This is a genomic window from Sphaerisporangium sp. NPDC051011 (assembly GCF_040653595.1).
Lineage (GTDB): Bacteria > Actinomycetota > Actinomycetes > Streptosporangiales > Streptosporangiaceae > Sphaerisporangium.
In genome coordinates this window covers 115,344-172,651 of the sequence record NZ_JBFAGG010000019.1, presented here as the reverse complement: position 1 = coordinate 172,651, position 57,308 = coordinate 115,344, and the positions used below count along the sequence as shown (strand labels likewise).

50 protein-coding genes (2 of these 50 cut by a window edge) are annotated in these 57,308 nt (G+C 68.7%); 20 read left to right on the top strand and 30 right to left on the bottom strand.

Annotated elements, in window-relative coordinates; all coding sequences use genetic code 11:
- From AB0H21_RS34380 to AB0H21_RS34365, 4 genes are all read left to right on the top strand, one after another.
- On the top strand, nt 1-409 hold the 3' portion of the coding sequence (locus tag AB0H21_RS34380) for an ATP-binding protein (RefSeq protein ID WP_358525278.1). Its footprint begins 11 nt before the window's first position; the window shows 409 of its 420 coding nt (coding positions 12-420); its start codon lies beyond the left edge, outside the window; it ends in the stop codon at nt 407-409.
- 265 nt (nt 410-674) lie between these two features.
- Nucleotides 675-1,013: a hypothetical protein gene (locus AB0H21_RS34375; protein ID WP_358525275.1), complete on the top strand. Its 339-nt coding sequence runs from the start codon at nt 675-677 to the stop codon at nt 1,011-1,013.
- 333 nt (nt 1,014-1,346) lie between these two features.
- A complete protein-coding gene (locus AB0H21_RS34370; protein WP_358525272.1) occupies nt 1,347-1,883 on the top strand; it encodes an ATP-binding protein in 537 nt (178 codons plus the stop codon).
- Between the two features lie 210 nt (nt 1,884-2,093).
- Complete coding sequence (locus AB0H21_RS34365) at nt 2,094-3,509, top strand: HAMP domain-containing sensor histidine kinase (RefSeq protein WP_358525269.1); 1,416 nt, start codon at nt 2,094-2,096, stop codon at nt 3,507-3,509.
- Here the strand turns inward: AB0H21_RS34365 and AB0H21_RS34360 are convergent.
- Both AB0H21_RS34360 and AB0H21_RS34355 read right to left on the bottom strand, forming a co-directional pair.
- Nucleotides 3,497-4,513 carry a hypothetical protein gene (locus AB0H21_RS34360; protein WP_358525266.1) on the bottom strand — a complete coding sequence of 339 codons (1,017 nt, stop codon included), beginning with the start codon at nt 4,511-4,513 and terminating at the stop codon, nt 3,497-3,499. The genes AB0H21_RS34365 and AB0H21_RS34360 overlap by 13 nt on opposite strands.
- Nucleotides 4,514-4,572: 59 nt before the next feature.
- The gene (locus AB0H21_RS34355) at nt 4,573-5,223 is read right to left on the bottom strand and encodes a TetR family transcriptional regulator (RefSeq protein WP_358525263.1); all 651 of its coding nucleotides are present in this window, start codon (nt 5,221-5,223) and stop codon (nt 4,573-4,575) included.
- Nucleotides 5,224-5,333: 110 nt separating this feature from the next.
- Here AB0H21_RS34355 and AB0H21_RS34350 point away from each other — a divergent pair, with 110 nt between their 5' ends.
- A complete protein-coding gene (locus tag AB0H21_RS34350) occupies nt 5,334-5,930 on the top strand; it encodes a histidine phosphatase family protein (protein WP_358525260.1) in 597 nt (198 codons plus the stop codon).
- 24 nt (nt 5,931-5,954) lie between these two features.
- Here AB0H21_RS34350 and AB0H21_RS34345 read toward each other — a convergent pair whose 3' ends face one another.
- From AB0H21_RS34345 to AB0H21_RS34335, 3 genes are all read right to left on the bottom strand, one after another.
- Nucleotides 5,955-6,230, bottom strand: coding sequence for a hypothetical protein (locus AB0H21_RS34345; RefSeq protein ID WP_358525258.1), 276 nt, complete (start codon nt 6,228-6,230; stop codon nt 5,955-5,957).
- Nucleotides 6,231-6,353: 123 nt separating this feature from the next.
- On the bottom strand, nt 6,354-6,590 hold the full coding sequence (locus AB0H21_RS34340) for a DUF397 domain-containing protein (RefSeq protein WP_114033524.1): 237 nt from the start codon (nt 6,588-6,590) through the stop codon (nt 6,354-6,356).
- Nucleotides 6,591-7,412 (bottom strand): helix-turn-helix transcriptional regulator, encoded by an 822-nt coding sequence (locus tag AB0H21_RS34335; protein ID WP_358525314.1) that lies wholly within the window; start codon nt 7,410-7,412, stop codon nt 6,591-6,593.
- 204 nt (nt 7,413-7,616) lie between these two features.
- Here AB0H21_RS34335 and AB0H21_RS34330 point away from each other — a divergent pair, with 204 nt between their 5' ends.
- Both AB0H21_RS34330 and AB0H21_RS34325 read left to right on the top strand, forming a co-directional pair.
- Complete coding sequence (locus AB0H21_RS34330; protein WP_358525256.1) at nt 7,617-8,138, top strand: ATP-binding protein; 522 nt, start codon at nt 7,617-7,619, stop codon at nt 8,136-8,138.
- Between the two features lie 150 nt (nt 8,139-8,288).
- Nucleotides 8,289-10,673, top strand: coding sequence for a helicase-associated domain-containing protein (locus AB0H21_RS34325; protein WP_358525254.1), 2,385 nt, complete (start codon nt 8,289-8,291; stop codon nt 10,671-10,673).
- Between the two features lie 109 nt (nt 10,674-10,782).
- Here AB0H21_RS34325 and AB0H21_RS34320 read toward each other — a convergent pair whose 3' ends face one another.
- The 3 genes from AB0H21_RS34320 to AB0H21_RS34310 all read right to left on the bottom strand — a co-directional run bounded on the left by AB0H21_RS34320 (nt 10,783) and on the right by AB0H21_RS34310 (nt 15,303).
- Nucleotides 10,783-13,452 carry a penicillin acylase family protein gene (locus tag AB0H21_RS34320; RefSeq protein WP_358525251.1) on the bottom strand — a complete coding sequence of 890 codons (2,670 nt, stop codon included), beginning with the start codon at nt 13,450-13,452 and terminating at the stop codon, nt 10,783-10,785.
- 286 nt (nt 13,453-13,738) lie between these two features.
- Complete coding sequence (locus tag AB0H21_RS34315) at nt 13,739-14,557, bottom strand: SAM-dependent methyltransferase (protein ID WP_358525248.1); 819 nt, start codon at nt 14,555-14,557, stop codon at nt 13,739-13,741.
- 173 nt (nt 14,558-14,730) lie between these two features.
- On the bottom strand, nt 14,731-15,303 hold the full coding sequence (locus AB0H21_RS34310) for a DUF1349 domain-containing protein (protein ID WP_358525245.1): 573 nt from the start codon (nt 15,301-15,303) through the stop codon (nt 14,731-14,733).
- Between the two features lie 107 nt (nt 15,304-15,410).
- On the opposite strand from AB0H21_RS34310, the gene AB0H21_RS34305 reads away from it, so the two are divergent.
- Both AB0H21_RS34305 and AB0H21_RS34300 read left to right on the top strand, forming a co-directional pair.
- Nucleotides 15,411-15,731 carry a co-chaperone GroES gene (locus AB0H21_RS34305; RefSeq protein ID WP_358525244.1) on the top strand — a complete coding sequence of 107 codons (321 nt, stop codon included), beginning with the start codon at nt 15,411-15,413 and terminating at the stop codon, nt 15,729-15,731.
- Between the two features lie 211 nt (nt 15,732-15,942).
- Nucleotides 15,943-16,089, top strand: a complete 147-nt coding sequence (locus AB0H21_RS34300; protein ID WP_358525242.1) for a hypothetical protein — start codon at nt 15,943-15,945, stop codon at nt 16,087-16,089.
- Nucleotides 16,090-16,135: 46 nt separating this feature from the next.
- Here the strand turns inward: AB0H21_RS34300 and AB0H21_RS34295 are convergent, their stop codons facing one another.
- The gene (locus AB0H21_RS34295; RefSeq protein ID WP_358525240.1) at nt 16,136-16,555 is read right to left on the bottom strand and encodes a TIGR02611 family protein; all 420 of its coding nucleotides are present in this window, start codon (nt 16,553-16,555) and stop codon (nt 16,136-16,138) included.
- 475 nt (nt 16,556-17,030) lie between these two features.
- On the opposite strand from AB0H21_RS34295, the gene AB0H21_RS34290 reads away from it, so the two are divergent.
- Nucleotides 17,031-18,131 (top strand): hypothetical protein, encoded by a 1,101-nt coding sequence (locus AB0H21_RS34290; RefSeq protein ID WP_358525237.1) that lies wholly within the window; start codon nt 17,031-17,033, stop codon nt 18,129-18,131.
- 75 nt (nt 18,132-18,206) lie between these two features.
- On the opposite strand, the gene AB0H21_RS34285 is transcribed toward AB0H21_RS34290, so the two are convergent.
- Nucleotides 18,207-21,074: a cellulose binding domain-containing protein gene (locus tag AB0H21_RS34285; RefSeq protein ID WP_358525311.1), complete on the bottom strand. Its 2,868-nt coding sequence runs from the start codon at nt 21,072-21,074 to the stop codon at nt 18,207-18,209.
- Nucleotides 21,075-21,564: 490 nt separating this feature from the next.
- Between AB0H21_RS34285 and AB0H21_RS34280 the strand changes: the two genes are divergently transcribed.
- Nucleotides 21,565-22,047, top strand: a complete 483-nt coding sequence (locus AB0H21_RS34280; protein WP_358525234.1) for a hypothetical protein — start codon at nt 21,565-21,567, stop codon at nt 22,045-22,047.
- A 243-nt stretch (nt 22,048-22,290) separates the two neighbouring features.
- A complete protein-coding gene (locus AB0H21_RS34275) occupies nt 22,291-23,826 on the top strand; it encodes a glycosyl hydrolase family 18 protein (RefSeq protein ID WP_358525233.1) in 1,536 nt (511 codons plus the stop codon).
- Nucleotides 23,827-23,888: 62 nt separating this feature from the next.
- Here the strand turns inward: AB0H21_RS34275 and AB0H21_RS34270 are convergent, their stop codons facing one another.
- The 5 genes from AB0H21_RS34270 to AB0H21_RS34250 form a co-directional block, all read right to left on the bottom strand.
- Nucleotides 23,889-25,100 (bottom strand): cytochrome P450, encoded by a 1,212-nt coding sequence (locus AB0H21_RS34270; protein WP_358525232.1) that lies wholly within the window; start codon nt 25,098-25,100, stop codon nt 23,889-23,891.
- A 41-nt stretch (nt 25,101-25,141) separates the two neighbouring features.
- Nucleotides 25,142-25,594: a flavodoxin domain-containing protein gene (locus tag AB0H21_RS34265; protein ID WP_358525229.1), complete on the bottom strand. Its 453-nt coding sequence runs from the start codon at nt 25,592-25,594 to the stop codon at nt 25,142-25,144.
- Nucleotide 25,595: 1 nt separating this feature from the next.
- Complete coding sequence (locus tag AB0H21_RS34260; protein WP_358525226.1) at nt 25,596-26,900, bottom strand: FAD-dependent oxidoreductase; 1,305 nt, start codon at nt 26,898-26,900, stop codon at nt 25,596-25,598.
- 232 nt (nt 26,901-27,132) lie between these two features.
- Nucleotides 27,133-28,560, bottom strand: coding sequence for an APC family permease (locus AB0H21_RS34255; protein ID WP_358525223.1), 1,428 nt, complete (start codon nt 28,558-28,560; stop codon nt 27,133-27,135).
- Nucleotides 28,561-28,795: 235 nt separating this feature from the next.
- On the bottom strand, nt 28,796-29,776 hold the full coding sequence (locus tag AB0H21_RS34250) for a C-terminal binding protein (protein ID WP_358525220.1): 981 nt from the start codon (nt 29,774-29,776) through the stop codon (nt 28,796-28,798).
- A 321-nt stretch (nt 29,777-30,097) separates the two neighbouring features.
- On the opposite strand from AB0H21_RS34250, the gene AB0H21_RS34245 reads away from it, so the two are divergent.
- From AB0H21_RS34245 to AB0H21_RS34230, 4 genes are all read left to right on the top strand, one after another.
- Nucleotides 30,098-31,066, top strand: coding sequence for a LysR substrate-binding domain-containing protein (locus AB0H21_RS34245; protein WP_358525218.1), 969 nt, complete (start codon nt 30,098-30,100; stop codon nt 31,064-31,066).
- A gap of 191 nt (nt 31,067-31,257) precedes the next feature.
- Nucleotides 31,258-32,880: an NAD(P)/FAD-dependent oxidoreductase gene (locus AB0H21_RS34240; RefSeq protein ID WP_358525216.1), complete on the top strand. Its 1,623-nt coding sequence runs from the start codon at nt 31,258-31,260 to the stop codon at nt 32,878-32,880.
- Nucleotides 32,881-32,913: 33 nt separating this feature from the next.
- Nucleotides 32,914-34,284, top strand: coding sequence for an NAD-dependent succinate-semialdehyde dehydrogenase (locus AB0H21_RS34235; RefSeq protein WP_358525214.1), 1,371 nt, complete (start codon nt 32,914-32,916; stop codon nt 34,282-34,284).
- A 59-nt stretch (nt 34,285-34,343) separates the two neighbouring features.
- Nucleotides 34,344-35,231, top strand: a complete 888-nt coding sequence (locus tag AB0H21_RS34230) for a fumarylacetoacetate hydrolase family protein (RefSeq protein ID WP_358525212.1) — start codon at nt 34,344-34,346, stop codon at nt 35,229-35,231.
- Between the two features lie 86 nt (nt 35,232-35,317).
- On the opposite strand, the gene AB0H21_RS34225 is transcribed toward AB0H21_RS34230, so the two are convergent.
- The 5 genes from AB0H21_RS34225 to AB0H21_RS34205 all read right to left on the bottom strand — a co-directional run bounded on the left by AB0H21_RS34225 (nt 35,318) and on the right by AB0H21_RS34205 (nt 42,913).
- Nucleotides 35,318-38,167: an FAD-binding and (Fe-S)-binding domain-containing protein gene (locus AB0H21_RS34225; protein WP_358525210.1), complete on the bottom strand. Its 2,850-nt coding sequence runs from the start codon at nt 38,165-38,167 to the stop codon at nt 35,318-35,320.
- 164 nt (nt 38,168-38,331) lie between these two features.
- Nucleotides 38,332-39,237, bottom strand: a complete 906-nt coding sequence (locus tag AB0H21_RS34220) for a mycofactocin-coupled SDR family oxidoreductase (RefSeq protein WP_358525207.1) — start codon at nt 39,235-39,237, stop codon at nt 38,332-38,334.
- Between the two features lie 71 nt (nt 39,238-39,308).
- Entirely contained in the window at nt 39,309-40,385 is a 1,077-nt protein-coding gene (locus tag AB0H21_RS34215) for an ABC transporter permease (RefSeq protein WP_358525204.1), read from the bottom strand.
- Nucleotides 40,386-40,389: 4 nt separating this feature from the next.
- Entirely contained in the window at nt 40,390-41,916 is a 1,527-nt protein-coding gene (locus tag AB0H21_RS34210) for a sugar ABC transporter ATP-binding protein (RefSeq protein WP_358525202.1), read from the bottom strand.
- Nucleotides 41,906-42,913, bottom strand: coding sequence for a sugar ABC transporter substrate-binding protein (locus AB0H21_RS34205; protein ID WP_358525199.1), 1,008 nt, complete (start codon nt 42,911-42,913; stop codon nt 41,906-41,908). The genes AB0H21_RS34210 and AB0H21_RS34205 overlap by 11 nt, the downstream gene beginning before the upstream one ends.
- Nucleotides 42,914-43,184: 271 nt before the next feature.
- On the opposite strand from AB0H21_RS34205, the gene AB0H21_RS34200 reads away from it, so the two are divergent.
- From AB0H21_RS34200 to AB0H21_RS34190, 3 genes are all read left to right on the top strand, one after another.
- Entirely contained in the window at nt 43,185-44,921 is a 1,737-nt protein-coding gene (locus AB0H21_RS34200; protein WP_358525196.1) for a helix-turn-helix domain-containing protein, read from the top strand.
- 132 nt (nt 44,922-45,053) lie between these two features.
- Nucleotides 45,054-45,701, top strand: a complete 648-nt coding sequence (locus AB0H21_RS34195; RefSeq protein WP_358525194.1) for a TetR/AcrR family transcriptional regulator — start codon at nt 45,054-45,056, stop codon at nt 45,699-45,701.
- Between the two features lie 80 nt (nt 45,702-45,781).
- Entirely contained in the window at nt 45,782-46,537 is a 756-nt protein-coding gene (locus tag AB0H21_RS34190) for a methyltransferase domain-containing protein (RefSeq protein ID WP_358525192.1), read from the top strand.
- Here the strand turns inward: AB0H21_RS34190 and mftF are convergent.
- From mftF to mftA, 6 genes are read right to left on the bottom strand one after another with little or no spacing between them, the layout of a single operon-like run.
- Nucleotides 46,492-47,970 (bottom strand): mycofactocin biosynthesis glycosyltransferase MftF, encoded by a 1,479-nt coding sequence (gene mftF, locus AB0H21_RS34185; protein ID WP_358525189.1) that lies wholly within the window; start codon nt 47,968-47,970, stop codon nt 46,492-46,494. The genes AB0H21_RS34190 and mftF overlap by 46 nt on opposite strands.
- On the bottom strand, nt 47,967-48,782 hold the full coding sequence (locus AB0H21_RS34180; protein ID WP_358525187.1) for a mycofactocin-coupled SDR family oxidoreductase: 816 nt from the start codon (nt 48,780-48,782) through the stop codon (nt 47,967-47,969). Before AB0H21_RS34180 ends, mftF begins: the two co-directional genes overlap by 4 nt.
- Nucleotides 48,779-49,534, bottom strand: a complete 756-nt coding sequence (gene mftE / locus AB0H21_RS34175; protein WP_358525184.1) for a mycofactocin biosynthesis peptidyl-dipeptidase MftE — start codon at nt 49,532-49,534, stop codon at nt 48,779-48,781. The genes AB0H21_RS34180 and mftE overlap by 4 nt, the downstream gene beginning before the upstream one ends.
- Nucleotides 49,527-50,714, bottom strand: a complete 1,188-nt coding sequence (mftD, locus tag AB0H21_RS34170; RefSeq protein WP_358525183.1) for a pre-mycofactocin synthase MftD — start codon at nt 50,712-50,714, stop codon at nt 49,527-49,529. Before mftD ends, mftE begins: the two co-directional genes overlap by 8 nt.
- A 16-nt stretch (nt 50,715-50,730) precedes the next feature.
- On the bottom strand, nt 50,731-52,251 hold the full coding sequence (gene mftC, locus AB0H21_RS34165) for a mycofactocin radical SAM maturase (RefSeq protein ID WP_358525181.1): 1,521 nt from the start codon (nt 52,249-52,251) through the stop codon (nt 50,731-50,733).
- Nucleotides 52,251-52,349, bottom strand: a complete 99-nt coding sequence (mftA, locus tag AB0H21_RS34160) for a mycofactocin precursor MftA (protein WP_358525178.1) — start codon at nt 52,347-52,349, stop codon at nt 52,251-52,253. Before mftA ends, mftC begins: the two co-directional genes overlap by 1 nt.
- Nucleotides 52,350-52,460: 111 nt before the next feature.
- Here mftA and mftR point away from each other — a divergent pair, with 111 nt between their 5' ends.
- Nucleotides 52,461-53,051, top strand: coding sequence for a mycofactocin system transcriptional regulator (mftR, locus tag AB0H21_RS34155; RefSeq protein ID WP_358525175.1), 591 nt, complete (start codon nt 52,461-52,463; stop codon nt 53,049-53,051).
- A 66-nt stretch (nt 53,052-53,117) separates the two neighbouring features.
- Here mftR and AB0H21_RS34150 read toward each other — a convergent pair whose 3' ends face one another.
- The 4 genes from AB0H21_RS34150 to AB0H21_RS34135 form a co-directional block, all read right to left on the bottom strand.
- Complete coding sequence (locus AB0H21_RS34150; protein WP_358525173.1) at nt 53,118-53,717, bottom strand: cupin domain-containing protein; 600 nt, start codon at nt 53,715-53,717, stop codon at nt 53,118-53,120.
- Between the two features lie 207 nt (nt 53,718-53,924).
- Nucleotides 53,925-55,130, bottom strand: coding sequence for an extracellular solute-binding protein (locus tag AB0H21_RS34145; protein WP_358525171.1), 1,206 nt, complete (start codon nt 55,128-55,130; stop codon nt 53,925-53,927).
- Nucleotides 55,131-55,503: 373 nt separating this feature from the next.
- The gene (locus tag AB0H21_RS34140) at nt 55,504-56,424 is read right to left on the bottom strand and encodes an ABC transporter permease (RefSeq protein WP_358525168.1); all 921 of its coding nucleotides are present in this window, start codon (nt 56,422-56,424) and stop codon (nt 55,504-55,506) included.
- Nucleotides 56,417-57,308: the 3' portion of an ABC transporter permease gene (locus AB0H21_RS34135; RefSeq protein ID WP_358525165.1), read on the bottom strand. It continues 17 nt past the right edge of the window; 892 of the gene's 909 nt are visible here — the last part of the coding sequence; its start codon lies beyond the right edge, outside the window; the stop codon is at nt 56,417-56,419. Before AB0H21_RS34135 ends, AB0H21_RS34140 begins: the two co-directional genes overlap by 8 nt.

The following is a 57,308-nucleotide window of genomic DNA, read 5'->3' as shown; positions in this document are numbered from 1 at the left end:
TCCGTACGGCGACCGCGTCGTGTGCTGGGATATTCCCACAGATCCCACCGTCCTCAGGGACGTGCGAACCCGGCTGCACGAAGTCCTCGCGAACTGGGATCTCCCCGGCGGGAACGACCTGGCCGACGACATCGTGCTCGCCGCCACCGAAGTGCTGAGCAACGCCGTGATCTATGGACGTCCCCCGATCCGGCTCACGCTTCGGATGTCAGGAGAGACACTGTGCGCCGAGGTCACCGACCACGGCGCGGGCCTCCCTGAGCGTCGCAGCGAGGAGGACGACGCCGAGCACGGCCGGGGACTCACCATCGTGGAAGCCCTCTGCGACGAATGGGGCGTCCGGTCGGCTTTCGACGGACAGGCCAAAACCATCTGGTTCCGCAAGAAATGCCCATATCAAGGCAACTAGCGGCGCGACCTGGTACCGGGGAGGGGTAAGGCATACGGGCATCCGCCTCACACTCCTCCTGACCAGCCGCTTCACAACGAGAAGGCTCGGGCGAAACCCATGACGCAGGCTATTGCACAGGAAGGTTTCCTATTTAATACTGCGATCAGCACAGCGTGACCCCCTCGCGTAGAGCACCAACCCGCCCGGCGACGCGCGCTCCGCCATGCTCTGCCGGCCGCCGTCCCGGCATCGTCCGACCCCTTCCCGGATCCTGGAGGTCCCCATGCCCCGTCGTGTCGTCGCGCTCGCCGTCGCCGTGCTCGCCTGCCTCGGCGGCCTCGCCGCCTTCACCGCGCCCGCCCAAGCCCGTTCCACGGCGGTCATCGAAATCGTGGACAGCCCGCTCTCGCTCGGCGAGTACTGCGCGGCCCAGGTCGACATCAGGTCCATCGTCGGCTTCTACAACGGGTCGCTGGGCTGCTACCGCAGCAACGGCACCGGCGTGGCCTACGTGGGCAGCGGGAGCCCCTCCGCCGCGTGCCAGTACTACATGCCCGGCTACACCTACATCAGCCACGCCCAGGGCCCCAGCCAGTCTCTGATCTGCAGGTACTCGGCCTGATCCACCCCTTCCCCTGCCTCCGGCGTCACCCGCCCGACCACGGCGAGGCGACGCCGGAGGCAGGCGCGTTTCGTCAGGGTGTGCAGATCTGGGCGTAGTCGCCCAGGCCGGTCCAGCGCATCGTGCCGGCCGCCGCACGCACCCGCACGCTCGATGATCTGTCGCGTTTCCACATCAATCCCCCATCAACCCCCCACCCGCCCTAACAGCACAAACGTGGACAGAGTAGGGTCTTCCGGGTCATAGACGGCGCGGGCTACTTGTGCGGCCGGTGAGGTCCCTCACCGCTCGCCCCCGTAGCGACAGGCCATCCGCACCCAGACAAGGACTCTCATGATCGGCACACCGGACGGTCCCCATACCGTGTGCTGGGACATCCCCATGGACCCCGCCATGCTCGCCGATGTCCGCGGCAGGCTTCGGCGCACCCTCACCGACTGGGACCTCGGCGACCCGGGCGACGAGCTCACGGACGACATCGTGCTGGCCGCCTCCGAGGTGCTCAGCAACGCCGTCCTCTACGGGCTGCCGCCGATCCGGCTGACCGTCCGGGTGGCCGACGACACGCTGTGCGCCGAGGTGACCGACCACGGCGAGGGCCGTCCGCGGATCCGGCGCAGGCCCGTCAAGCGCGCACAGAACCGCGTACAGGGCGCCGAGGGCGCAAAAGGCACAGAGGGCCCACAGGACGCGGCAGGGGCACCACAGGACGCCGAGGACGACGACGCGGAGCACGGGCGCGGCCTCACCATCGTGGAGGCTCTGTCCGACGAATGGGGCGTCCTCCCGGCCTCGGACGGCACGGCCAAGACCGTCTGGTTCCGCAAGAAGTGCGCCGTCCACGACGAGCACGACCGCCACGGCGAATAGCCGGGGACGCGGCGGGCGGGTCGCGCCGATCATGGACGCTGCTTGCCGGAACGCAAAGCGCGAGTAGGGCGAAAGTCATGAATTCGCCTACATTCACGGCTGATCATATCTCGCATCCCAATTTTACCAAGAAGTCGACTTTAATGGTCGTGCAACGACAACTCTGATGAGGAGGGCGGCCCCAAAGCCACGGCTTCCCGGGGAGAGAGTTTGGCAGTCCATCTACGTCCGCAGTCCATCCGAGGACGCTTCACGCTGGGCGCGGGAATCGCAGCAGTGATCATCTTCTCGCTGCTCGGATCCGTCCTCGCGGCCAATATCCGGACCAAGATGCTGGACCACATCTTCCGGGACACGTTGAACGCGGCGACCGACTGGGCCGGCTCGGTCGACCCCGCCGACCCGCCGCCGCCGAACCCCATGAGGGGCGTCAAGCTCCTCCAACTCGTGGACTCCCAGGGCCGCGTCGTAGTGGCCAGCCCGGCGGCTTCGGGCCTGCCTCCGCTGAGCCACCTGCGGCCTCCGGAGAGCAACCGGTTCAACGACGTGACGTCGTGCGCGCCGGACGGCGGCTGCGTCCTGGTCACCGCCGTGCGGCTCCCCCCTCTCTCGACGCGCGTGCTGTGGGGAGGCGACCCGCACTACGTCTACGCCGGACGCCCCGAGCCCGCCCTGCTGGCCCGTCACTACCTGGAGCTCATCACGGCGGCGGGCACGCTGCTGGCCGCCGCCCTGGCCGCGTGGGCGACCTGGTGGCTGGTGGGACGGACGCTGCGCCCGGTCGCGGCGATCCGCGCCCGCACGGCCGAGATCACCGTCAGCGACCTGAGCAAGCGCGTGCCGGAGCCGCCCGGACGTGACGAGATCGCCCAGCTCGCCCGCACCTCGAACGAGACGCTCGCCCGGCTGGAGCTGGCGGTGGAACAGCAGCGCCACTTCGCGTCGGTGGTGTCCCACGAGCTGCGCTCCCCCGTCGCGGGGCTGCACACGCAGCTCGAAGAGGCGCTGATGTACCCCGGCAGCGTCCGGCCCGAGGAGACGTTCGAGGCGGCGCTGTCGACCACCCAGCGGCTTCAGGCGATCATCGACGACGTCCTGACGTTCGCCCGCGTGCGGACCACCGCGCCCGCGGCCCCCGAGGAGATCGACCTGAACGAGCTGGTCAGGGAAGAGGTGGCCGCCCGCGTCCACGGCCCGCCCGTGCATGCGCACACCCCCGGGGACATCCGGATCACGGCGAACCGCATCCAGATCATCGGCGTGCTCAACAACCTGCTGGTCAACGCCCAGCGGCACGCCGCCGGCCGGGTCGAGGTCACCACGAGCAGGGACGGCGACGAGGCCGTGCTGACGATGACCGACGACGGCGACGGCATCGCGCCCGAGGACCGCGAGCGGGTCTTCGAACCGTTCGTCCGCCTGGAGGACGGCCGCCGCCGCGACCCCGGGGGCAGCGGGCTCGGCCTGGCCATCTGCCGCGCGGTCGCCGGGGCACACCACGGGTCGTTGCACGTCGCGGACTCGCCGCGGGGCGCCCGTTTCGTTCTGCGCCTGCCGCTCAAGAAGGCAGAGCCGATCTCGGCGCCGCGCATCACGGTCAACGACCGGACGGGTCAGGCGCGGTAGGCGTCGGCCATGGCGTGGAAGACCTCCTTGGGCTCCCAGCTCATGTCCGGGTAGGTGGTGCCCTTGCGGTCGTCCAGCATCTTCACCACGCCGTAGGACGCCATGTCCAGGTCGTACCGGGGGTCGTCGCGGTGCGGGGAGCCATAGGACGCGAAGGTGAACCAGAACGCGCTGTCCACCCCCTGCTCCTCGAAGATCGCCAGCATTTCGCGCAGGCAGGCGACCTGCTCGGCCTCGTCCCGCCGGAAGTCGCCCGTGAGGCGGTGCGGCTCGGCCGAGCGGTCGACGATGGCCCACGCCATGCCGCCGCGCTCGGCGGCGCCCTCGTAGGCGCAGGTGCCGAACTCGGTGACGACGACGGGCTTACCGTGGCGGAAGTGCTTGCGCAGCGAGCGGACGTAGGAGCCGGCGGTGTTGCGGTCGCGGTAGCTGTCGATGGACACCATGTCGAACGGGGTCCAGTCGACCTGCTCCCAGGGCCCGGAGGCGTAGGTGACGCGCCCCTGGAAGTGCCGGCGGGCCAGGGCCACGGCCTCGGTAAGGAAGGCGTTCACGCGGCCGGGCGCCCGGACGAGCCGGAGCAGCCGCCACGGTTTCCTCGGGATCTCGCTCATGAAGGCGATGCGCTCCTTGTAGGTCTCGCCGGGGATCCATCCGGAGGCGAACAGGCTGATCTCGCACCCGAGCACGAGCACGACCTCGGCACCGTCCGCCCGCACCTTCTCGGCCCGCTCGGCGCAGTCGGCGAAATACGGGAGCATCTCGGCCGCGGTCATCTCACACGGGAACGGCGCGAACCAGACCTCCAGCCCGGCCTCGGCGGCGAACCGCGCGGCGGTCTCGATGCGCTCGGGCAGGCCGCCGGAGATCCGGACGGCGTCGCAGTGCAGGTCCTCGGCGATGACGCGCATCTCGCGCCGGACGGTGTCGGGGTCGAACTCCTCGCGGGAGATCGTCCCGCCGGGGAGGAAGCCGGTGTCGTAGTTGATGCCTCGTGCACGCATGGGAAAAATCCTTCGCTCGGCCGGCGCCGGCGCCGCGGGCCTCGTACCCGGCGGAGGCGTCAGCGGGGGTAGAGGTGGCCGATGCCGTTCTCGAGCAGGTCGAAGGCGTGCTCGACGTTGCGCGCGAGGTACGCGCCGGCGTCCGCCATGGAACCGCCGCGGACCAGGAACTCGAAGAACCCGGCCTTCAGCATCAGGACGGTGCCGGTGATCTGCGCGGCCACCAGGGAGGGCGTCAGGTCGCCGGGCTCACAGCCGGGCTCACGGCCTCGCTCGGCGGCGAGGACGAGGGCCAGCTCGTCGCGCTGCTCGTCCAGGAGGCGATGCATGCCGGCCATGAGGACGGGGCTGTCGGTGATCACGCGCATCCACCGGATCACCTCGTCCTCGGAGCCCAGGGTCGGGTAGGAGCCGGGGGCGGCGGCGAACGCCCGGTAGTGGGCGCGCAGCGCGGCGACCGGCGTCGTGCCGGGGGGCCGGGCCGCCACGATCGGCGCGGGGCCGTCGTCGGCGGCGGCCTCCAGGACGAGCGACTCCTTGGTCGGGAAGTACTTGAACAGCGTCACCTTGGCCACCTCGGCGGCCTCGGCGACCTCGGCCACGGTGACGCCGTCGAACCCGCGCTCCATGAACAGGCGCATGGCGGCCTGCCGGATCGTCTCCTTCGTCCGCTGCTTCTTGCGTTCCCGCAGTCCCGGTCCGTCCGCCATGGCCCTGACGCTACCCGATTCGCGTACCGGGTTCAATGATTAACCGGGTTCAGGTTTTACCGCCCGTGCGCATCCCGGGACGGGACGGGGCCGGTGCATGATGGAGCCCTATGGACGAACTGATATTGCTGCGGCACGGCGAGACCGAGTGGAGCCGGGACGGCCGGCACACCGGGCGCACGGACATCCCGCTGACCCCCAAGGGCGAGGAGCAGGCCCGCGCGCTGGCCTCCGTGCTCCGCGGCGAGGACTTCGCGCTGGTCCTGGTCAGCCCGGCGGGCCGAGCCCGGCGCACCGCCGAACTGGCCGGGCTGACGCGCCACGAGGTCGACCCGGACCTGTGGGAATGGGATTACGGCGGCTACGAGGGCATCAGCACGCCCGACATCAGGAAGGACCGCCCCGGGTGGTACCTGTGGCGTGACGGCGTCGTTCCCGGGGACGCCGCGCACCCGGGCGAGAGCGTGGAGCGGGTCGCCGAGCGCGCCGACAAGGTGATCGCCCGCGTGCTGCAGGTGGAGGGCAAGGTGGCGCTGGTCGCGCACGGCCACTTCCTGCGCGTGCTCACGGCCCGCTGGCTGGGCCTGCCTCCCGAGGAGGGGCGCCACTTCAAGCTGGACACCGGCACGGTGTCGGTGCTCGGTTTCGAGCGCGAGGAGCACGCCGTCGCGCGCTGGAACGCTCCGGTCTCGACAGGACCGATCTAGCGGATCCAGCCGGCTCTGGCGGGCTCAGCCGGTGACGACGGCCGGGGGCTGCGGGCCGCGTCCGGTGAGCCATTCCAGGACCTTGCGATGGCCGCGGCGGGCGTCCTCGAAGTGACCCCAGCGCCAGTATCGGGGCTGGTCCCTGACGCCGGTCACCCAGGTGCGGTAGGAGACGGGCCGGGAGCCGTCCTCCTCGGTGGAGGCCGCGGACGCGACGCCGTACGTACGGATCACGACGCGGCCCCCCGGTGCGAACAGCACGTCATCGGCCACCGGGTAGAGCGTCATCTGGTCCAGCATCAGGTGCCCCCACAGAACCTCTGAAGGAAGTGGAACACATCCAGTGTGCCGGATCGGCGAACGATCCCGGTTACGCGATGCGCGCTCTCCGGTTAACCGGACTCGCGATATGTGAACAGGGTGTTACGCGACCAGATTGTCGAACTCGCCGTCCTTGACGCCGAGCACCAGGGCCCGGATCTCGTCACGGGTGTAGATGAGGGCCGGGCCGTCGGGGAACCGGCTGTTCCTGACGGCGACGCCCCCATCGGGGAGCTTGGCCAGCTCGACGCAGTTACCCTGCGAGTTGCTGTGAACACTCTTGCGCCACGCCACGCCGGTGAGGCTCGTGGCCGGCATTCCGTTGTACGGCTGGTTCATCTAGATCTCTCTGAGTATGTCGCCGAGGATCTCGGCGGTGCCCCCGGGAGTTGTGCTCTCGATGCACAGCTGTTCCATGGCTGTGAGGTACGGATCGATGTCCTCACGTTTGTCCAGGTAAAGGGCACCCCACAGCTGCTCGACGTAGACCACGTCCGAAAGGTCGGACTCCGGAAAACGCAGGATGGTGAACGCTCCGCCTTCGGCCGCGTGCATGCCGAACTGGAACGGCATCACCTGCAAGGTGATGGTGGGCAGACTGGCGACCGCCATCAGGTGTTGCAATTGCTCGTACATGATCTCCTTGCCGCCGATGGGCCGCCGCAGCGCGGCCTCGTCGATCACGGCCCAGAGTTTCGGTCCTTCCTTGCGGATGAGACGCTCCTGCCGTTGCATGCGCAGATGCACACGGCGTTCGATCTCCTCCTCTGGCACGTCCGGATACCCGAGCCGGATCACCGTCCGCGCGTACGCCTGCGTCTGGAGGAGACCCGGGATGAACTGCACCTCGTAGGTGCGGATCACCGAGGCAGCCTCTTCGAGGCCGACGTACGTCGAGAACCATGCGGGGAGCAGGTCACTGTATTTGTGCCACCAACCGGGCGTGTTCGCCTCACGGACCATTTCCAGCAGCCCACGGCGATCGGCGTCATCGTCGACGCCGTACAGCGTGAGCAGGTCCTCGACGTCACGCGTCTTGAACCCGACCCGTCCGAGCTCCATGCGGCTGATCTTCGACTCGGATGCGCGGATGTGAAAGCCCGCCACCTCACGAGTCAGCCCACGCTCTTCACGCAGCCTGCGTAAGCTGGCGCCCAACATAATGCGCCGAACCGTTGAGCCGGAACCAGGCGGATCGATGGACACGTGCTTCCTCCGGTTGTGGACTGATTCACAGTCTGTCAAAGATCGCGCGTGTGGTCCCCCTTCGGTTTCACTCCCAAGGCTAACCGTAGCGCTTGCACGTCCCCTCTGCACGTGCATCCGCCCTTGCACCTGCACACGGGTTTGCCTCATCATGATCCCGTGCACTCCACGGACCTGACGCGTGGGCGCTACCAGTGGTCGGCCTTCGATTGGTGGCCTCCCGTCGGCTGGTGGCCCTTGCCCGCACGCGACCTCACCTCCCCCGAAGCCGCGACCCGCAGCGCCACATTCGTGCTCGCGCCCCGGGCCGAGTCGGTGCACGCGGCGCGCAGCTTCGCGTCGGGGAGCCTGTTCGCCTGGGGCATGCGCGATCTGGCCGAGGACATGGAGCTGGTGATCTCCGAGCTGGCCACGAACGCCCTGCGGCACGGCCTCGTGTTCGACCCGCGCGACGTCCGGCGCAGCGCCATCGAGCCGATCCGCATGTCGATTATCCGCCGCGACTCGCTGGTGACCTGCGCGTTCGCCGACCCGGGCTCGGCCGCGCCCGTCATGCGCGACCCCTCGCCGCTCGAACCCGGAGGCATGGGCCTGCACATCGTCGAGTCGATGAGCCTGTGCTGGGGCTGGAACCCGCTGCTGCCGTCCGGCAAGGTCGTCTGGGCGGTGCTCAAAAGCTGACACCCCGGCCCGAGAGCCGCGCCGGCGGCCGGGCGGTGGTTACGGAACTCACAGGTTCCGGTTCTATTCTGCTACGTCGATCCCGTGAGGCGGGTGCGTTGCATTACGGTGGCCTCCTGGTGACTCCCGCGAGACCTTGAAAGAGCTGTGATGGACGATCACCTGCTCGACTGGTTGACCACGCTCGACGAAGACCGGCTCGCGCGCGTCCTGACGGGCCGCCCGGACGCCATCGCCGCGCCGTGGCCCCGCCGCCTCGACACGCTCGCCCGCCGCCTGGGCGACGACTTCGCCGTCATGGAGGTCATGCGCGGCCTGCCGCTGCCTCCGCTGGAGATCCTGCAGGCGTGCCTGGTCATCGGCGAGCGGGCCACCGCCGACGAGCTGGCCCGGTTCCTCGGCGTCACCACCGCCGAGGTCGTCCCGTGGCTGGACGGCCTGTACGACCGCGCGCTCGCCTGGCCGGGGCGCGACGGCCGGCTCCACCTCGCCCCCGCCGTCGCCCGCTGGTGGGCCGCCCCGTGCGGGCTCGGCGAGCCCCTTGCCTCCTACCTGGAGTCCTGGACGGTCAACGCCGAGGCGCTGCGCCGCATGAGCCGCGCCCTCGGGCTGCCCGCGCAGGGCGGCCGGCGGCAGCTCCTGGCCCGCGTCACCGCCGTCCTCACCGACGCCGACCGCGTGTCCGCCCTGCTGCGTGACGCGCCCGACGGCACGGTCAGCCTGCTGGACGAGTTCGCCTGGGACGGACCGGTGCGCGGCGTCGACGGCAACCGCTTCGTCACCCCCGGCACCCCCGAGCAGTGGGCCGTCGACCGGGGCCTGATCTTCCGCCCGCAGTGGGACATCGCCGAGATGCCCCGCGAGGTCGCGCTGGCCCTGCGCGGCCCCGACTACCGCGCGCCGTTCACCCCAGAGCCGCCCAACCTCGGCACCGTGCCCGCGGACGCCGAGGCCGTCGACCACGCCATGTGCCTGGCCGCGCCGCACGCCGTCGACCGCGCCGCCGCGCTGCTGGAGAACACCGACAAGACCCCGCTCCCCCTGCTCAAGAGCGGCGGCGTCGGGGTGCGCGAGGTGCGCCGCGTCGTCAAGGAGACCGGCTGCACCGAGGAGGAGACCCGGCTGCTGCTGGAGGTTTGCGCGGTCGCCCGGCTGCTGGCCTGGGACGACGCCGCGGGCGGCCTGGTGCCGACCAAGCGGTTCGACGCCTGGCGCCTGGAGGACGCGCCCGCGCGACTGCGGGTGCTGCTGGCCGCCTGGTGGCGCATGGAACGCACGTCGCTGCGCCGCACCGCCGGCAGGTACGCGACCGTCCTGGACGACGACCCGGCCGGGGAGACCGTCGCCCGCATCCGCCGGGCGGTGCTGGCCACGCTGGCGACCCTGCCCGAGGACGCCGCGGTGGCGAGCGTCCCCGAGCTCGTGCAGGCCGTGCACTGGCGCGCCCCGCTGCTCGACCGCGCGCTGCTGGCCGACTGCTGCCCGGCCGTGCTGGCCGAGGCGCGGCTGCTCGGGCTGGTCGCCTCCGACGGCCTGACGGCGCTCGGCCGCGCGCTGGCCGCCCTCGGCTCGGCCGTGGCCGCCGGGGACGAGCAGGACGAGTCCGCCCCGCAGATCGAACGCGACCCGGCCCTGGTCGAGGCGTCGGTGCACGCCCTGGCCGGGGCGCAGCGCACCGCGCTGTTCGGGGCCGACCTGACGGCCGTGGTCACCGGCCCGCCCGCCGCCGAGCTGGCCGGGCTGCTCGACCGCGCCGCCGACCGCGAGTCCCAGGGCGTGGCCTCGGTGTGGCGGTTCTCGGCCGCCAGCGTCCGCAGGGCCCTGGACGCCGGGTACTCCGCCGAGTCCCTGCTGGAGGACCTGCGCGCGGCCGGGACGATCCCGCAGCCGCTGGCGTACCTGGTGAAGGACGTGGCCCGGCGGTACGGCGAGGTCACGGTCACGACGGTCGGCTGCATCATCCAGGGCTCGGACCCCGCGCTGCTCGCCGAGATCGCCGCGCACCGCCGCCTGTCACGGCTCGGGCTGCGGCTGCTCGCGCCCACCGTCCTGGCCGGCGCCGCCCCCGCCGACCGCACGCTGGCCGCGCTGCGCGACGCCGGGTACGCGCCGGTGCCCGTGGACGACACCGGCGAGATCGCGGTCCGGCGCGAGCCGCAGGGCGGGCGGCTCATCCTGCTGCCCGGCGGCCGGGTGGCGGAGCTGGAGGAGCCGCCGCCGTTCATCGCCGACCCGCCGCCCGACCCGCGCGAGCACGCCAAGCGGCTGGTGCGGACGACCGACGAGCAGCGCCAGGCAGGGCAGACGTGGGCGGTGATCGGCCGCCTGGCCACCCGCCTGCCGACCGCGCAGCAGTCCCTGCTCGGCTTCGTCGTCGACCGGGGGGTGCGGGCCCTCATCACGCTGTCCGACGGTCTCACCGCGACGGTCAGCCACGGCGAGCTGCGGCGCGGCGTGCTGGACGCCTGGTGCGAGGAGGCGGGCGACTACCTGGAGTTCCCGCTGGCCGACATCGCGTCCGTGACCAGCGGCTGAACGGCTCCGCCGTCCCTCGGGGCATGGGTCCGGTTTCGACGATCACAAGAGTGCCCGGGGACGGCGCCTCCGCCGTCCCCGGCGGTCCGGCGTCACCGGCTCACGATCCTCACGGCACGAGGGTGAGCGTGTCGGCGGCGTCCGCGCGGACGGCACGCTCGGTCTGGCGCATCGGCGTCGTGCGGCCGTCGGCCCACAGGCCGGCCTGGTCGGCGTAGTTGGGATGGAAGGCGTGCCCGGACGCGCCGGTCAGGTTGACCCAGCGGGAGCGGTCGAGGTCTGCCAGGTCCACGACCATGCGCATGGACGGCACCCAGTCCACCTCGTACCCGGCGACGGCGTCCCAGCCGGTGGCGTCCACGGCGTCCTGGCCGCCGGCGAGCCTCAGCGGCCCCCGGTTGAACAGCCACTCGATCGGGCCGATGCCCGAGGTGCCGAACGTCTCGTTGGTCAGCTCCAGGGTGTGCAGGTCGCCCCAGCGCCAGTCCTCCGGCGTGTCACCGAGCCGGTCCCGCAGTTCCTTCGCCGCGTCGGCCATCGCCGCCGCCAGCGTCTCGTCCCTGGTCTCCACCTTGTCCTTGGTGCGCGCGTCGTCCCACCACGGGTCGGACGGCTCGGGCAGCAGCGCGCGCACGACCTCGTACCAGCGGTCGCCGCCGCCCGCGCGCCCGGCCTCGGGCAGTTCGTCGTCGAACGTCCGGTGGAGCAGGGCGCGCCAGACCGCGTTGAAGTACGCGGCGGGGGCACTGTCGCGTCCCTGGGTGTAGTCCCAGCCGGTCAGCAGCCGCGCCTCGGGGACGCCCGCGCCCGCCTTGACCAGGTACGGGACGAGCGTGGCGGCGATGGTGTTGAGCGAGTCCATCTGGATGTCCGCCATCGCGGCGGCGGTGATCTTCCCCGCGCCGATGGCCCGCTGGAGCCGGTCGGCGATGCGCTGGGAGCGGTAGCCGTACGCCCAGTCGGCGGTCAGGAGGCGGCCGTAGCCGGGGCCGATCGCGGCGTTGTTGGCCGTGGCGATGAAGCCCTCGGGCGGGTTGTAAGCCTTGGGAAGCTCGTCGAAGGGGATGAACCCCGACCATTCCTCGTCGCCGGTCCAGCCCTTGCTCGGCCAGGCGCCGTCGCCCTTAGTCCTGACGGGGATGCGCCCGGGTGCCTGGTAACCGATATTGCCGTCTACGTCGGCATAAATCATGTTCTGGGCGGGGGCCTCGAAGGACGACGCAGCCTTCCTGAACTCCTCGAAGTCCGACGCCGTATCCAGCAGCAGGAGCGCGTTGGCCGTGCGGCCCGGGTCGAGCGCGGTCCAGCGCAACGCGATCTCCACGTCGTACTCACCGGCCGGCGCCCTGCCGTTCTCGGGCGTCCCCACCTTCTCCCCCGCGTGCGCGGCGGCGCCGGGCAGCGCGTCCCGCGCGGAGCCCAGCACCCCCGACACGATCGGGCCGTGCGCGGTCGCGCGGACGACCAGCGGCTCGGGCGCGCGACCGGCGACCTTGATCTGCTCGGTGCGGGTCTCCATCGGGACCCACCGCTTCTTGACCTTGTAGACGTTCCCGCGCGTCCGCTCGGCGTACAGGTCGGCGACGTCGGGGCCGAGGTTGGTGAACCCCCAGGCCACCCGGTCGTTGTGGCCGATCACCACGCCCGGCAGGCCGGAGAAGGTGTACCCCACGACGTCGTACGGGCACGCCGCCGACTTCGCCCGGCAGTGCAGCCCCGCCTGGTACCAGATGGACGGGATGCGCGGCCCGAGGTGCGGGTCGTTGGCGAGCAGCGGCTTGCCGGTGTCGGTGTGCGCGCCGGACACGACCCAGGAGTTGGAGCCGATCCCCGCCCGGTCGGAGCCGTCCGTGCCCAGCGGGGAGGGCAGCGCGGCGAGCGTCCGCGCCGCCCCGGCGAGCGCTCCGGCCGTCGCGGGGTCCGTGGCCGTCCCGGCGGAGCGCTCGGCGCCCGCTCGTGCGGCGGACCGGCCCACGGGCTTGGCTGAATCGGTCGCGGGCTTGGCGGTCGCGTCCGTCCCTGAGGTGGGCGCGGCGGGGTCGAAGGCGCCGTCCCGGATGGCCCCGGCCGTGACGATCGGACGGTGCCGGTCGAACGGGTAGTCCGGGAAGAGCTGCCGCACCCGGTCCGGCGGCAGGACCGAGGAGTCCAGCGCCCGCTCCAGCTCGGCGTCCATATTGGAGCGCAGGTCCCAGGCCATCGCCTTCAGCCAGGCCAGCGAGTCCGCCGGGGTCCACGGTTCGGGGGTGTACGCGCCGTTGGTCAGCTTGAGGACGGCATACTCCAGGCTCCTGTCCGCGAATCCCTGGTTCGCGGCCATCCACGCGTTGACGCCCGCCGCGTACGCGGTGAACGCCTCTCGGCTGGGCGCGTCCAGCAGGGCCACCTCGCGCTCGGCCGTGCGCCGCCAGCCGAGCGTGCGCACCACCTTGTCGATCTCCAGGGTGGAGGCGCCGAACAGCTCCGACAGCCGGCCGGCGGTGGTCTTGCGGCGGAAGTCCATCTCCCAGAAGCGGTCCTGGGCGTGGACGTACCCCTGCGCGGTGAACAGGTCCTTGGGGTCGTCCGCGTAGATCTGGGGAATCCCGTACCGGTCGCGCACGACGGTCACCGGGGCGCTCAGGCCGGGGAGGCGCAGCTCGCCGTCCACCTGCGGGAAGGACCGGCGGACGGTCCAGGTCAGCGCCGCGCCGGCGACCAGCGCCAGGACCAGAACGGCGGTGAGGACGCGAGCCCCCCAGCGAAGCGGACCGGGGAGCCTGGCGAAGGGGCTTATCACGACGTCACGGACCTTTCATGACACATGTGCGCATCACTGTATGCCGTCCGCGATCGTCAGCCGATCACCATGTGGCGGCTGTTCGGACACCCTCCGGACACCGCCGCGCCCCGACCCTGTTCATGGCCGCGCCTCCGGCACGGCGGTTCGGGGCGCACTTCAGGCGATGTTCTTCCGTCGTCACTCGGAAGGGGGCTCGTTCCTCACCCCCTTCCTCCCTCCTCCTCCAGAACACCGCCGCGCCCCGACCCTGTTCATGGCCGCGCCTCCGGTACGGCGGTTCGGGTCAGGCCTCGTCCTTGCGGCCGATGCCGCCGACCATCCAGATCGACTCGGGACGGTGGACGGCCAGCGGGTTGTCCGGACGCCACTGCCGCAGGTAGACGAGCCCCGGCTCGACCATCCGGAACCCCTCGAAGAAGCCGAGCACCTGCTCGCGCGTGCGGGAGGCGTCCTCGGTGCGGCCGACGACCCGCTTGTAGACGTCCACGACCGGCTGCGCGGACTCGGGACGGGAGTCGGTCACGGCGTGCGCGACGACCAGGTGGCCGCCCACCGGCATCCAGTCGCGCAGCTCGGCGACCCTCTTGAACGGGTCCTCGGAGTCCGGGGTGAACTGCAGGATGCCGAGCGTCACGATCGCCACAGGACGGTCCGCGTCGATGACGCGGCGCACCACCGGGTCGGCGACCAGCTCGGCGGGGTGCAGGATGTCGCCCTCGACGACCCCCGTGCGGGAGTCGGTGGCGAGCAGCGCCCGCGAGTGCGAGAGCACGACCGGGTCGCGCGACACATAGACCGCGCGGGCCTCGCGCGTCAGCGACCCGGCGATCTCATGGGTGTTGAACTGGCTGGGCAGGCCCATCCCGATGTTGATGAACTGCGTGACACCCGCGCCGACCAGGTAACGCAGGGCCCGCACGTGGAACGCCTGGACCTCGCGGGTCATGGTGCGGACCTCGGGCGCCACGGACAGGATCTGCTCGGCGGCCTCGCGGTCGACGGCGAAGTTGTCCTTGCCGCCCAGGAAGTAGTCGGTGATGCGCGCCAGGTTGGGGCGACCGGTGTTCAGACCCGCTGGCCCCCGAGGGGTCTCGTCGGTCATGTCAACTCCTTGGCCGCGCGCGAGCCCGAATGCACTGCGGTTCGGTGCCTGGCGTCGGGCATTCGCGGAAACCGTCAAGACCGACGACTACGCCCATGTTACGGCTGCGACGCCACGCGCCACTCCACCGAAACACCATAATTCACAGCAATAAGAGGGTACAGACGGACAAACTATGACGAAACGCTAATGTTGGTGAACCTGACCTCGAACCCGTTCCCCTGGGGCGCCGCGCACATGACGCCGGCGAGGGCGGGCACCCCCGGAGGGAAGTACGCGAGCCTGAGCATGGTGACCGGCTCCGCGCCATCCAGGCCGTACCGCACGGTCACCGTGTCGCCCTCGCGCGCCAGGTCCACCGTGATCGTCTCGGCGGGGCCGAGGGCCGGGGCGACCGACCAGTCCGAGACGTCGCGGGTCACCACCGCGCTGACGTTGAGCCGCCCGTCGACGTACTCGACGCCCGCCTTGATCCAGTTCTTCTCGTCGATCCGGATCATCGCGCCGGCCTGGTCGTACTGCGCGGCCCAGGGCGCCCGGAAGGTCGTGGTGACGCGCGCGTCGCCGGTCACGGTCGTACCGAAGAGGTGCGCGGTGTCGTAGGTGAACCCGTAGTGCGTCACCCGCCACAGGTCCGTGCGGGCGTCGGCGGTCACGACGAGGTCGTCCTCCTCCGTCCCGAGCGTCCCCGCCGACCACTTCGCGGGTTCGTTGATCCACTGCCATCCGCTGAAGTCCTGGGTCATGTTCGCCTCCTGCGCAAACCATACCGATCTCCCACAGACGGGACGCTGTCGCCGGGCGGGGCGGTCCATGGGTCACTGTTCACGCTCCGGCCGAATAAGCTTCAGACGTGGCTGACCCGAAGTTCGAGATCCAGATGCTCCACGATCGCGTCATGGTCAAGGTCGAGCCTGACCACGAGGAACGCCGCAGCTCTGCGGGCATCGTCATCCCCGCGACCGTCACCATGGCCAACCGGCTCGTCTGGGGCGAGGTGTGCGGCGTGGGAGCCAACGCGCGCCTGGTCAAGGTGGGCGACAAGGTGCTGTTCAACTCCGAGGACCAGTACGAGGTCGAGGTCCACGGCCAGGTCTACCTCGTCATGCGCGAGCGCGACCTGCACGCCGTCGCCACCCCGCAGTCCGAGCAGGGCACCGGCCTGTACCTATAGAATGCCGGAGCACTGCGGACGAATCCGGTAGCCGCACTGCAACCACGCCAGCAGCGTCTCGGCGATCCGGTGAGAAGGTCCCGCGGCCGGAGGTGACTCCGGCCATGGCGACATTCTTCACGGCTCAGATGACATTTCCCGCTGACTTCCTGTGCACCCAGGTGACAAACCAGTACCTCCGTGAACCCCCTGTGTCGCCGAGGAGAATCTCGTGAGGGTTTACCCCGGAACAAGCAGATGGCGCGCCGCCTTCAAGACCGATCCGGTGACCACTCGGCGCGCACTGCGCAGCGCCCAGACTCGACACATGCCGCACGCCGACGACATCGCCCGCGTCCTGGAGACCCGAATGCTCTGAGTAAGCCGCCGACCTCGGCGATCACACCCGGTAGCCCGTCACCGGGTCAGAGGAAAAGGTCGCGGGCCTCTTGCAGGAGGTCGATGCCCACGGTGAGTTTGACCATGAACCAGACCAGGACGGCCGCGGCGGCGAGGGTGACGGCGCCGACCAGGATGCGGACCGGCCAGTTCTGGCGTTTGAGCCAGTCGGTCCAGGCCGAGAGGGTCTTCTTGGCGAACTCCAGCAGGCGGTGGGCCCAGGCGAACTCGGTGGCGAGCACCGCGAGGCCGGCGAAGACGATCAGCCAGCCGGGGCCGGGGAGCGGGACGAGGAGCAGGCCGCCGATGACCAGCGCGGCACCGACCACGCCGATGACGATCTTCAGCGTCAACCGGCCCGTGCGGGTCGCGCGCACCCCGTCCAGCCAGCTCGTGACGCCCGCACGCTCTTCGGCGTCGCCGCGCCTCTCGTCGGTGACGGCCACCGGCACCCCCCGTACTCACATCGTGTCGCGGCCCAGACTATGTCGCCGTCCGCCCTGCCCGCGCGCGGCGGCGGGCGGCCGACCTGCGGCCTGACCGCTGTCCGGAATCCCGGCAAGGTTGGGTCTTCTCAAGGACCTGCGGCCGGGTTATCAAAAGCGCAAGTGGACGTGTGAGGACGGCGCTCCATCCATGATCACCTGATGCCGGGGCCCTGGCATCGCGACGACCCATGGCTTCAGGCGTGGACGGAGGACGCGTGCGTCGCTTAAGGGATGTCATCCTGCGGCCGGTTTGTACCGTGCCAAAGCCCGCGAAACAGCTCCTCCCTGCCTGTACCCGGACGGTTTCGCGCCGGTGAGGCGCGAGTTCCTCAACACCCACCCGTCGGTCTTCTGACGGCGACGGCTCCCGGCCACATCAGCCGTCTCGTCCGAGCCCGATGAGCCCGATCCCGCCACCTCGATGGAGAACGACATGCGCCAGTTACGAACGGTATTACTCAGATTCCTCTGCGTCGCCGCCATGCTCGCCGCGGGACTCACCGCCGCGGGCACGAGCGCCCACGCCGCGACGCCCAACCGCTGGGGGTTCGCCGTCGTGGACGTCACCTCCGGTGTCCCGGACCTCAACCACCAGGCGGGGAGCTGGCCGGTCGGCCCCACCGTCACGGTGAGCCCCGGCGGCGTGGGGCAGGTGTTCGTCAGGTTCCCGGCCATCGGGATCCCCACCGGCGGGATCGTGCACGTGACGGCGATCACCGACACGGCCCAGTGGTGCCAGGTCCAGAAGTGGAGCATGTCGGGCGCCGATGAGATCGTGGCCGTGCAGTGCTACAGGTACGGCGGCGTCCCCCAGTTCGCCCCGTTCTCCATCGTCTTCTCCGAGAGCACCGGCCCGCTGCCCGCTCTCAAGGCGTTCGGTTACGTGCACTGGAAGCCCGCCGGCGGCGGCATCGGCTCGCAGTACAACTCCTCCGGGGCCGCGAACGCGGTGACGCCGCTCGGCCTCGGCACGTGGACCGTGCGCCTGCCGGGGCTCGGGTCGTCGGGCCTGGCGGGCAACATCCAGGTCACCTCGGTCGACCCGGCCAACCCGGCCCGGTGCAAGGCGAGCGACTGGACGCCGAACCCCGCCGAGCAGAAGCTGGTCGTCCGCTGCCACAACGCCACGAACGCCCCGTTCAACACCGGCTGGAACCTCACCTACCAGTATGAACGGGCGATCACGGGCGCCGGGATCCCGCCGAAGAACTTCGGCTACACCTTCGACAACGTGCCGGCCAACCCCGGGCCGTACATGCCGGTGCCGCCCGCGGTGAACTACAACTCGCAGCCGCCCTTCACCAACGACATCCTGGGCGCCGGGACCGGCCTGCGCCTGGTCACCTTCCACGGCATCGGCGTGCTGCAGGACGACGTCCAGGTCACCGCGTACGGGCCGGGGCCGGAGTACTGCAACCTGCTCACCACGTGGGGGACGTTCGGCGGCGACGCCGTCGTGCGCGACGTCGCCTGCTACAACGCCACTACGCGGGTCAACCAGCCCTCTTTCGTGACGTACGTGTCCGTCTTCTGACGCGGGCGCTCCGGTCACCCTCCTGACCGGTGGGGGCCCGGCGCCGTACGCGACGCCGGGCCCGCCGTACTCAGGTCAGCCCGCCGTGCAGGTCACCGCAGGCACCGGGTTGGAGGAGGTCCAGGTTCCGCTGAACCCGAACGAGGTCGACGCTTCCGCGGCCAGGGCGCCGTTGTAGGAGGCGTTCTTCACCGTGACGTCGGCCCCGGACGTGGTGAGGACACCGCTCCAGAGCTGGGTCACCGTCTGACCGGCCGTGAAGGTCCACTTCACCGTCCAGCCGGTGATCGCCGAGGTTCCGGTGTTCTTGACGGACACCTCGCCCTGGAAGCCGCCCGGCCAGGAGTTCGTCACCATGTAGGTCGCCGAGCACCCGCCTCCGGGGCCTCCACCACCGGAGGTCGTGGTGAAGGTGACGGGCGTGGACGCCACCGAGGAGTTACCGGCCGCGTCACGCGCCACCACATAGAACGTGTACGAGGTCGACGCGGACAACCCCGTCAACGCGAACGACGTACCCGCAGCCGACCCCACCAGCACATCAGTGGCGCCCGCCTCCCGATACACGTCATACCCGGTCACCCCCACGTTGTCCGTCGAAGCCGCCCACGTCAGCGTCGCCCCCGAAGAAGTGATCGCCGAAGCCGTGGGCGTACCCGGCTTGGAGGGCGGCGTGGTGTCGGGTGTGCCGCCGCCGGTGCGGTCTCCATAGATGACGCCGCGGCCGTTGGTGCCGATGTACACGCGGCCGTAGACGCGCGGGTCGCCGGTCAGCGCCTCGCCGAAGTTGCCGTACCGGTGCTGGTCGTCGTTGATCCGCACCCAGGTGGCGCCGGTGTCGTCCGACCGGTAGACGCCGTGCACCCCGTCGATCCGCCCGATCAGGTAGAGGGCCTGGTAGGTCTTCCCGGGGGCGGCCTTCCCGAAGCCGATGTTGTTCGCCTCGGTCACGCCGGCGACCTTGGTGAACGAGGCCCCGGAGTCGGTGGAGTGCCACAGGCCCGTGGTGCCGCCGGCGAGCCAGATGTCGCCCTCTGCGCCGGGCAGCGCCTTGAAGCGCGCGCCGCTCGCGGGCAGGCCGGTGGCCGCGGTCCTGGTGAAGGTGGCGCCGCCGTTGGTACTGACGTAGAAGCCGCCGCCGGAGTAGGCGTAGAACTTGTTCTTGTTGACCCGGTCGGACTCGACGACGGCGTTCGCCGGGACGCCGGACGCCTGGGTCCAGGTGTTGCCGTAGCCGACCGAGTAGACGACCGGCTGGCCGGCGTCGCCGGGGGCCCAGACGAACCGGCTGCCGTCGGCGGCGGCCGCGACCGTGCCGCCGCTGTTGACGCCGCCCGGCTCGCCGCCCTGGAACCAGTTGCCGCCGCCGTCGGTGGAGAAGGCCACGTGGCTGTCGTTCGGGCGGTCGGAGTCGGTGAAGCTGCCTGCCCTGACCATGACCGCGGGGTTGGTCTCGGCGTAGTCGAGGCTGGTCGTGCTGGTGAATACGGGCTGGGTGAACATCTTCGCCGGGACCTTGGTCAGGTCGTCGTGCCGGAACCCGCCGATGTCACCGAGGCCGCTGATCAGCGGCGCGCCGGTCGGCGGGCTGATCAGGTCGAGGACGGCGGTCTCCTCCAACCCGATGATCATGGGCTTGATGGTGAACTGCCCGCCGGTGTCCCACTTGGTGAGGTCGGTGGTGCCGTAGATGGTGGCGCCGGTGCCGTACATCATGCGGTTGGAGTCGAACGGGTCGATCTCCATGGACTCGGTCATCCAGCCCAGCTTGGGCGTGACCTCCGGCGGGGAGGGATTGGTACCGAAGGTCAGCCACGGCGTGGCGGTGATGTCCATCTTGTAGCGGAACGAGCGGTTGGGGTAGCTGGTGAAGTCCCACACGCGCGTCCACGTGGCGCCGGAGTCGGTGCTGCGGAAGAAGATCACGTCCGGCCACCAGGAGACCTGGGTGGCGACCATGAGCGTGCCGGGGTGCCGGCGGTCTACGGTGAGGCCGCTGTACCCGAAGTAGTCGTCGGCGCTGTTCGACGGGATCGGGCTGACCTGGGTCCAAGCGCCGGTCGCGGTCGCGTACCGCCACACGTCGCCCTTGCCGCCGTCGTACGGGCCGCCGGTGTCGCTGGTGGCGATGAACAGGTAGCCGTTGGTCATGTCCAGCACGCCCTTGTGTGCGATGTAGCCGGTGGGCTGCCCGGCCACGCGCTCCCAGCTCGTCCCGCCGTTGGTGGTGCGGTAGACGGTGTTGGCCTTGTCCGCGACGCCGACGTAGATGGTCTGCGTGGCGTTGCCCGCGGTGCCGGTGCGCTTGTCGAACGTCACCCACACCACGCCCTGGTTGTCACCGAGGTACGGGTCCCCGGGGCTCTGGACGTAGTTGCCGACGTTGGGGAAGTTCGCGACCTTCGCCCAGGTGACGCCGGAGTCGGTGCTGCGCCACAGGCCGTTGCCGCTCGGCGCGCCGAAGTACAGGATGCTGTTCCTGTTCGGGTCGATCGCGAGCCGCTCCCCCATGCCGCGGCCGGGCATGTTGCCGCCGAGTTTGAACGGCAGCGCGGTCTTCTGCCAGGTCGCGCCCTTGTCCGATGAGCGAAGGATCGCGCCGTTGTTCGGATCCCACGAGTTGGTGTACATCCCGGCGGCCACGTACACCCGGTTCGGGTCCACCGCGTCGGTCGCGATGCCGGCGACGCCGTTGAGGCCCCAGTCGTCGTACCCGACCCAGTCGAGCAGCGGGGTCCAGGTCTGCGTGGCCTGGTTCCAGCGGTAGGCGCCGCCGATGTCGGTGCGGGCGTAGATGAGGTCCTTCTGCGTCTGGTTGAAGACGATGCCGGGGACGAACCCGCCGCCGCCGATCTGGGCGTTGCGATAGGTGTACGGCTCGGACGCGGCGGCCGTCCCCGGCGGGGCCTTGAGACCCACCAGGAACGACGCGGCCAGCGCCATCACGAGCGCGACGAGGAGCTTCCTGCGCATGAACGGTTCCCTTCGAATTTCTTCGAACGCGGCACGACCGCCATGCACGATCAGGTGGGACCCCGACCGTCGACCTCCCGGAGTGCATGGTGAAACGAGGGCCCGAGAGCCCCGCCGGAGGTTCACACACGGGCACCAGGGCGTCAACCGGCCGCCGGACGGGCTTCCGGAGATCCGCAGGTCATGGCCCGCGCGGGCCCGGAAACAGCAGGTGAAACCATGAAATTTACGGGTAACGGAGGTTCGTGCCAGAGCTGTCCGGCCGCATCATCGGCGGCGTCCTAGTGGAAGGCGAGCCCCAGGCTCTCGTAGAATTCACGGCATTCGTCCGCTCTCGGGCTGTAGATGACGAGCAGCGAGGCGCGGGTGCCGGCGGCCCGTCCTTGCGGTTGTGACGACATGCCGAGAATCCTAGAAACGCACCCGCCCCGGACACGAGGGCGCGGCGGAGGGAGCGGGCATGGTGACACGGCGTCTCGGCCGGACCTCGACGTGGGCCGCGGGTGTCGTGGCCCTCGGTCTCCTGGGCGGCGCCTGCGACGCCGGTGGACCCCCAACCGACGAGGCGACCGTGGCGTGCGACGACGGCATCCGCGTGGCGAAGGATCTCCCGCGGGATCTCGTGGATCTCGGGGTCACGCGAGCCGTGGGCGAGGCGGACATATGGTTCATCGCGCCGGACGAGCCCACGTGGGGCGGCTCGGTCGTGCGGTCCGGTGACGGCTTTTACGTCAAGCGCCCGTTGTGGACGTCCAGCGCCAAGCCGCCGTCGGTCACCGTGGTCGCGTCCGGGTCGGGCGCCACGGGCGAGGCGACCCTCAGCCCCACGTCGGAGAGCCTGCCGGGTCCGCTGCCGATGGGCGTCCACTTCCCCTCGCGCGGATGCTGGACGGTGACTGCCACGTCCGAGAAGGGGCGGGCCGAGATCGTCGTCAAGGTCTGAGGCCGCCGCGGTTTCGACCCCCTCGCGGCCAGGTTCGAGCGCAGTGTCCCCCTTTTGGGCCTTGTGACGGATCGTCCTCAGGGCTACGATCGCGACAACTCTTAGGAAACTTTCTTAAAAGAAAGCGTCACTCCCCGGCCGCGACCTCCCCGAGGGGCCCGCGGTCCAGGGCGGCCACCGCCCCGCCGCGCCGACGATGCCCGGCGACCTCCCGCGCCCGGGCGACAGAAGGGTTGTCCCCCCATGAAGCGAACCCCCCGCCTGGTGGCGCTGGCAGTATCGCTACTGCTGGCGACCGCAGGAGTCCTCCTCACACAGACATCGGCTCAGGCGGCCAACCTGCTCGCGAACCCGGGCTTCGAGTCCGGCACGCTCTCCCCCTGGACGTGCACGGGCGGGCTCGGCTCGGTCGTCAGCTCCCCGGTCCGCTCCGGCACCAAGGCGCTCTCGGGCGCGGCGAGCGCCTCCGACAACGCCCAGTGCACCCAGACCGTCACCGTCCAGCCCAGCACCGCGTACACCCTCACCGCCTGGGTCCGCGGCAGCTACGTGTACCTCGGCGTCAACGGCGGCGGCTCCACCTGGACCTCGTCCGATTCCGCGTTCACGCAGCTCACCGTCCCCTTCACCACCGCCGCGGGCCAGACCTCCGCGGTCGTCTACCTGCACGGCTGGTACGGGCAGGGCACGTACTACGCCGACGACGTGAGCTTCGACGGCCCCGGCACTCCCCCGTCGCCGACGCCGACCCCCACGGTGACGCCCACCCCGACGCCGACCCCCACGGTCACGCCGACTCCCACCCCGACCCCGACGGGCGGGGACACGTGCGCGGTGAAGTCGCGGCCGACGGGCAAGGTCCTGCAGGGCTACTGGGAGAACTGGGACGGCGCCTCGAACGGCGTCCACCCGCCGCTCGGCTGGATCCCCATCACCGACGCCCGCATCAAGCAGCACGGCTACAACGTGATCAACGCGGCGTTCCCCGTGATCCGCTCCGACGGCACGGTCCTGTGGGAAGACGGCATGGACTCCACCGTCAAGGTGGCCACCCCCGCCGAGATGTGCGCCGCCAAGGCCGCCGGTGCCACGATCCTGATGTCCATCGGCGGAGCGACCGCCGGTATCGACCTCAGCTCCAGCACCGTCGCCGACCGCTTCGTCGCGACCATCGTGCCGATCCTCAAGCGGTACAACTTCGACGGCATCGACATCGACATCGAGACCGGGCTGACCGGCAGCGGCAACATCAACCAGCTCTCCGCGTCCCAGTCCAACCTCATCCGCATCATCGACGGCGTGCTCGCCCAGATGCCGTCCAACTTCGGCCTCACCATGGCCCCCGAGACGGCGTACGTCACCGGCGGCAGCGTCACCTACGGCTCGATCTGGGGCTCGTACCTGCCCATCATCAAGAAGTACCTCGACAACGGCCGCCTGTGGTGGCTGAACATGCAGTACTACAACGGGAGCATGTACGGCTGCTCGGGCGACTCCTACTCGGCGGGCACCGTCCAGGGCTTCACCGCCCAGACCACCTGCCTGAACAACGGCCTGGTCATCCAGGGCACCACGATCCGCGTCCCCTATGACAAGCAGGTCCCCGGCCTGCCCGCCCAGCTCGGCGCCGGCGGCGGGTACATGCCCCCGCCCCTGGTCAGCCAGAGCTGGAACGCCTTCAACGGCCAGCTCAAGGGCCTGATGGACTGGTCCATCAACTGGGACGGCTCGAGGAACTGGACCTTCGGCGACAACGTCAAGGGCCTCCAGGGCCGCTGACCGCACCCCACCCGGGAAGGCCACTCCCGAGTTCATCGGGAGTGGCCTTCCCCGTCGATCTGTCAGGAGAGCCGGACCGGCAACTTGTCGAAGGCGACCAGCCGGTCGGTGCGAACCTCGCGCGGCTCACCGGCGAGCTCCACTGAGCTGTATCGGTCGGCGATGAGCGCGAGGATCACACTGGTCTCCGCGCGAGCCAGCAGCTGGCCGGCGCAGGCGTGGGCGCCCAGCCCGAAAGTCAGGTTCCGGCTCGCGTCCGGCGGGCGGTTGTAGTCGAAGTCGTTCGGGTTCTCGAACACCGCCGGGTCCCGGTTCGCGGCACCGATCGGGTACTTGATGCACGACCCGGCAGGGATGTGCACTCCCTGGATCTCGATGTCCTCGTTCGGGAACCGCGTGATGATGAGCTCCACCGGGTTCAGCCGCGCGAGCTCGTTGATGAAGGCATCCCGGATCTCCGGCCTGTCACGGAAGTCCCGCATCAGGTCCGGACGCTCCGCGAAGAGCTTGAACCCTGCCCCGATGAGGTACGCGGGGTTCGGGCCACCCGACATGTACAGCAGCACCGTCGTCTCAAGCACCTCGCGCCAGGTCAGCTCGCCGCGCTTGTGCGCCGCGAGCAGTTCGTCGACGAGCCCGTTGCCCGGCTCGTCCGCTGCCTGCTTCTCGCGCACGTACTTCTCGGTCTCGGCGAACATGAAGTTCATCCCGGCGAGCGACTTGGCATGGATGCCCTCACCCGGCGCAGTGGCGTTGATGAGCATCGCGTCCCACAGCGCCCAGAACATTCCCTCGACATCACCCACCGGCATGTCGAGGATGCGGCACATCGTCAGGTGCGTCGGCATCACACCCAGGTCGAAGTGAGCGTCCACCACCTGACCGGGAGCGAGCCTGTCGAGCGCCTCGACGGTGTAGTCGTGCGTCAGTCGCGCCCAGGTGCCGATCATCTTCGGCGTGAGCCAACGATTCGTCAGCCGCCGCATCCGGGTGTGCTCCGGCGCGTCCTTCGACAGCACCGTGTTGTCGAACGCGGTCCACGGGTGTGTCGGCGCATTCGGCTCGCGGAACGACTCCGGCTCCGCGATCCGCATGCACGGCAGCTTCGCGTTGTGCATGGTGTCCGCGTGGTTCAGCACCACATAGGTGTTCTCCGTCGTCTGATGTACCGGCGCGATCGCACGCGCCCGCTCGTACGCCGGGTATGGATCGGCCCGGAATCCCGCGTCGTTCCACGGGAACAGGGCCGAGGACTCGTCGATGGTCAGGCTCATCTCAGGTCACTCCTTCAAGTCAGGTCAGGCCGAACGCCTGCTCAGGCGGGCATCAGGGTCAGGAGGTCGCGGGCCCACGCCTCAGCGAGGTCCGTGGCCGGGGTCGTCGAGGCGGCGTCGTGCTTGGCCGTCGTGCCGATCTGCTCCGCACCGAGCTCCAGGAGTGCCGCACGGATGGTCTCGATGGCGTTGTTGAACGTCTCGTAGATGCTGTCGCCGAGCCCGAACGCCGCGAACCGCAGGCCGGTCAGGTCAGGGCGCTCCGCCATGAGCGCGTCGTAGAACGGCGCCGCCGTCTCCGGCAGCCCACCCTCCCCGTAGGTGGAGGACACGAAAACCGTGATCTCCATCGCGGCAAGGTCCGGCACCTCGACGTCGGTCAGCTCCGCGATCACGGTCTCGAAGCCCTGGTCACCGAATGCGGCGGCGATGTCGTCGGCGACCATCTCCGCGTTGCCCGACTCGGTCCCGAACAGGACATGTACAACGGTCATTTCAGTTCTCCTGTGTTGCCGTGGCCGCGGTCGTGGCCGGCGAGCTGGAAGCCGGGGCATCCGAACCCTCCGCCGCAGCGGCAAGGAGGTCGTCCCTGGTCGTGAACTTCGTCCGGCACCTGTCGGGCCGGGCACGTCGAATCTCGGCGTCGTCGATGCGCTTCCACCCGTCGATCGACACAGCCGAGGCCGGCAGGCGCTCGCGGAGCCCGGCCGGCCCCGCACGCTCCTGCGGCTCCTGGGCACGAAGGGTCTCGAGGATGTCCTTCGCCGCCGCCGCCGCGAGCTTCCGGTTCTCCGCCAGATTCCCCAGGCGGCCCGTCGCCGGCCCACCCACCCGGAACACGTTCGGCGCCTCAACGCCACCGAACCGATCCCGGTACACGGCGGACGCGCCGAATCCAAGGGCCGTGATGACCGTGTCAGCGTCCAGGTGGTCGACCAGGCCGGCGTCGGCCGCGTGACGCGTCGTCACCCGCACCCGGCCTTCGTGCCGCCGAATGGAGACCGGGACCCGCCGGAACCGCACGTTCACCGTTGTCCGAGGAGACACCGCCTCCTCACCCAGCAGCGGGGTGCCGTCGACGCTCAGGTGCACTCCGGCGACCTCGGCGAGCTCCTTCACCATCGACGCGTCCCACTTCGCCAGGTGCGCCTCGCAGCGGCCTAGGATGTGGATGGTCTTCACGGGGTTCGGAGCCACCATGCGCAGCGCGTCGTCATCGACGTCGGAGGCGATGAAGTCCAGGTCGGATTTCGACAGCAGCCGCGCGACATCCACTGCCACGTTCCCCGTACCGAGGATGACCACCTCATCACCGAGGGACTCCAGTCCGACCTGACCTCGGAGACGTGCGTCCGGGTCCGAGTTCAAGAACCGGATCAGCTCACCTGCGCCGATGATCCGCGCGTCCGGGTCCTGGTACACGGCCAACGGCTTGTCGGCACCTAGGCCGGTCGCGAGCACGACCGCGTGGAAGTTCTCCAGTAGCTCCTCCAGACTGATGTCGGTCCCAACGGAGACGTTCCCGACGAACTCCACGCCTGGCTGACCGAAGAGCCGCTCGAACTGCCGCGACACCGCTTTCGCGCCCTGGTGGTCCGGAGCGATGCCGTAGCGGACCAGCCCGAACGGCGTCGGGAGCGAGTCGAAGACCGCGACCTCGACATCGGCCTGACCCTTGCGAAGCGCCTGCGCCGTGTAGCAGCCAGTAGGGCCGGCACCGACGACCGCGACTTGGAACGGAAACCCGGCGCCGACGGCGTCGGCCGATCCGTTCGGCGCTGTCTGTGCCCGTGTTCTCATGCCTACCTCGGTTGCAGCGAAGGAGTCTTGCTTCCGCGACGAACATTAACTAACTAACAGTCGTTAGGCTAGTGAACGATGAAGACGTTCATCGTTGATCTGGTGCGAAGCCGAACACGTCGACGAAGAACGCGATCGCCTCATCGAGGTCAGGTGATGCCCAGGTGGCCGACAGCGACCCTTTTCGCGGTCATCACCGGAACCTCTTCTCACCCACAGAGCAGGGGGGCCGTCACAACTCCTGGCGGCCGATGCGCTGGTACACCTCGGGACGCCGATCACGCAGGACCCGCGCGACGACCATCCCGATGACGAACAGCGCGAAGGTGAAGACCAGGCAGAACGAGGTGACGAACCCGGAGCCGCCGAGCAGGTCGGAGTAGTTGATGACCGCCAGCACGGCGACCACACCGATCCCAACGGCCGCCAGGACCGGCGCGACCGTGGTCTTCCACGCGGACTGGTTCGTCGGATTGCGCCGGAGGTAGGCGAAGACCGCGATGCTGGCCGCGAACAGCAAGAGCAGAACCGCGAACGAGCCGATGCCGGAGGCCCGGGCGTAAAGGACGTTCGGGTCGCTGCCCAGCGCCACGAAGATGCCGATGCCGATGGCCCACAGAGCGCCGATGAGTGACGCGGCGACGTGGGGAGAGCCGTGCCGAGCGTGAACCTTGCCCATCGGAGCCGGCACCACGCCGTCGGTACCCAGCGAGTACAGGTAGCGAGCCGCGACGTTGTGAATGGACAGCATCGACGCGAGAATCGACGTCATCAGCAGGACGGTGACGATGTCGACGAAGGTCCTGCCGACCAGGTCGGTCAGCGCATCGCCGAACATGCCGCCCAGGTTCGCCTTCGCGTCGCCCTGGACCTTGGCAGCGCCGGCGTACGTGACGTACGCCCACGCGGCGATGGCGTAGAAGACGCCGATGCCCGCGACGGCCAGGTAGGTGGCCCGGGGGATGGTCTTCTCCGGGTCCTTGACCTCCTCGCGGAAGATGACCGTGGCCTCGAACCCGAAGAAGTTGCCGACGACGAACAGCAACGCGAGACCGATGTTGGAGTCGGTGACCCACGGAAGGCTCAGCGAAGCGCCACCGGCACCAGCGGGAGACCCCTTCAGGAACGACACCACGTCGAAGATGATGACGATGAGGACCTCGAGCACCATGACCGCGGTCAGAACCTTGGCCGACAGGTCGATGCGCCTGTAGGCCAGCGCGGTGGTCGCCGCGACGATGGCCAGCGCGTACCAACCCCAGGCGATGTGCGGCCCGTTCAGGTTGTTCTGCACATAGCTCTGGACGGTGATGGCGAAGAACGGCGGAGCGAAGAACCCGATGATGGCGTAGCCGAAAGTCGCCAGGAACGCGCCGCCCAGGCCGGCGGGACGGCCCAGTCCCTGGGTGACGAAGGCGTAGAAGCCTCCGGGGTTCGGAACGATGCGGCCCATCGCGGTGAAACCGACGGAGAAGATCACGAGGATCACCGTCGCCACGATGTAGATCGCGGGCCCCGTGTTGCCGCTGAACGTGAGGAGCACCGGGACGAATCCGGCGACCGTGGTCAGCGGCGCGGAGAACGCGAGCACGCTCATCACGAGTTCGCCGACGCCCATGTTGCCCTGCAGGCGCCGCGGCCGGTCCGCGACTTCTACCATCTGCCTTTCACCACCTACGGTGGGGGCCTCTTCGTAAATTGCCATCAGTTCTCTTCCTGGTGAGGCCCACCCGAGCTACCGCGGGGCCAGTTGGGTGCCAGTTGGGTGTTGGTGTCGCGTTCCCGTGTGATGCCGTCCTGTTCAGGTACGGTGCTCACCTCGTGGAGCGTTGGCGCCGATGCCTACGCGGACGTTCTGTTGTGCGGCGAGGTGGTCGTGGTGTGGCCTCGGGTGGTCAGGTGACGAGGTCCGACAGCGGCTGACCCGTCAGCGCCTGGCGGGCACGCAGGACGGCGGCTTCCTGGAGGGTGTCCATCGCGACGTCGGAGCGCCACGCGACGTGCGGCGTCATCACCAGGTTCGGTACGCCCCGGAGTACGTGGTCCGCCGGGAGCGGCTCGGTCGTGAAGGTGTCGAGGCCCGCGCCCGCGAGGTGACCCGAGCGCAACGCGGCGGCGAGCGCGGCCTCGTCGACGAGCCCGCCACGGGAGACGTTGACGATGACCGAGCGCGGGCGCATCCGGCCGATGACCTCGGCCGAGATCAGGTTGCGAGTCTCCGCCGCGAGCGGCAGGTGCAACGACACCACGTCGGACTGCTCGAGCAGCTCCTCCAGCGGCGCGGCCGGCACCACGTCGAACGTCGCGAACGGGTCGAACGCCCGGACGTTCGCTCCCAGTGCCGCGTACCACTGCGCGACCTGGTGACCGATCCGGCCCATGCCGATGACCGCGACATCCATCTGGGAGAACCGCGGGGTGTCCATCCCGATGCTACCGGCCCACTGGCCTGCCTCGATGGCCGCCTGGCCCGCGGGAATCCGCCGCGCCAGCAGCAGGCCCATCGTCAGCGCGTGGGAGGCGACCTCCTCGGTCGCGGCACCTGGCACGATCGCGACCGGAATGCCCTTCCTCCGCGCGGCGGCGACGTCGATGTTGTCGTAGCCGATGCCGTACCGCACTACCGCGATGCAGCTCCTCATCGCCGCGAAGTCCTGCGCCTCCACTGGGGCGTACGGCGTCACCATCACCACCGTCGCGTCCGGGATGGACGCGCGAAACGCCTCGGGGTCCGGCGCGACCAGGAGCTCGAGCCCGAACTCCTCGGCCAGCCGCCGCTCCCTGTCCAGGCTCGGGTACTGTTGGGGGCCGATAAGAAGAGAACCACCATTTCCGGCGGTGCGGGCCGGGAATTCGGTGCCGCTTTCGAGAGTCATTTCAACCTTTGAGATCGGGGCGAAGGTTTGAGATCGGGGCGAAGGTGCCGCAGCGCGCCCAGGCGCGAGATTGCCTAACACCTGTTCGAGCGGAGGGTGAAAAGAAACGTAGATACGGCCGAACGACCCGTCAACGGGTCTGGCGAGACCAATCGAGAGTGCGTCCGAATCAGGAACGATGCGTTGTCAAAACCGGATCAATCCGCGAGGTGCCCGCACACGCGAGTCGCACGCCTGACCACCCCCGGTAACCGTCAGCAACCCTAGCGAACTAACGTTCGTTAGCCTACCGTTGCTGTCATGCACCACACCTGGAGGTAGATGAGCGTGGACGTGCGACAACTTCAGGCGTTCCTCGCGGTCGCCGAACATCTGCACTTCGGCCGTGCCGCGGAGCAACTGTTCATGGCCCAGGCGCCCCTGAGCAGGACCATCCAGGCACTCGAGGCCGACCTCGGCACCCGGCTCTTCGAGAGGAACACCCGCTCGGTCTCCCTCACGCCGGCCGGAAGGGCCCTCGTCGAACCCGCTCGCGGGGTGCTCGCCGCCGTCACCAACGCCCAGGCCGCCATCAGCGCCGCCGTCTCCGGAGAATCCGGGGTGGTTCGCGTCGAGTTCTGCGGCGTCGCCGCGCACCCCCTTGTCGCAGCCCTTTCCCGCGGCATGCGAAACGACAACCCCGGCGTCCGACTGGAGCTGACCTCACAAGCAGTCTCCAAACCCACGATCAAGCGCCTGCTGGACGAAGAGGTCGACGTCGGACTGGGCCGTTTCGACAACCTTCCCCCCGGCCTCGAGGGCGAAGTCCTCATCGCCGACTCACTGGTCGTCGCGATGCCCCGCACCCATCGCCTCGCCGGCTCCCAGGTCGTCTCCTTCCAGGACCTGGCCACCGAACCGTTCGTCTCTCTGCCGTACAACACCGGGTCGGTCACCACTGATCGGCTCTGGCGCCTGGGGTACGCACACGGCACCGGAGGGGTCAACAACGTCCAGTTCGCCCCCGACACCCCCTCGTGCCTGGCACTCGTCGGAGCAGAGGTCGGGTGCCACCTGGCGCTGCGATCCGTCTCCCGCTCGACCACCAACCCCAACGTCGTCTTCGTCCCACTCGCACAACGCGAATGCGAGCTCGTCCCCGACGTCCACCTGCGCGCGGCGTGGCGATCCGGGCCACCGAACCCCCCCGTCGAAGCCGCCCTCGGACATCTGCGCCGCTACCTGCACCAGGACCGCGTCATCGCCTACCCACCCGCAGCCGCAGCCGCACCGACCATTCCACGTTCCTAAACAATCGCACCCGGTCTTCGCAACAAACCCACCTACCCTTCGAGATTTCCGGCACGTAACGTCAAGGTGTCGAAATCGCACTCGACTCTCACCAGGCATTGCCGGTGAATCACACACCGCGGACAAGTCCGGTATTCACCACGCCGACCGAGTCTTTTCCCGTGCGCGAAATCCCGCAAAGGAGCAACACGATGAGCACCAACGAAACCGTGCGAGAGATCGACGCACTCGTCGTCGGGACCGGCATGGGCGGCGTCATGGCACTGCGCACCCTCACCGCCGAAGCCGGCCTCGACGCGATCGCCATCGACAAGGCGCCGCAGGTCGGCGGCACCTGGTACTGGAACCGCTACCCCGGCGCGCTCTCGGACACCCAGAGCTTCATGTACCAGCTGCCGTTCGACAAGGAGCTGTTCCAGCGCACCGACTGGCGCTCCCGCTACGTCCCCGGCCCCGAGATCCGCCAGTACATCGAGGACGCCGTCGACTTCTGGAACCTGCGCTCCCGTATCCAGCTCGAGACCACCCTGGTCAGCGCCACCTTCGACGAGGACGACTCCACCTGGCACGTCGTCACCGACAAGGGCGCGTTCCGAGCGCGCTTCCTCGTCACCGCGGCCGGCCTGCTCTCCCAGATCAACATCCCTGACTTCCCCGGCACCGACCGGTTCAAGGGCCGCATCGTCCACACCGCCGACTGGCCCGAGGACCTCGACATCGCCGGCCTGCGCATCGGCGTCATCGGCAACGGCTCCACCGGAGTCCAGTTCATGACCGAAGCCGCCAGGACCGTCGCCCACCTGACCTCGTTCCAGCGGACTCCGCAGTACAGCGTCCCCGCCGGCAACCGCGAGTGGACCGACGCCGAGCTCGAACAGTTCAAGGCCACCTGCGAGGACCGTTGGGAGGAGTTCCGCACCTCCAAGATCGGCTTCGGCGTCGACGAGACCACCCGCAGCATCTGGAGCGTTTCCGATGAGGAGCGCGAGGCGATCTTCGAGTGGGCCTGGCGCAAGGGCGGCAACTACACCTTTGCCACCGAGACCTTCTGCGACGTCACCAGCGACCGCGCCGCCAACGAACTCGCCGCCGATTTCATCAAGCGCAAGATCAACGAGATCGTCAGGGACTCCGAGACCGCGCGCAAGCTCACCCCGACCGAGCTCTTCGCCCGTCGTCCCATCTGTGACTCCGGCTACTTCGAGATGTTCAATCAGCCCAACGTCACGCTGGTCAGCACCCGAGAGAACCCCATCAAGGAGTTCGTTGAGAACGGCATCGTCACCGAGGACGGCGCCCGCCACGAGCTCGACGTCCTCGTACTGGCCACCGGCTTCGACGCCGTTGAGGGCAGCTACCGGAACATGGACATCCGCGGCATCGGCGGCAAGACCCTCAAGGAGCACTGGGCCGAGGGACCGCGCAGCCACCTCGGCATGACCGTCTCCGGCTTCCCCAACATGTTCATGATTCTCGGCCCGAACGGCCCGTTCGTGAACAACCCGTCAGCCATCGGCGTCCAGGCCAAGTGGCTGGCGCGCACCGTCAACAGCATCAAGGACGCACCGGGCGCCACCATCAACCTGCGGCCAGAGGCCGAAGAATCGTGGCTTCAGAACTGCCTCAACGAACTCAAGGGCTCGCTGTTCCTCGAGACCGGCTCCTGGATCTTCGGCAACAACATCCCCGGCAAGCGCAAGCCCAAGACCGCCAACTTCTACGTCGGCGGCCTCGACAAGTTCATCGCCATCTCGGAGGCAGAGGCCGAAGAGGGCTTCCCGAGCTACGAGGTCCGTATCCCGTCCGCCGTCTGACCACCGTCCGAGCATCAACTGGAGAGCCCGAGAATGCAGACGTTCAACACCATCTCCCCACTGACCGGCGAGGTCCTCGCGGAGTACACCCAGATGACCGACGAGCAGGCTCGGGAGGCGCTCACCCGCGCCACCGACGCGTACCGCGACTGGACCCGCGCCAAGGTCGACGACCGCCTTGCCCTACTGGCGCGGATCGGCGAGCTCCACCGCGAGCGCGGCGACGAGCTGGCCGAGGCGGTCGCCGTCGAGATGGGCAAGCCCATCGCCCAGGCCAAGGGCGAAGTCGCGCTGTCGGCCTCGATCTACGAGTACTACGCCAAGGCCGGCGCCGAGATTCTCGCCGACGAGCACATCGAGGTCGCGGCCGGCGGTCGCGCACTCGTTCGGACCTCGTCGACAGGCCCGATTCTCGGCGTGATGCCGTGGAACTTCCCGCTGTACCAGGTCGCGCGATTCGTCGCCCCGAACCTTCTCCTGGGCAACACGATCCTGCTGAAGCACGCCAGCTCGTGCACGAACACGGCGCGGCTCATCGACGCGATCATCCAGGACGCGGGTTCGCCCAAAGGTGTGTACGAGAACCTGATTCTGTCGTCGTCGCACATCGGCGCCCTGATCGCCGACCCGCGCGTCCGCGGCGTGTCCCTCACGGGCTCCGAAGGCGCCGGCCAGAGCGTCGCGGCGCAGGCCGGTCGGCACCTCAAGAAGTGTGTGCTCGAACTCGGCGGCTCGGACCCGTTCATCGTCCTGTCGGACGCGGACCTCGACCTGGCGCTCGACCTGGCCGAGACCGGCCGCTTCAACAACGCCGGCCAGTCATGCACGGCTTCCAAGCGGATGATCATCCACGCTGACGTCTGGGACGAGTTCCTGACCCGGTTCGTCGAGCGCGCCGCGGCGTGGAACACCGGAGATCCGCTCGACCGCTCGACCCGGATGGGCCCGATGGCCTCCGAGGCCGGCCGCCGCGAGATCGCCGAGCAGGTCGAGGACGCCGTCTCCAAGGGCGCGACCCTGCACGTCGGCGGCATCATCCCTGAGGGCCCCGGTGCGTTCTACCCGGCGACCGTGCTCACCGACGTCACGCCGAACATGCGCGCATACAGCGAGGAGCTGTTCGGACCGGTCGCTGTCCTGATCAAGGTCGGCTCGGTCGACGAGGCGATCGAGGTCGCGAACAACTCCAGATTCGGCCTTGGTTCCGCGGTTTTCACCCGGGACGAGGCGCTCGCGGCGGACATCGCCGACCGTCTGGAAGTCGGCATGGTCGGCCTGAACACCCTCATTCGCAGCCAGCCCGACCTCCCGTTCGGTGGCGTCAAGGCGTCCGGCATAGGCCGCGAGCTGGGCCGTCTGGGCGTCGATGAGTTCGCGAACAAGAAGATGATCCGGCTGTCCTGACCCGCGACCCGGCGTGCCGTCGGCTTCTTCCCCTCGTTCCCACGCACGAAAGAACCCACATGAAACTCGTCAGCTACGACTCCGACCAGGGGCTGCGGCCAGGCTTCCTTTACGGCGAAGACGTGTTCAGCCTGAACGGTGCCCTACGTGCCGCTGGTCTCGCCATCTCTGCGGAGCTGCCGTCGGTCCGCGCCTTTCTCGAGGCCCACGGGGACCGGCTCTCGCAGGTGGCCGAGGTCGTGACCCCGGCACTCGCGGCCGGCACGGTACCGGCCGTAGGGCCCGTGTCGAGCGTTCGGCTCGGACCGCCGGTCGCCGACCCGGCCAAGGTTCTGTGTGTCGGACTGAACTACTCCGACCACGTCGGTGAGACCGGTCGAGCGCTTCCGACGCATCCGGACATCTTCGCGAAGTTCGCGAGCAGCCTCATCGGTGCGAACGACCCCATCGACCGCTCGGATGTCACCGACAACCTGGACTTCGAGGGTGAGCTGGCGATCGTCATGGGCCGCGCGTGCAGCCGCGTCGCAGAGGACGATGCCCTTGGCTACGTGGCCGGTCTGTCGGTCCTCAACGACATCACCGCCCGAGACCTGCAGTACCGCGGAACACAGTGGCTGGCGGGCAAGGCGCTGGACAACGCGACGCCCTTCGGACCGGCCGTGGTGACACTCGACGAGATCGGCGACCCACAGAGCCTCGACATTCGCACGACGGTCAACGGCGCCCAGGTCCAGGCTTCGAACACGCGGCACATGATCTTCAGCGTCGCGCACATCGTGGCCTACATCAGCCAGTTCCTGACCCTGAAGCCCGGCGACGTCATCGCCACGGGCACGCCGGAGGGAATCGGCGCGAAGCGGAACCCTCCGTTGTGGCTGCGTCCCGGTGACGCGGTCGAGGTGGTCCTGGAAAAGGTCGGCACGCTGACCAACAAGATCGCCTGACGCGGGACTCACCCGTAACGTGGGAGCCGAGCGGCCGCTCGGCTCCCACGGTCGTTTCCGGCCTCGATCAGCGTCTTGCGAGGACGTCAGATGCGAGACGCAAGAAGTTCTGCGATGTGCAGAGTCGGCACGCCGGCCAGATCGTCGAGTTGGACTCGGCACGACATGCCGTCCGCCAGGAACACCGCATCGGGCTTGGATCGGACCGCGGGGAGCAGGTGCGTTTCCGCGACCGCGACGCTGACGTCGTAATGCCCGCGTTCGACTCCGAAATTCCCGGCCAGGCCGCAACATCCCGGAACCTTGGTCACGGTCGCACCGGCGCGCTCCAGGAGCATCTGGTCGGTGCCCCAGCCGATGACGGCGTTCTGATGACAGTGAGGCTGAGCGACGACGTCTATTCCGGTGAGATCCGGGAGCGGCAGGTTCAGACGATCGACCAGTTCGGCGAAGCTCAGAACTCCGCCTGCTACGACCTCGGCGTCCGGATCGGCCGAAAGTTCGAGTGCGTCGCTTCGCAGCGTGGCCAGGCATGACGGCTCGAGCGCGATGACCGGCACCCCGCTGCTCACGTACGGGGCCAGCGCTCGGATCGTCTTGGCCACGATCTTCTTGGCCTCGTCGAGCTGGCCGGTCGTGATCCAGGTGAGGCCGCAGCAGGCGTCCTGGCTGATGACCCGGACGGCAAGTCCGTGCGCCTCCAGGAAGCGGATGGCCGCAAGGCCGGAGCGTGGGAAGAAGTGGTCGGTGAACGAGTCCGCCCAGATCCAGACGTCAGCCGGCGAATCACCGCCTCTCAGGAGGCTCTTCGACTTCCTCAGGGTCGGCGAGGCGAAGGCCGGCACGGATCGGCGGGCGTCGATTCCCGCGAGCCATTTCGCGAGCCGTGAGACACGTGGGAACCTCATCAGCCGGCTGGTCAGCGAGGCGAACGGTGCCCCGAGTCGCGCCCACCGCGGGAGGCGGCCAAGGAAGATGTGGGAGCGCGGTCGGCGGAGCCCTGCGATGTCGTGCCGCTGGTGGAGTACTTCGCTCTTGTAGGTGGCCATGTCGACGCCACTCGGGCAGTCGGTGGAACATCCCTTGCATGCGAGGCACAGGTCAAGGGCGTCGCCTACCGCAGGGTCGGTGAGTCCGTTGATGAGTTCGCCGTCGAGTGCTTCCTGGAGTACGCGTGAGCGGCCTCGCGTGGAGTCGCGCTCGTCGCGGGTGGCGAGGTAGGAGGGGCAGATGACGCCTGCGGTCTTCGGTGCGACGCACTTGCCCACTCCCGTGCAACGGTGCACTGCCGCGCCGAGGTCGCCCTGGTCGTGGACGAGGCGTAGGCCCGCCTTCGGTGTGGTGCGCGGTCGTACCGCGCGGAGGTCGTCGGTGATCGGTGCGGGGTCGGCGATGATGCCGGGGTTGAGGATGTTCTCGGGGTCGCACACCGCTTTGACCTGCTTGAACAAGGCCAAGGATGTTTCGTCGTACATCAGTGGCAGCAGTTCGCTGCGGACGCGTCCGTCGCCGTGCTCTCCGGAAAGGGTGCCGCGGTAGTCGCGCAGGCGTGTGGCGCACGCGGTCATGAACTCTCTGAACGCGTCCGAGGAGCCTGGGTCGCCGGGCTGGAACGGGAAGTTGATTCGGCAATGGACGCAACCGTCGCCGAAGTGACCGTAAGGAATGCCCTGGAGCCCGTGCGCTTCGAGGAGTGCCTCGAAGTCGCGAAGCCACGCACCTAGATTCTCCGGTGGTACCGCCGCGTCCTCCCATCCACCGTACGCAGGGGTTGGAAGGGAACGGCCGGCCAAGCCGGCGCCGTCCTCACGGATGCGCCAGAGCGCGGCCGCCTCGCCGGTGTCCTCGACCAGGCGGGTGTCGAGCGCGCCCGCCGCTGCGATGAGCGTGCGGATGAGGTCCGGGGCGTCATCGCCCGTGACCTCGGCGAAGAGCCATCCCGAGCCGCGCGGTAGGTCGGGCACGGGTGAGCCCTTGGCGCGTACCAGGTCGACGATTCGCGCGTCCATGCCTTCGCAGGCGATGAGTCGGCCCGGAACCGCCGCGAGGAGTGCGGGGACGGCATCGGCGGCCTCGACCATCGAGGGGTATCCGAGGACCAGCATCTTGCGCTCGTCGCTGTTGTCGACGAGCCGAACAGTGGCGTCGAGCACGAGGGCGAGCGATCCTTCGCTACCGACGAGGAACCTGTCGATGCGGCGACGTTCAGGCAGCAAGTGCTCGAGGCCGTATCCGCTGACCTGGCGGCCGAAGCGGCCGAACTCCGTGCGGAGGTGCCGCAGGTTCGCGTCCCCCACCGCGGCCAGCCTGGCCGCGGTCGCGCCGGCCGGAGACCCAGGGCCGACTGTCGCCGACTCGCCGTTACCGTACAGGACGCTCATGGATTCGACGTTGTCGACCGTCCGGCCGTAACCGAGCGCACGTGATCCGCACGCGTTGTTGCCGATCATGCCGCCGATGGTGCAGCGCGAGTGTGACGACGGGTCCGGTCCGAATCGGAGGCCGTGCGGCGCGGCCGCGCGTTGGAGGTCGGCATGGACAACGCCTGGTTGGACGTGCGCCGTCCGAGCGACGGGGTCGATGTCGAGGATCCGGTTGAAACGCCGCGTGTCGATGACTATGCCTTCGCCAACGGCATTACCGGAAATGCTGGTGCCTGCGCCGCGCATCGTGATGGGTAGACGCAGGCGGCGTGCCACGTCATGCGCGGCGATGAGGTCATCTGCGTGGCGCGCCTTCACGACCGCCTGGGGCAGGACGCGATACAGGCCGGCGTCGGAGGAGTACAGGGATCTGGTCAGTGGAGTCGTGTCCGCGTCGAGCCCCGCACCCCGCAATGCTTCGGCGAGGTCGGCACGGCGCGCGGCCGACTGGGTGCTCGATTGCCTGGGTTCGAAACGGCGGTAGGCGTCGTACTCCTGCGTCAAACCGGACATACCCCTATCCTAACGAACGTTAGTGCGCCTGCGTGTCAGCCGTTGGCGCCGGGTTCGCAGCGCACTCACGTAATTGTCGTGCTCAGTTGGCGGCACGCCGCTGACGACCAACGCCGATCGAACGTCGGCATGGTCGGCCAGCGAGCGCACCCCAGGTTGGAGGGTCAGTCGGCGTACGGGTTGTAGCCCTCGTTCGGACGCCGCGGGTACCCCTCGGGCTGAACGGGCGAGTGGTTGAACCCGGGCAGCAGCAGGTGTCCGGCGTCGACGACGAGTTCGGCTCCGTGCACGTGTTCGGCCTCGTCGGAGGCGAGGTAGAGCGCTGCGTTGGCCACGGCCTTGGCCGGCAGCGCGCCGCGGCCGCGAAGGTTGTGCCAGTTCCGGATGGCGGCGTGCATGTCCTCGGTCGTTGCGCCCTTGAAGCCGGCCGCCCAGTCGCGGTTGACGGGATTGTCGTTCAGGTAGGTGTCGATCGGTCCAGGCAGGATGGTGTTCACGCGAACGTTGTCCGGCCCGAGCTCGACGCCGAGGGAGCGTGCGAGCCCGATCACTCCGTGCTTGGCGGTTGTGTAATGCGCATACTCGGGGAGGGGCTCGCGCGCGCTGACGGATGCGGTGATGATGAAGCAGCCGCTCTGGCGCTCGATCATGCTGGGGGCGGTCGACTTCGCGGTCTTCCAGATGCCGGTGAGGTTGACGCCCAGCAGGTCGTCCCACTGTTGCTCGGTCATCGTGGTGAACTTCGCGACGCCGTGGATCCCCGCGTTGGCGCAGACAATGTCGATCTTGCCGAAGTCCTGGAGCGCCTTGGCGGTGACGGCGTCGAGCTGTTTCTGGCTGCGCACGTCCGCGACCTCAGCGACGCACCGGCGTCCAAGGGACCGGACTTCCTCGGCGACCGCCTCCAGCTCATCCTTGGTGCCGAGGTCATAGCGGACGGTATCGATGTTCTCGCAGATGTCGGAGATGACGATGTCTGCGCCTTCGGCGGCGAAGGTGCGGGCGAGCTCGGCACCCATGCCGCGAGCTCCGCCTGTGATGTACGCGACCTTGCCTTCAAGCCGTCCCATGGTGAATCCCTTCGTTATGGCGCGTCTTGCGCCGTTGGCCTTGGCCGTGCGGCCTGCTGTCGGTTCGGTGGTCAGATGGCTGCGGTCTTGAGGCGTCGCTGGTTGAACGCGTCGAGCAGAACCGCGAGGAAGATGAGGGCGCCCTGGATGAACTGGACCCAGAACGGGCTGACGTTGAGCAGGGTCAGGCCGTTGTTGATCACGCCGATGAGCAGGATCCCGATGAGGGTGCCGATCATGCTGCCCTTGCCTCCGAAGAGGCTGCAGCCGCCGATCACGACGGCGGCGATGACCTGGAGTTCGAGGCCGGTGCCGGCTGTCGGAGTGGCTGCGCCGATCCGTCCGACGAGGATGAGGGCGGCGACGCCGGCGCAGAGTCCGGCGATGACGTAAACGATGAACAGGATCTGCTTGTCCCGGATTCCGCTGAGACGTGCTGCCTGCCGGTTGCCGCCGATGGCGAAGATCTTGTGGCCAAGGGTGGTGCGGGTGAGGACGAGGTGTCCCGCCGCGAAGACGACGAGCATCGTGATCAGCGGGACCGGGACTGCTCCGATTTCGCCTCCACCCAGCCAGGTGAGGGTCTCCGGGAGGCCGTAAACGCTCTGGCCTTCGCTGATCTGGAGCGTGAGTCCTCGGCCCATACCGAGTGAGGCGAGCGTGACGATGAACGGAACGAGTCCGAGCCAGGCGACCGAACTGCCATTGAAGGCGCCGACCGCGACGGCGAGCAGGACGCACAGTGCGACGCCCAGGAGCGGCGGGAAGCCCTTGTTGACGGCGGTCGCTGTGACCATGCCTGCGAGCGCGACGTTGGATCCGACCGACAGGTCGATGCCGCCGGTGATGATGATGAAGGTGGCGCCGACCGCGGCGATTCCGACGACTGAGGACTGCGCCAAAACGTTCGTCAGGTTGCGCTGTGTCAGGAATGCGTCAGACAAGACGCTCATGGTGACGCAGACGCCGATGAGTGCGACCACGATGGGTGCGCGCGGGTGCTGGGCCACCTTGATGGCGAAGTCGGTAGGTCGCCATTCGGTCTTGGATGAGTCTGGGGGCGTGGCGACTGTGGTCACGTCGTTCTCCTTGCTGGTGACCATCTGTGGGCCGTGGGCTGGGGGCTGCGCGGTGCGGTGGTCGGCCATGGCGTCATCCGGCTGCTGCGAGGTGGAGTGCTCGTTCGCGGTCGAAGTCGGCTCGGGCGATCTCGGCCACGACGCGGCCGGCACGGAGTACGTAGATCCGATCGGCGACGGCCAGCACCTCGTCGGTGTCCGAGCTGGTGATGACGACGGCTGCTCCGCCTTCGGCGAGTGAGAGCACGTGTTCGTGGATGCCCGCTTTCGCCCCGACATCGACCCCTCGGGTCGGGTCGTCGAGAAGCACGACGAGAGGTTCGGCGCCGGCGACTCGCGCGAGGACGACCTTCTGCTGGTTTCCGCCGGACAGGCCTCGGACCGGCTGTCGCCGGTCACGGGTCTTCACGCCGAACTCGTCGATCGACCGGTCGGCGAATCGTGCTTTTCGTCTGCCGTTGATCCAGCCTGCGCGTGAGAACCGCTTGTACAGGCCGTACCCGATGTTGTCCTCGACTGAGCTTTCGAGGACAAGGCCTTCGCGTTTGCGGTCCTCTGGTGCGTAGACGACCCCGGCCTTCGCGGCAGCGTGCGGCGAGCCTGGAACGGGTCGGCCGTCGACCTTCACGTCACCGGAGCGTCGCTCGGCCGCACCTGCGATCGCTTTCAGCAGTTCGGTTCGTCCGGCTCCGGCGAGTCCGACGAGTCCGACGATCTCACCGGATCGCGCGTGCATGGTCGTATTGGCGACCCCTGGAGCATTGAGGCCCGCGACCTCCAAGCGAACATCGCCGATGGCGCGTTCGCGCCACGGGTAGGCATGTTCGAGGTCCTTGGCCAGCATCGTCCGGACGAGTCGTTCCTCGGTCCATTCGCCGACGGGTGCGTCCGCGACGAGACGTCCGTCGCGGAGGACCGCGATCCGATCGGCGATCTCGAAGAGCTCGTCGAGGTGGTGGCTGACGTAGACGATCGTGACGCCTTGGCGGCGGAGATCGCTGACGATGTCCAGAAGGCCGCGGACGTCTCTTTCCGGCAGCGATGAGGTGGGTTCGTCGAAGACCAGTACCTTGGCACGCCGTGAGAGGCCGCGGGCGACCTCGACGAGCTGCCTTTGCGCCATGGACAGGTGCCGCATCGGCTGGTCGACGTCGATGTGGCCGAGTCCGACCCGTTGAAGTGCGGCAACCGCCTCCATCCCGGCCGTTCGGCGGCTGACCAAGCCGAACCGGGACGGGAGCCGGGCGAGAAGCAGGTTGTCGACAACGCTCATGTCGGGGACGTCGGTCAGTTCCTGGTAGATGACGCTGATTCCGGCATCGATGACCGCACCCGGCGTTGAAGGCAGTCGCGCCCCATCCAGTTCGATGTGGCCCTCGTCCGGAAGTTCGGCTCCGGACAGGAGCTTGATGAAGGTGGACTTACCGGCTCCGTTTTCGCCTGCCAGGGCGGTCACCGTCCCCGGGCGCAGGGTGAGAGAGACGTCTTGGAGTGCGTGTACGCCGGGGTAGGACTTCGAGGCGCCGACGATGTCGACGCACCCGAGCGTGCCGGCCTCGTCCGCCGGTCCGACGGGTGTGGTGCTCCGCTCAGAGCTCATCGGCCCAGATCCCGTACTTCTTGACCTCTTCGGAGTCGATGTTGTCGCGGGTGATCAGCTGGGTGCGCCAGATGATCTCCTTCTTGACCTTCTTGCCGGCCTCCATGTCGGCGACGGCGTCGACCGCCTGCTCAGCCGTCTTGATCGGCTGGAGGCTCAGAGTCGCGTCCTGGACGCCGTTGCGGATGTCGGTGATCGCGGGCTTCGAGCCGTCGGCTCCGAGCAGAACGATGTGCTTGGGGTCGCCGACGGGGTAGTAGCGGCCCTGCGACTTCAGGGCCGCGGTGACGCCGATCGCTTCGGCGTCGTTGGTGGCGAAGACGGCGTCGATCTTCGGGTTGGGCTGCAGGATGTCCACCATGAGCTTGTAGGTCTGGTCGGTGTCGTAGCCGCCGTCCTGGGAGGCAACGATCTTGATGCCCGGGTACTTGTCGATGACAGAGCGAAAGCCCTTCTTGCGGGCCTCAGCGGACGGGATGCCCGAGATGCCTTCGATCTGGACGACGTTGCCCTCGGGCTTGCCGTACTTCTTCTCGAGCTGCTGGACGATGTAATCGCCGGCCTGTTCGCCGGTGTTCACCTCGTCCATGGCGATCGTCAGCGCGACCGAAGATTCGACACGGTCGGGGACGGTGATGACCGGTACGCGGGCGGTGTCCGCGGCGGCGATCGCCGGGGCAATGGCCTTGCCGTCGGCCGGGGTGAGGATGACGTAGTCGACGCTTTGGCTGATGAGGTTCTGGATGTCGGTGACCTGCTGCGCGGCGTCGCCGTTGGCGTTGGTCGTGATCAGCTTGTAACCGTGCTTCTTGGCGCCATCCTTGAAGCCCTTGAGCATTCCAGCGAAGAAGGGGTTGGACAGCGTGTACGTCGAGTAGCCGATCGTCACACTCGACGAGCTGCCGGAGCCGCCGCCAGAGCCGGAACAGGCGGTGAGGCCGAGTGCGGCGGTACCGAGCGCGAGGACGGTGACCACCTTCATACGAAGCGGACGCATGTAGTGCTCCCTGTTGGGTGAGGCCGGCTCGCGAACTGGTTCCGCGGTCCGTTGCGCCTTCGGGTCCGCGGGTCCTTCTCCGAACGGTTCGGATCGGGCCCGGGATGTCTCCAGCAGGCGTGGCATCAGAGATTGGGCATCCATGCGGGGGTTGTAGTGTCCGATTTTGCGACAGTCGCGATTTCTTTGCCCAGGTGTAGCGATTTGGGACACACTCGAGGTCACGGATGCTGGTGGAGTCGCGGTCTGGAGGTAGGAGGACGTTGTGGGCGTGAGTGACATCCAGCGCCAGACGCGGCTGCTCCGCGAGAGCTTTCTCGGTAGCGGTGTCGCCAGCAGAGGGGTACGTCCGGAGGTCGCGTCCTCCTGGAGGCGCTCGAAGTTGGCGGGGGTCGACCCGTCTTCGGACTCGATGTCGTACCAACCGGTGGGCGTCGGCGCGAATCACTTGCTCCTGCAGGCGGCGACTCCGGTTGTGGACTGGTTGACCGGCCAACTCGCCGAGGGAATGGCAGTTGTGCTGGCCAACGCCGAATCCCGCGTTCTCGGGCGGCGAGCCGGTGGCACATCGATCTCAAGACGTCTCGACGAGCTCAACTGCAACCCGGGGTTCAGCTTCGCCGAAGAGCACGTCGGAACGAACGCCTTGGGTTGTGTGAAGGAATCCCCTGCTCCGGTCACGGTGTTGGGTTCGGAGCACTACCGCGAAGTCTTCTCCGACATGACCGGCATGGCCGTCGCTCTGCGTCATCCGATCCATCGGTGGATGGTCGGCGCGCTTTCTGTTACCTGCCGTGTCGAAGACACGAACGAGCTGATGATGCCGATCCTGTTGTCAGCGGCTCGCGAGATCCAGTCGAGGATGTATGCCGCTGTGTCGATGCGAGAACGCGAACTCCTAGAAGAGTTCCTGAAGGTATCAAAGCGCACGTCCGCTGCCGTGGTGGCGCTGAATCAGGACTTCATCATCACCAACACCGCGGCTTCGACGATTCTGAACCCGGCAGACCACACGGTTCTATGGCAGTGGGCCGCCGATGCGGTGCCGCGCGATGGGGACTACTCCGGCGAAGTGCGTCTCAGCGATGGGGAACTCGTGAGAGCCCGTGTCCGGGCTGTCGGAGGGGCGGGGGGTGGGTCCGCCGGTGTGCTTGTCGAACTGCGACAGGCCGGCGCTGAGGAGCGGACGCGCGCCGTTCCAGGTGCTTCCTTCCGTGACGGTGTTCCACTCCCTGGCCGCAGCGCGGCGTGGAAGCGTGCGCTGGAAGAATTGGAGGCCGCCGAACGGTCCGAAGCGGACGTCCTCGTGACCGGCGAAGCCGGGGTGGGGAAGTTCCGCGCGGCCGTCCAGATCTGCCGCGGCAATCCGTCAGTGGTGGACGCAGCACTGGCCTCGGTCGAAGCGAACTGGTTCGAGCGCCTGCACACCGCGTTGAGCGGTAAAGCGCCGGTGGTTCTGCGCCACGTCGATCGCATTCCTGCGGCACTCACCGCCCCCGTGGCAGCACTCCTAGAGGCTCCGAAACCAGCCCGGATCATCGGAACCTGTACTGATGTGTCCGGCACGCGGTTGGCTGACTTCTTCGACGCACGTGTCGAACTACCGCCCCTGCGAAATCGTCTTGAGGACATCGCGGACATCGCACCGGCACTGCTGCGCGGCACGCGGGGTCGGCCCGCCCCGCGCCTGCAAACGCCTGCCTTGCAAGCGCTGATGGCGCAGCAGTGGCCGGGGAACGTGCGTGAGCTGGGGTCGGTGCTGAAGAGCGCCCGTGTCCGCGCGATGGGCAGCGACATCGCTCTGACTCACCTGCCCGGCGAGTATCGAGCGGCTCCGACAACGCGGACACTTCTCGGCCTCAAGAAGACGGAGCGAGATGCCATTCTCGACGCGCTCGCAGAGGCGGCCAGCAACAAGCATCTGGCGGCAGAGCGGCTGGGGATCGCGCGCTCGACTCTCTATCGGAAGATGCGCGCACTAGGTATCGACCCCAAACGCCGCGGATAGCAACGCATACGACCCATCGCCGCTCGATCGGCTCTTACTAAGGTAAGATCCGCAGGCGACGTGCACCGCGAACATGCGCGCTCGACCCAACCGGGAGTCCGAGCGAGCACCGCGGTCAGGAGGGAACAACCGGTGGGGACGGAGCGCTGGCGTAGCGCGGTCGAAGATTTCGAGGGTCACCTCAAGGAGCTCGACTGGACCCACCAAACGCCGTCACGGCGCGCCATCCTGGAGGCGTTCCTCCAGCTGGCCACCGAACACGGTTTCAACTCCGTCTCGATGCGCATGATCGCCAAAGAAATGGCCATCAAGGCCCCCAGCTTGTACGCCCATTTCCCGGAGGGACGCGACGAGATCGTCGCCGAGTCCCTCCGGTGGCACTTCTATCTGTTCGCGACGGCACTTCTGGACGAGCTGCGCGACGTCTCCGACCCCAAGGACGGGTGGCACCGAATGGTCAAGGTCCACCTCACCCGGCAGGTCCAGCTGCCCGAGAGCAATCTGTGGGACCTGCTGGTCGCGACCGACCAGTTTGTGCACTTCCTTCCCCCTGCTTTGCGCGAGGAGCTCGACGCCTGGGTGGACCTGTACGAAGCGCTCTACCGCGCAGCCGCCCAAGACATGGGATACGGCCCGTCAGTCCAGCAGGTCAAGCTCGTGATGACGGTTCTGGAAGGCGCGAACCGCTGGGTGATGTGGGACGGCAGGCCGAAGTCGCTGACCGCAAGCGTCCAGATGGCGAACACGGCGACGCTGGCCCTCCTCGAGCTCGTGCGCTAGCGTCGCCTGAAATTGGTCAGAACTCCTGTGGTGGCGAATACGATCGGAGACGGGCGACACACCATCGGGGGATCTTCCACGTGAACCGCGCCATACCGACCAACCGCTCCATCCGTTCCGTGGACGACGTCATGGACCTCATGGACCGACTCTTCGCCTCCGACGGGGACCGCTGGACGGCCAACGCCTCGACCTGGTGGGACGACTTCTACACCGACCGCTCCAAGCCGGTCCCCTTCTTCGCCACCAAGCCCGACGAGAACCTCGCGTCCTACGTGAACCGCGGACTCCTCACCCCGGGGCGCGCGCTGGACCTCGGCTGCGGGCCGGGCCGCAACGCCATCTACCTGGCGTCCGCCGGTTTCGAGGTGGACGCCGTCGACCTCTCCGCCACCGCCGTCACCTGGGCCGGCCAACGCGCCCGCGAGGCCGGCGCCGACGTCCGCTTCCTCCGCGGCGACGCCTTCACCCCCGGCCTGCTCACCGGCCCCTACGACCTGGTCTACGACTCCGGCTGCCTGCACCACCTGCCTCCGCACCGCCGGGTCACCTACCGCGCCCTCCTGGACCGCGTACTCGCCCCCGGCGGCCACTTCGCGCTCACCTGCTTCGCCACCGGAGCGGCCGTGGGCTCCGAACTCCCCGACGACGCCCTGTACCGCGACGGCCACCTGCACGGAGGACTCGCCTTCACCCCGGACGACCTCCGCTGGCTCTTCCACGACCTCACCGAGGTAGAACTCCGCCCCATGACCGAACACCCCGAAACCGCCGACGTCTTCGGCCTCCCCTACCTCCTGACCGCCCTCTTCCACCGCCCGATCGCCACCTCATAGCGCGCCAGGTTGAATCGAGCCCCTTGAATGTCGGGGAGCAGGGCTCTTGGTGAGCGGCCGCGGATCGCGCCGTACCAGACGCCGCAGCCGTACGCGGCGTCGTCCAGGCGGCGGGCGAGGGCGTACCGGAACGGGTCGAGGCGGGCCCTGGTACGCCGGAGGTCGACCACGGTGTCGAGCACGGTGGCCGCGATCATTGCCCGGCGTAGTCTCCTGGAGAACAGGCAGCCGACGGCGGCGAGTGGCCACCAGTGGCGCAGGAGGAGCGCGGCGGTCTGCCACGCGGCGGCGACGGCCCCGTCGGTGGTCAGGCGCAGGGCGAGCCGAGTCGGGTGGTCGCTGCCCTTGACCTTGGCCGAGATCCGTGTGGTGGCCACGGCGAAGATCATGCCGGCGACCGGGAGTGACCAGCGCCGCTGGGCGAGCAGCGCGAGGGCGAAGCCCGCGCTCCAGGGGGTCAGTACGGCCGGTGCGACGTTGGAACCGTGGCGCTGGGCGAGCAGATGTGCGCCTGTGCCGTAGAAGGCCTTGCGCCGCAGCCAGTCGCGGACGGCCGTGCGGTGCTCGTGCCGGACGATGGAGGAGGGCTCGTAGCGGATGCGCCACCCCTGGTTCGCGAGGAGCCAGACCAGGTCGACGTCCTCGCCGACGCGCATTTCGGCAGTGAACCCGTGGCCCAGCGCGTCGACCCTGGCCAGGAGGCAGGCGCTGGGAACCCAGGAGACCGGCGCGCGAGGGCGGACGATCCCGGGTTCCGTGCCGAGGTCGAGGGAGGAACGCGCGTCCTCGTAGCGGCGGATCCACGGGTCCCGGCCCGGCAGTCGCAGCCCCAGCACGCGCGGGGCGGCCATGGCTACGCGGGGGTCGGTGAAGTGCCGGAGCAGGATCGGCAGCGCGTCGGTTTCGAGGACGACGTCGGAGTCGACGAAGGCGACGTAGGGGGTGGTGACCCGGCGCAGGCCCGCATTGCGTGCGGCAGCGGGCCCAGCGTTCTGGGCCAGTGGTACGAGCTCGGCGTGATGCGCGGACGCCACCTCGGCGATGGCGGCGAGGTCCTCCGAGGCGTCGTCGACCACGATCACGCGGTGCCGGTCGGCGATGCAGGCCAGCAGCCTGTTCAGCGCGGCGGGGCGGTCGCGAACCGGTACGACGACCGTCACCTGGGACAGATCGAGGTCGGGTAGCTCCTCGACGACGGGGTCTGCCATTCCGGTCTCCAGCAGCCGGTCGGCGAGCGTGGCGGAGGCGTGGTCGCGCACCCGTACCGTGCGGTCGACGATCAGTTCTCTTGCCCGGTCGGCCAGGTGGGCGACACGCGTTGGCGTGCCACCGACGAGGGTGCGACCGCTGTCGCGAACGCGGACGTGACGGTTCAGCCGGACGGCGAAGCCCTTCGGCAGCGAGTCGGAAGCGGGGTGATCGGCACCGCTCATGGGGTGAATCCTCCGTCCGCCGACACCACCGACCCGTTGACGACGCCTCCCTCATGAGAGCAGCAGAATGCGATGGTCTCGGCGATCTCAGCAGGGTCGATCAGGCGGCGCAGCAGCTGAGACCGCGCGAAATCGTCCACGCCGTCCAGGCCGTACACCTCGGCGGTGGCGGTGAGCATAGGCGTACGGGTCGAGCCGGGAGAGACGGCCGCCGCCGTTACCCCGGTGCCCACCAGGTCGGCCGCGAGCCCGCGCACCAGCCCGACCACAGCGTGCTTCGCCATCGTGTACGCCGCCAGGCGGAACAACCCATGCGAGCCGGCGGCCGAGGCCACCGCGACGAAGCGGCATCCGCCCGGCTCGGGCCCGGCCAGCATATGCGGGACGCACACCGCGGCCGTGTTCCATACTCCCAGCACATCGGTCTCCCAGAGCGTGCTTACGTGTGCGGCCGGGGTCTCCCACAGTGGCAGGCCGCCGAGCATGACGGCCGCGGCGGCCACGGCCGCGTCCATTCGGCCGAAGCGGTCCATCGCCATTGCCGCGGCTCCCGCCAAGGCTTCGCGGTCGCGTACGTCCGCGATGTACGGCACTACCGCGTCGGGGTGGTCGCTCACCAGCGACTCCAGGTCGCCCATTGCCGCGAGCGGGTAGGTCACTCCGGCAGGCCGGTCCGGCCCGTCCGCCGCGCACGAGTCGACCGCGACCACGCGATAGCCCCTGGCGCACAGTGCCCGGACGACGGCGGCTCCGATTCCGCGGGCCGCCCCGGTCACCAGGGCGACTCGGAACCCGGTGCTCTGGTCGCTCACGTCCGGCATGTCGTCGCGTCCAAAGGCAGGAGGCGACCAGTGCGGTCCACCCGCCGGTGTCGGATGCGGGTGGCCACATCGTCGGCCATCTCATCGAGTAGGCAGTGGCCCTTTTCGGCGGAGGCGGTGGTGGGATCGCCGAGTATGCCGGAGGGTGATACGGCGGCGACGCCCTTGGTGGTGAGCTCGGGCATGAGCTCGGCGAGCGGGGTGAGATTGCCCGGCTCGGCCCGGGTCATGTCCACCAGGTGCGGGGCCAGGTGCAGCATGAGCGAGGTCTCGGTGTGGCCGGCGTGGGCATCGGTGTCGCCGGCCGTGCAGGGCGCCCAGACCGCGTCGTGTCCCTCGTGCCGCATCTGTACCACTGCGGCGGCGAGGCCGTCCAGGTTTCCGCCGTGCCCGTTGACGAACACGACCTGCCCGGCCCAACGGGACAGGGACCGGATGAGCTCGACCAGCAGGAGCCGGAGGGCGTCGTTACCGATGGACATCGTGCCGGGGAAGTCCTGGTGCTCGCCGCTGGCGCCGTACGCGATGGCGGGCGCCACAAGGACGGGGGCAGGTGGCCGCGCCGTGCGAAGGCGAGTGGCGGCGGCTCGCGCCACCGCCGTCGCGATCGCCGTGTCGGTGTGAAGGGGCAGGTGCGGGCCGTGCTGCTCGGTGGATCCGAGCGGCACCAGAACGGTCGGCGAGGGCGGCAGCGCGGACCACGACAGGTCCGCCAGGCCGCCTTCGTCCCCCCTCTCACTCATCGTGCGGGGAGCCGATCTCACGGGTGAAACCAGGCGGGATCACCACGTCGCCGCGTTCCAGGTCCTGGATGGACGCCCGGCCGAGTCCCAGCAGCGCCGAGTCGATCCCGCCGCGCAGAATGTCCAGCACGTTTTCCACGCCCGCCTGGCCGTTCGCCGCCAAGCCCCACAGGTAGGCGCGTCCGATCATCACCGCCCGCGCGCCGAGCGCGAGGGCCTTGACCACGTCGCCTCCCCGGCGGACACCGCCGTCGAGCAGGACCTCGACCTGGTCGCCGACCGCGTCGGCGATGGCCGGCAGGAGCCGGATGGTGGCGGGTGTGCCGTCCAGGTTGTTCCCGCCATGGTTCGACACCGAGATCGCCGTGACCCCGATGTCCACCGCACGGCGGGCGTCGTCGAGCCGGGATATGCCCTTGAGCATGAACGGGCCGTCCCACTGCTCGCGCATCCAGCGCACGTCCTGCCAGCTCGGTGGGGGCGTCTGCATCCACTCACCGTACGCCCCGAAGAACGTCGGCACCGGTTGGCCGGGCTCGGCCACGTTGGGGACGGTCAGGTCGGGCAGGTGGCCGGTCCTGGCGAAGTCGAGCAGCCACCGTGGCCGCGACAGTACCTGCGGCGCGAAGCGCGCCATCGCCTTGAGGTCGAGTCGTTCCGGGATCCACGGACTGCCCCAGTCCCTGCCATGGGAGAAGGTCCAGTCCAGGGTTACGATGAGCCCCTTGACTCCGGCCGCGCGGGCCCGCTGCATGTGAGCGGTCATGGAGTCCTTGGTGCCCATCCAGTACATCTGGAAGAAGGTCTGCGGGTTGGCGGCCACGACCTCCTCGACCGGCTTGCTGGCGAAGTTGCTCAACCCAATGATCGTTCCGCGTGCCGCGGCCGCGCGCGCCACCGCCACCTCCCCCTCCGGGTGCACGGCCTGCACCCCCGTGGGCGAGATGAGCACCGGTAGTGCGATCTGCTGGCCCATCACGGTGGTGGCCATGTCGCGCTTGGCCGGTAGATCCGCGACGTGCGGCGCGAATCCGAGTTCGGCGAACGCAGCCATGTTGTCGCGGTACGTCCGGCCCCGCTCCGACCCCGCGAGCAGCGCCGAGTGCACCGACTTCGGCAGGCGGCGCCGCGCTCTGCGCTGCGCCTCCGCCACCGTCTCGAACCATGCGTTCGCAGCCATAGGATCTCTTTCTTTGCTACACGTTGTGTGAGGGAGTGAATCCGGCCAGCGGGCTCTCCGCGCATGCATGCACGGGCGGGGCGGCGGGGCGGCGTCCGATGCGCACCGGAACCGGCCGGCTCTTAGTGTGGTGTGAGTGGTCCTGGCTGGGCTTGGGCACCGTACGGCCCGCCGCCGCGAGAGCGTCGGTCGCGTGGCCCTGCACGCATTCGGGATCGGGACCGTCCAGCGGCAGCCCGGTGAAGAACTTGGCCGCCATGCACCCGCCACGGCAGGAGTCGAAGAAACGGCATCCGGTGCAGGTGCCGGAGGTCTGCGGCGATCGCAGCTCCCGGAAGAGCTCCGAGTCGCGCCAGACGGCGGCGAACCCGCCGTCGGAGAGCACGTTGCCGGCGCGGAAGCGGTCATGGATCGCGAACGGGCACGCGTACACGTCGCCGAGGGGGTCGATGAGGCAGACGACCCGGCCCGCCCCGCACAGGTTCAGCCCCGGCAGCGACTCGCCGTAGCCCGCCAGGTGGAAGAACGAGTCGCCGGTGAGCACGTTCTCGCCCGCACGCAGCAGCCACTCATACAGCTCGCGCTGCTGGGCCGCCGTGGGATGCAGCTCGTGCCACACGTCGGCGCCCCGTCCCGACGGGCGCAGCCGGGTGAGCCGGAGCGTCGCCCCGCGCTCGTCCGCGATGGCCTTGAACTCGTCCAGTTGGCCCACGTTCTCCCGGGTCACCACCACCGACAGCTTCGCGTTGGCGAACCCGGCCGCGGCCAGGTTGTCCAGCGCCCGCATCGCCGTCGCGTACGAGCCCGGCCCGCGCACGCGATCGTTGACCTCGGGCGTGGCACCGTCAAGGGAAACCTGCACGTCGACGTAGTCGGTAGCTGCCAGGTACCGTGCACGCTCAGGTGTCAAGCGCACCCCGTTGGTCGAGAACTTCACCCCGACCTGGTGGCTCACGGCGTACTCCAGCAGGTGCCAGAAGTCGGGCCGCACCGTCGGCTCCCCGCCGCCGATGTTGACGTAGAAGACCTGCATGGCCTGCAACTCGTCGATCACCGCCTCGCACTGCTCGGTGCTGAGCTCACGCGGGTCACGCCGCCCCGAGGACGACAGGCAGTGCACACACGACAGGTTGCAGGCGTATGTGAGCTCCCAGGTCAGGCAGATGGGAGCATCCAGGCCGTACTCGAACCGCTCGACCAGCGATCCGCTCGCCGCCCCGGACCGCGCCGGGGCGGCCGCCGCCGGCTCTTCCCGCGGCCCCCTTCCCCCCGTGCGCGGTCTGATCATGTCGGCGGACGCCAGGCCCCGCAGCGCCTCGGCGTACGCCGGCCACCGATCGGTGGGAACTCCGACGTGGGCCAGCGCGGTACGGGCGTCGGGGTGGCCGGCGAGAGCGCGGACGACCGAGAGGAGTTCGGTGCGCTTGAGGAAGGTCAGACGTCGGTTGCCGAAGTGGTAGGCCAATGCCCCGAACGGCTCTGGTCGCAGGGCCAAACTGGGAGAAAGCTCCCAGGCCTCATCCAGATGATCGGTCATCAGTAGACGCCGCACATGCCGTCGATCGACACCTCTTCGATCAGCGTCTCCGCGGTGAGCTCCTCAGTCGCCTCGGCTGGGGTGACCGTGTCTTCCATGACTGCTCCTTCGTCGGGGGCGCCGCAGTTACGGCACCAAGTGCAACAAATATTTAATGCACCGAGGGCAAAAAAGGAAGACCCCATGTGAAACTGCTACCTTCAGGGCTTGTGAACAGCCGATCAAGGCAGATGACGCCGGGGCGCCGCCCCGCGACCGACCATGCCGCGATCGAGCGGGTGGCGTTCCGCCTGTTCGCCGAGCGAGGGTTCGAGGAGACGACGGTGGACGCGATCGCCGAGGCCGTCGGCATCGCGCGACGGACACTGTTCAGGTACTACCCGTCCAAGAACGACATCCCGTGGGGGCAGTTCGACGCCGGCCTCGTGCACCTGCGCGAGTTTCTGGAGGCCACGCCCCTCGACGTCCCCGTGTATGAGGCGGTGCACCGGGCCGTACTCGACTTCAATCACCTGGATGAGGCCGCGATCCCGCAGCATCGCCAGCGCATGAGGCTGCTGCTCACCACCCCTGCGCTGCAGGCGCACTCAGTGCTCAAATACGCCGCGTGGCGCCGGGTCATCGCCGAGTACGTCGCCGGCAGGTATGGCCTGTCCGCCAACGACCTGCTGCCGAGGACGGTGGGGTACGTGAGCCTGGGGATGGCGCTGTCGGCGTACGAGCAGTGGCTCGACAGCGAGGACGCCTCCCTCCCCCAACTCCTGGACTCCGCACTCGCCGGCCTTCGCCGGTACCTCTGAGGCAGAGATCCCGCCGGCCTGCGTCAGAACCGAGGCGGCGGCGAAAGGTGATCGCCGTTGGGGCGGTCAGAAGGACTTCGGGGTGTTCATCCAGATGTACTCGCTGACCCCGTCGGCGACGTTGGTGATCCGGTGCGGGATGTTGCTCTTGAACCAGATCGAGTCGCCGGGGTCGAGGAAGTACACCTCGTCGCCGAGAGTGATCTTGAAACGACCGGTGAGCACCATCGCCCACTCCTCGCCATCGTGCGTGTACATCTCCTCGCCGGTACTGGCGTCCTTCTCGTAGCGCCCGTACAGCGCCTCGAGCACTTCGGAGGCATCGGGGCTGGCCAACTCGAAACGGATCCCCTTGGCCTCGATCGACGAGCGCCCGTCGCCGGTCGAGGGCTGCGATGCGATGATGGTCTTGCGGTCGTCGGCCCGAATAACGTGCCCGTTGCTCTGCGCCGGCGAGGTGAAGAAGTAGGTGATGCTGGTGCCGAGCGCGGTCGCAAGGTGCTTCAGCGTGGAGATCGACGGCTCGGTCTTGCCCCGCTCGACCTCGCTGATCACCGAGGTCGAGACCTTGGCACGCTCGGACAGGGCGCGGATGGAGAGGCCGTGCGCGGACCGGAGTTCCCGGAGTCGCTCACCGATCGACGGCTCGTTGACCTCGTCGGTCACCTGCGCTCGCTCCCCTCTCTGCCGGTACCGGTCGCACCGGTGTTCCGCCCCGACGAGCCTTGATCGTGAGTTCGGGGGGCGTATAGGTCTATACCTTTGTGACAAGCATACTCGGACACCCTCACCTCCGGGTCGTGGCTGGGGCGCGTCGTTCGGTTCTCCGAATGCCGGCATCTCGCCGCGGCGCGTTCGGGCATCTCTCCTCCATCAGCCGAGACCCAACTTGAACTCGTTCCAGAGGTTGAGCCTGGCCTGCTGGTTCTCCGTCGTCTGGAAGAACTTCATCTTGCTGAAGAAGGCGTCGCCCGCCGCCGTCGCGGGAATCTGGGTGGCGGCAAGTCTCTCCGGCGTGAGGCCGGCCCGCTGCGCCTCGGCCGAGCCGGCCTGTTGGCTGTCCAACACCCCCGCGTTCCCGCTGGCAGTGACGAAACGGGCCTGCCACGGCACCGTCAAGGTGTAGGCGATGAACTGGTAGACCGCGTCCAGTCGTTCGGCCCCGGCCTTGGTGATGGCGTAGCTGTCGGTCCAGGCGGGCACGCCGGCACGCGGCGTGTTGTCGACGTTGAGCTTCTTGCCCTGGCCGGCGAGCGAGGAGACGCTGGTGATGTTGTTGAGGTATCCCAGCCGGGCCTCACCGTTGGCGAACTGGGTGGTCTGATCGTTGAACCCGCTGGTCAGCCGCCGGATCTGCGGACGCAGCGCCATCAGCTTGTCCTTCATCCGCGCGAAGTCGGCGTCGGAGAGGTGGTAGGGGTCGGCGATGCCGAGAGAGAGCGGGATCATCGGCAGGACCGAGACGGGGTCGTCGAACACCGAGACCTTTCGAGCGAACGCCGGGTCCCAGAGGATGTTCCAGTCGTCGACCACGCCGTCGGAATTCTTGTACTTGGAGGCAGCCGGCGAGTTCGCAACCGAGTCGTCGTATACGAGTGGTTGGTTGCCCCAGTTGTAGAGGATCCCGTACTGCTTGCCGTCGACGGTCGCGGCGCCTCGCCAGTCGAAACCCAGTCGGATCTTGTCGGACAGGCCGGGAACCCGGGCCTCGTCCACCGGCACGAGCAGGTCGGATGCGGTGTAATCGCGGTAGACACCGGCGGTGACCATTACCAGGTCGTACTGGGCGGGAGTGGCTCGGACCTTCGCGACCATCTCCCCCGCCGAGCCGGCGGTGACCGCGTTGACGGTGATGCCGGTGGCCTGCTTGACCTCGGCCAGCCAGGCCGGGTCATGGTAGGTCTCCCACGTCAGGATGTTCAGCGTCCGCTGATCACGCGAACTCGAGGCGCCGCCTCCGCCGCAGGCCGATAGCGCCGGTGCCGCAGCGACGGCCGCACCCAGCATCACGCCTCCACGCAGCAGGTTGCGTCGCGTAAGGGGGCGACCCAGCGCCCGGTCGAGCACGTTGCGTTCCATCGTGGCCTCCTAGAACTGCCGCGATCTGCCGCGGAACCCCAGTGGTCCGCCGCTCGTCTCGCCTGACTTCCGGACTCTGTGATCCGCTCTTCCGAACGTCTGGCGTACTAATGCCGGTGAAACTACGGCTGAACCGAACATGCGGTCAAGCCTGTCGGCATCTATGTTTCACAGCCGTAACCGATCAAAATGGCCGCACATTAGGCCGAAATCGACCGGTACTCCGAGCGCGACCTTGTAGCGACAGGGCGTTGCAGGCGTTCCTGGCCAGCACGTGAACAGGCTTCATCGACGTCGACAGCGGCCAGCCGACGTTGAGCGACGACCGGCCGCGAGTTCGCGAGGCCGTCCCCCACGGGACGACCGTGGTCGATCAGAGCTGTTCGGCGGTCCGATCGGAGGGTGCGCCGGTCGCCTGCTGCCTGCGTGCCCGCCTGGCGCTGACGAGCATCAGAACCCCCGCCAGAGCCAGCAGGAGCAGAGAGCCGCCACCGATCAGGGTGAATGCCGCGTTCACCTCCGGGGTGAAGCCGAAGCGCACCAGGCCCCATACGTATACCGGCAGCGTCGGCTGTGTCCCCGCGAGGAAGTAGGTCACGGCGATTTCGTCCATCGACAGCGTGAACCCCAACAGGCAGGCGGCGAGCAGCGCTACCCGGACGCCCGGCAGCGTGACGTGCCAGAAGGTGCGCAAGGGCCCGGCCCCCAGATCGCGTGAGGCGTCTTCGAGCGAGAGGTCTGCGACCTTCAGCCGCTGCTGAATGACAAAGCTCACGAGCGGAGTCACGAAGGCGGCGTGGCCGACGGCGATCGTCAGGAAGCCCGGCTGGACGCCGATCAGGTTGAACACCACGAGCAGTGAGATGCCAAGGACCATCCCCGGGGCGACCATCGGCGCGGCCGACAACGCTGAGATCACGCCTCCGCCTCTGACCTTGACCCGCTGGGCGAGCAGCGCGAATCCGAGCCCGGCGACGGCGCTGATGGACACGCTGACCAAAGCCACGAGCAGGCTGTACCGGATGGCGTCGAGCATCTGCGCGTCGGCGAACAGGGCGCCGTACCAGGACCAGGTGAAGCCCTCGATCGGCAGCGTCTGCACCTTGTTCGAGGCGAACGAGAACAGCATCGTCACCAAGAGCGGCGCGTAGAGGTAGAGGAAGAGCAGGCCGAGGAAGACGACGGCCGCCGTGGTGCCGACGCGCCCCCAAAGCTTCGAGCGCGTGGCCGTTGTGCGGTCGGGTCGCGTGATGGACGGGGCCCGGCCCGGTCGGCTCAGGATTCCGCTAGTCAAGGCGGGCCTCCAGTCGGGTGAAGAGCGAGATCACGGCCAACAGCAGCAGCCCGGTCGCGATGATGGTGATACCGACGGCGGATCCGCCCGCCCAGTCGCTGCCCGGCCCGAACTGTTGCAGCACGAGGGTGCCGAGCATGGTGCCGTCGAGCCCGCCGACCATCGCTGGAGTGACGTAGTCGCCGAAGACCAGGACGAAGGCGATGGCGAAGCCGACGGCGGCCCCGGGCCTGGTCAACGGCAGGATCACGGTGCGGAAGCGGGTCCAGGCGCCGGCGCCGCAGTCCGCGGCCGCCTCCAGCAGATGTGGGGGGACCCGCTCGAGCGCGGTGTAGGTGGAGAGGAAGGCGTAGGGGATCGCCACGTAGGTCAGCGTGATGATCATCGAGGTCTGCGAGTAGAGGAACAGCGACGTGGCGTCGGGGCCGAACCCCAGCGTCCTCAGGACACCGGCGAGAAAGCCGTTGTCGCCGAGAATGATCTTCCAGGCGAAGACCCGCATGAGGTAGCTGACCCACAGCGGGATGAGGATGAGCAGCGCCGCGAGCAACTTGTAGCGCCCGAACCTGCGGACGATGACGTAGGCCGCGGCGTAGGCGATCACGGTCGCCAGAGCGGCGGACACCAGGGCGATGACGAGAGTGCGCCGCAGCAGGATCCAGAAGACCTCGGAGCTGAACAGCGCCGTGTAGTTGGCTGTGGTGAGCTCCGGGACCACCACCCCGTAGCTGCTGGTCCAGAAGCTGTACAGAAGCAGGAACAGGTTCGGCACCAGCACCAGCACGGCGATCCACACCAACGCGGGAGCCAGCTGGAAGGTGCGGCCGACCCAGGCGGGCAGTCCGGTCCGCGGGCGGGTCGCGATGCCGGACGTCGCCGGGCTC

What these genes read in the sequence shown, in the direction of transcription:
- AB0H21_RS34375 (WP_358525275.1), top strand. Translation starts at nt 675, where the DNA reads ATGCCCCGTCGTGTCGTCGCGCTCGCCGTCGCCGTGCTCGCCTGCCTC.
- AB0H21_RS34370 (WP_358525272.1), top strand. Translation starts at nt 1,347, where the DNA reads ATGATCGGCACACCGGACGGTCCCCATACCGTGTGCTGGGACATCCCC.
- AB0H21_RS34360 (WP_358525266.1), bottom strand. Translation starts at nt 4,513, where the DNA reads ATGCGTGCACGAGGCATCAACTACGACACCGGCTTCCTCCCCGGCGGG.
- AB0H21_RS34355 (WP_358525263.1), bottom strand. Translation starts at nt 5,223, where the DNA reads ATGGCGGACGGACCGGGACTGCGGGAACGCAAGAAGCAGCGGACGAAG.
- AB0H21_RS34350 (WP_358525260.1), top strand. Translation starts at nt 5,334, where the DNA reads ATGGACGAACTGATATTGCTGCGGCACGGCGAGACCGAGTGGAGCCGG.
- AB0H21_RS34345 (WP_358525258.1), bottom strand. Translation starts at nt 6,230, where the DNA reads ATGCTGGACCAGATGACGCTCTACCCGGTGGCCGATGACGTGCTGTTC.
- AB0H21_RS34340 (WP_114033524.1), bottom strand. Translation starts at nt 6,590, where the DNA reads ATGAACCAGCCGTACAACGGAATGCCGGCCACGAGCCTCACCGGCGTG.
- AB0H21_RS34335 (WP_358525314.1), bottom strand. Translation starts at nt 7,412, where the DNA reads ATGTTGGGCGCCAGCTTACGCAGGCTGCGTGAAGAGCGTGGGCTGACT.
- AB0H21_RS34325 (WP_358525254.1), top strand. Translation starts at nt 8,289, where the DNA reads ATGGACGATCACCTGCTCGACTGGTTGACCACGCTCGACGAAGACCGG.
- AB0H21_RS34315 (WP_358525248.1), bottom strand. Translation starts at nt 14,557, where the DNA reads ATGACCGACGAGACCCCTCGGGGGCCAGCGGGTCTGAACACCGGTCGC.
- AB0H21_RS34310 (WP_358525245.1), bottom strand. Translation starts at nt 15,303, where the DNA reads ATGACCCAGGACTTCAGCGGATGGCAGTGGATCAACGAACCCGCGAAG.
- AB0H21_RS34290 (WP_358525237.1), top strand. Translation starts at nt 17,031, where the DNA reads ATGCGCCAGTTACGAACGGTATTACTCAGATTCCTCTGCGTCGCCGCC.
- AB0H21_RS34285 (WP_358525311.1), bottom strand. Translation starts at nt 21,074, where the DNA reads ATGGCGCTGGCCGCGTCGTTCCTGGTGGGTCTCAAGGCCCCGCCGGGG.
- AB0H21_RS34280 (WP_358525234.1), top strand. Translation starts at nt 21,565, where the DNA reads ATGGTGACACGGCGTCTCGGCCGGACCTCGACGTGGGCCGCGGGTGTC.
- AB0H21_RS34275 (WP_358525233.1), top strand. Translation starts at nt 22,291, where the DNA reads ATGAAGCGAACCCCCCGCCTGGTGGCGCTGGCAGTATCGCTACTGCTG.
- AB0H21_RS34270 (WP_358525232.1), bottom strand. Translation starts at nt 25,100, where the DNA reads ATGAGCCTGACCATCGACGAGTCCTCGGCCCTGTTCCCGTGGAACGAC.
- AB0H21_RS34265 (WP_358525229.1), bottom strand. Translation starts at nt 25,594, where the DNA reads ATGACCGTTGTACATGTCCTGTTCGGGACCGAGTCGGGCAACGCGGAG.
- AB0H21_RS34260 (WP_358525226.1), bottom strand. Translation starts at nt 26,900, where the DNA reads ATGAGAACACGGGCACAGACAGCGCCGAACGGATCGGCCGACGCCGTC.
- AB0H21_RS34255 (WP_358525223.1), bottom strand. Translation starts at nt 28,560, where the DNA reads ATGGTAGAAGTCGCGGACCGGCCGCGGCGCCTGCAGGGCAACATGGGC.
- AB0H21_RS34250 (WP_358525220.1), bottom strand. Translation starts at nt 29,776, where the DNA reads ATGACTCTCGAAAGCGGCACCGAATTCCCGGCCCGCACCGCCGGAAAT.
- AB0H21_RS34245 (WP_358525218.1), top strand. Translation starts at nt 30,098, where the DNA reads ATGAGCGTGGACGTGCGACAACTTCAGGCGTTCCTCGCGGTCGCCGAA.
- AB0H21_RS34240 (WP_358525216.1), top strand. Translation starts at nt 31,258, where the DNA reads ATGAGCACCAACGAAACCGTGCGAGAGATCGACGCACTCGTCGTCGGG.
- AB0H21_RS34235 (WP_358525214.1), top strand. Translation starts at nt 32,914, where the DNA reads ATGCAGACGTTCAACACCATCTCCCCACTGACCGGCGAGGTCCTCGCG.
- AB0H21_RS34230 (WP_358525212.1), top strand. Translation starts at nt 34,344, where the DNA reads ATGAAACTCGTCAGCTACGACTCCGACCAGGGGCTGCGGCCAGGCTTC.
- AB0H21_RS34225 (WP_358525210.1), bottom strand. Translation starts at nt 38,167, where the DNA reads ATGTCCGGTTTGACGCAGGAGTACGACGCCTACCGCCGTTTCGAACCC.
- AB0H21_RS34220 (WP_358525207.1), bottom strand. Translation starts at nt 39,237, where the DNA reads ATGGGACGGCTTGAAGGCAAGGTCGCGTACATCACAGGCGGAGCTCGC.
- AB0H21_RS34215 (WP_358525204.1), bottom strand. Translation starts at nt 40,385, where the DNA reads ATGGCCGACCACCGCACCGCGCAGCCCCCAGCCCACGGCCCACAGATG.
- AB0H21_RS34210 (WP_358525202.1), bottom strand. Translation starts at nt 41,916, where the DNA reads ATGAGCTCTGAGCGGAGCACCACACCCGTCGGACCGGCGGACGAGGCC.
- AB0H21_RS34205 (WP_358525199.1), bottom strand. Translation starts at nt 42,913, where the DNA reads ATGCGTCCGCTTCGTATGAAGGTGGTCACCGTCCTCGCGCTCGGTACC.
- mftF (WP_358525189.1), bottom strand. Translation starts at nt 47,970, where the DNA reads ATGAGCGGTGCCGATCACCCCGCTTCCGACTCGCTGCCGAAGGGCTTC.
- mftE (WP_358525184.1), bottom strand. Translation starts at nt 49,534, where the DNA reads ATGAGTGAGAGGGGGGACGAAGGCGGCCTGGCGGACCTGTCGTGGTCC.
- mftD (WP_358525183.1), bottom strand. Translation starts at nt 50,714, where the DNA reads ATGGCTGCGAACGCATGGTTCGAGACGGTGGCGGAGGCGCAGCGCAGA.
- mftC (WP_358525181.1), bottom strand. Translation starts at nt 52,251, where the DNA reads ATGACCGATCATCTGGATGAGGCCTGGGAGCTTTCTCCCAGTTTGGCC.
- mftA (WP_358525178.1), bottom strand. Translation starts at nt 52,349, where the DNA reads ATGGAAGACACGGTCACCCCAGCCGAGGCGACTGAGGAGCTCACCGCG.
- AB0H21_RS34145 (WP_358525171.1), bottom strand. Translation starts at nt 55,130, where the DNA reads ATGGAACGCAACGTGCTCGACCGGGCGCTGGGTCGCCCCCTTACGCGA.